Origin of the sequence: Lachnobacterium bovis DSM 14045, from assembly GCF_900107245.1 — a bacterium.
Taxonomy (GTDB): Bacteria; Bacillota; Clostridia; order Lachnospirales; family Lachnospiraceae; genus Roseburia; species Roseburia bovis.
On sequence record NZ_FNPG01000017.1, the window covers coordinates 1 to 57,671 of the forward strand.

A 57,671-nucleotide genomic window follows, 5' to 3' on the forward strand; every position below is an offset into this window, starting at 1 on the left:
ATCCAAGACATCCTGCTTCATATCCACAAACAAATGTAACTTCTCCATCATATCTGGAGCGAACCTGCTCCATGTATTTAAGAACAAGTTTATAATCTGATGGTATTGTCTGCTTATATTCAACCTTATCTGTTTCGTAACTGTAACAACAAAGTGTGTACTGTTCCTTATGGACATCCATCCCAACATAAACTATACTATTCATATGTGACCTCCTATTGTATGCGGTAATCCCTGTTACCTGATATTGTTTTTTTCAATTAATATCTTACAGGTAAATCCACGAATCTACAATTGTGAGGTCACTTCATATTGTCTCCATAAATTAGTGACGTGCACCACTGCACACTAAAAATGCTAAAATGAAATTTCTAACATTTTAGCATTCTTTATAAATTAAAACTAAATCCTTTTTAAAAATGTTCCTTCTTTTACATCATAACCGCGAAGGAATGATGCTGTATCCATTCTTTTTTTGCCTTGTAACTGAACTTCTTGTAAAGCTAATACTCCGTCTCCAGTTTGCACTTTAATGGTATCTTTTGTTACTTCTATAATACAACCTGGTTCATACTCATTGGCTGATTCTTCAACCTGAGCTTTCCAGATTTTAAATGTTTTCTGGTCTAAAAGAGTATACGCACTAGGCCATGGATTTAAACCTCTTATTAATCTTTCGATTTCAATCGCTGATTTATCCCAGTTGATATTTCCTAAATCTTTTTTAATCATTGAAGTATGTGTTGCAGCTTCATTATCCTGTGGTGTAAACACTGCTTTTCCATCTTCTATGATATCCATTGTTTCTATTAATAAATCTGCTCCGACATTTGCAAGCTTATCAAATAAACTTCCACCTGTCTCGTCTTCAGCTAATCTAATCTCTCTTTTAGTTATTATGTCACCTGTATCAAGTCCTTCACCCATTTTCATAATAGTAACGCCTGATACCTCATCTCCATTAATAACTGCCCATTGAATTGGAGCAGCTCCTCTATATTTAGGTAATAATGAAGCATGAACATTAATACAGCAGTATTTTGGCATATCTAATATACTTTTTGGTAAAATCTGACCAAATGCAGCAACTACGATAATGTCAGGGGAATATTTAGCTATATATTCAACACACTCTGTTTCTTTTACTCTACGTGGTTGAAAAACCTCAATATTGTGAGCAAGCGCACATTCTTTTACAGGTGGGTAGCATAAATTCTTACCCCTTCCCTTGGGTTTATCTGGTTGTGTGACAACTAAAGCAACTTCATGTCCTTTTTCTATTATTTTTTCTAAACATGGTACAGCAAAATCTGGTGTACCCATAAAAACTACTCTCATTAGAAATTAGTCCTCCAAATCTTCATATTCGCCATATTCAACACTCTTTAAACTTCCTTCTACTTTCTCTGTATAAAGGTGTCCATCTAAATGATCTAATTCATGGCAAATACATCTTGCTAATAATTCTGTTCCTTCGATTTCGCATAAATTCATTTCTTCATCATAGAATTGTGCTTTTACGTAGTTAGGTCTTGTAACACAGCCTGCTTTTCCTGGAACGCTAAGGCAACCCTCATCACCTGTTTGTGATCCACTTTGTTCTACGATTACTGGGTTAATCATTGCAAGAGCGCCACTATCTCCTGTATCAATAACTACGATTCTTTTTAAAATACCAACCTGTGGTGCCGCAAGTCCTACACCATTTGCTTCATACATTGTATCAAACATATCTGAAATCAATTCAGTAATTCTAGGTGTTATTTCTTTTACTTCTCTACATTTTTTGTTAAGGACTGGATCTCCTTCTGTTCTAATTGTTCTAAGTGCCATTACTTTTTCCTCCTTAAAATCCACTAACTGGGTTAAAATCAAATTGAATTATTGCTCGAGAAAACTCTTTGTTATCTCTTGCATATTTTTCTATATAATCTTTTAAAAAAATTAAATTATCATAATATTTTGCTCTTATATATATAACCTTCCTATATGTATCATTTATTTTTGAAATTGATGCATCAGTAGGTCCAATTATCTGAATATTCTCCATTCCAACTATTTTACCATGAAGAATATTTGAAATACTTTCAGAAACTTTTTCGGAAACTTTTTCGTTTTTTGAAGAGCACATTACAACTAACATGTTCCAAATAGGTGGATACCTCATTAAGTTCCTATATGAAATCTCCTTTTCATAGAATTCTTCGTAGTTTTGTTGACTCGCCAATTTAACTGCATAATGGTCAGGTTCATACGTTTGAATTATTACATTTCCAAGTTCTTCGCCTCGTCCTGCTCGTCCTGCTGCTTGTGTCAAAAGTTGAAATGTCTTCTCTGCACCACGAAAATCACTTGAGTTTAATGATAAATCAGCTGCTAAGACTCCAACTAACGTAACATTTGGAAAATCGTGCCCTTTTACAATCATTTGTGTTCCAATTAAAATATCAGCTTCTTGATTTGAAAATGCTGATAATATTTTTTCATAACTATCTTTTCTACGAGTTGTATCAAAATCCATTCTTAAAACTCGCGCCGATGGAAAACGTTTTTTTACCATCTCTTCAATTTTCTGCGTTCCAGCACGAAATCCTGCAATATATTTTGATGAGCAACTTGGACAAACTCTAGGCATCGGAATTGTGTATCCGCAATAGTGACACATGAGCTTTCCGTTGCCATGTTGACTAAGTGAAACATCACAATGTGGACATTTAATAACCTCTCCACAAGAACGACATGACACAAAACCTGCTAAACCTCGTCTGTTGATAAAAAGCATTATCTGTTGTTTTTTTCTTAAACGATCTTCTATCAAGTATTGTAATTTATAACTTAAAATTGAGCGGTTACCTACTTTTAATTCTTGCCTCAAATCGATAATTTCACATGTTGGCAAAGGTTTTTCAGCGACACGTTTATTTAATTCAACTAACTTAAATTCACCTTTTTGAGCTTTGTAATAACTCTCAATCGATGGTGTTGCAGAACCTAACACCACAACTGCATTATTCTTTTTGGCACGATAAATTGCCACTTCTCTAGTATGATATTTCGGAATAGTTTCATTTTTATATGAACTTTCGTGTTCCTCATCAATTATAATTATACCCAAATTATTGAACGGTGTAAAAAGCGCTGAACGTGGACCTATCATTATTGAAATGTCTCCGTTTTTAGCTCTTTCAAACTGATCATATCTCTCACCTGGTGAAAGCTTGGAATTCATAACAGAAACTTTATCGTTAAACCTGTTATAAAAACGCATAACCGTTTGGTAAGTAAGTGCTATCTCAGGAATCAAAACGATTGCCTGTTTGCCTTTTTTTATTATATGGTCAATAAGTTCCATATAAACTTCTGTCTTCCCGCTTCCAGTAACACCCTTCAATAAATATGTCTTATGAATGTCTTTAATAATACTTTGTTGAATTGTATCCACAACTTTTTGCTGATCCTCATTTAAAACAAGATTATAACCTTTTGCTTTAAGCTTGCTTACCGGATTACGATATGTTGTTAATTCATCAATTCTTATAAAACCATTTTCGACAAAACCTTTTATAACAGTTGTTGAAACATTTAATTTTCTTGTAACAATCGTCTGCTCTATCTGTTGATGCTCTATCAACTCTTTTAACAGACGCGCCTTTGCGGTATAATGCTTTTTTTCAAAAATTGATAACTGTTCAAGAGCATATTGTTTATCTATTGTAAGCACTAAAATCTTTTTAATTATATGATTCTGCTTTTGTTTGACTGGTATAACAGTCTTTAAAGCTTGATTAAATGTTCCACCGTAATTTCTTTTTATCCATGATGCAAGGGAAATCAATTGACTTTCTATTCCTATAGCATCTTGCACAACGCCTGCAATCGGTTTAAGTTTAGTAAAATCATATTCTGCCTCATCTGTAGTTTCTATGACATATCCCGTGATAAATCTAGGTCCAAATGGAATCTTAACCTGCATTCCTATTTCAATCGCATTCTCTAATTCCTTTGGAATAATATATTGAAATGTCTTATCTAATTTTTCATGGGAAATATCCACTATAACGTTAGCAAACTTAGACATGTACTCACCTTTAACCTTATTTTATATATACTTATTTACAGTACATGTTATTATATATCATAATTGGTTTTCATTCAAGCTGGCAAAATGACTCCATTTGTTTTTTTTAGTTTTTTATATATTATATACTGATTAATACACGGTATTTTTTCTATTCAAACATCAAAAATGCTGTACACCAATCTCCCTGATGTACAGCATACATTTTTTATAATTATTTTTCGACTAAACCTCTGTCTTCCATAAACCATGAAGGTTGCAATATTCATATATAGCTGTTACTTTTTCGCCATCAGCTATAATAAACTCTGCTTCTGGTTTATCCCCTGGATTTAGATTCTTTTTCTGGTAACCATTTGTTGTTTCTAGAATGATAAACTGGATATAATGCTCTGGCAACATTGGATGTTCAACATCCCCCACCTTTACAGTGATTTTATTTTCGTCAAAAATAGGCACTGGTAAATGTTTTTCTTTTGCAGCATCAACAGTATTTGCAACAATTTCTTTCATTTCTTCGCCACAACATACTGGCTTGCCAGCCACCTTATCTGTCAAGAATGTTATAAAATTTCCACATAAATTACATTTGTAAAAAATCATATCTTTCCTCCCTTTGTTAAAAAACTTGTTAATAATTCTCTTGGTGTACTTCAAAATATGCCTGAGGATGCTTACAAACCGGACAAACTTCCGGAGCCTCTGTTCCAATTACTACATGCCCACAATTTCGACACTCCCAGACTTTAACTTCACTCTTTTTAAATACTTCCTCCATTTCTACATTGTTCAACAATTTACGGTATCTTTCTTCATGCATTTTTTCAATTTTTGCAACACCTCTAAACTGTTCTGCAAGGTCATGAAATCCTTCTTCATCCGCTTCTTTAGCCATTCTGTCGTACATATCTGTCCATTCATAATTTTCGCCATTAGCAGCCTCTTCAAGATTTTCTTCTGTATCTCCTAATAAGCCTAGTGCTTTAAACCATAGTTTTGCATGCTCTTTTTCATTATCAGCAGTTTTTAAAAACAGTGCTGCAATTTGCTCATATCCTTGTTTTTTTGCAACTGAAGCAAAATAAGTATACTTATTTCTAGCCTGTGACTCTCCGGCAAAAGCCTCTAAAAGATTTTTTTCCGTTTTAGTTCCTGCATACTTGTTTTCCTTTACTAATTTAAATACATTTTTTTGTTTACACTTTGGACACTCTTCTGGTGGATTACTTCCTTCATGTACGTATCCACAAACCTCACAAACATATTTCATTTACTTACCTCCTTAATAATAAATTAATTCAAAACATATTCATTTCTTTAAATCTTCTTTGTCTATTTAATTCATTTGTTACTAAATAGCTTTCAATTTTACTTATTTCTTTTTCTGTAAAAAAATTCAACGCTGTTCTTTGTGTATTATATTCTATATAATATCTTTTTATTGGAATCAATCCTAAAAACATAAAAACTTTTTCCTTAAACTTAACTGTCGAATTAATAGGATAATTTTTTTCTTTTTTTCTACTTATTTTTAAACTGTCGTACTTTACTCTTATATAAATATTGTCAATTTCAATTTCTGTGTCTAAACGATGCATCAAAAAATACACAATTGGTAAAGCTATTAGAATATTAAGATAATAGCACAGCCACACCACTTGTTCGGAAATTTTTCCATACATTTTCACATATATTTCTTCAAGAAAAACATACTTTATTACCAAGACTAATAAAACTGTAAAAAATATAAAAAAAGCGCTTCGCCTTGCAAAATTTCCTCTAAATTTTTTGCATCTTGCCACTGGCATACCTCCTTATAGTGCTTACTCCTTTTCAATATTTTTATAACCATAACTGTTGTTTATATATATTTCATTCTATATCGGCTTTTTTTTATAAAAAATAACGTTTTTCAGGACATACTCCACCTAAAAAACGTTACATTTTATCATTTTAATATTTTTCAATTTCCAAAAAACACAATTTTCCACAATATTTGATAGTCTTCTTTAGAAATATTCTTTTTTCACTTCATCTAGCCAATCAATTGCAAGATATCCACGCGTCAGCAATTCTTCACAAATAAAATGCTGATCATGCTTATCATCATATGGCACTTCAAACAAAAATGGTGTATCTAAAGGATACAAACACACCTCATTATCTAAAAACTGAACATTCTTAATCATGAAAATCATTCCGCCAATTAATACTCTCATATTTTTCCCTCCATTACAGATAACGCTAATCTTATGTATTAGATATCGGCAACTGCTACGGAATATTGAATACTCTTACAATTCTTTTTCGTTAATATGCTCGATAACACTTCCAACCTGATCCATTGTCGGTTTGCGTTTTAGAATGAGTGTAGCTTCTAACAAATCCTCATAAACCATAACACGTCTTTGTGGATCTGGTACGCATTTATCAACTTGTCTTTTGATGCTGGCAAAGAACTCATTAACCTCTCCTAAAAATGAATCAACCACTTCAGTGTTTTGAAGTTTCATATACTTATCCACTACAGGGCATTTTCCACTACTTGAAAAAGCAGCAACTACATCTCTTTGTTTTATATACTCAGAGAATAAAAAAGTGCTCTCCTCTTTGTTATCTAAAACATTTACATGTATTCCAAGTTGTTTACATATTTCTGAAATCATTGTATTTTCTCCACTGTCCTCTGAAGCAGCCACTACAATAAATTGGCCTTCTACATCGGATTCCTGAAATTTTCTTTCAATACAAGTCACTCCAGAAACTTCTTTGATATCCTCTACAATTTTAGGTGCAATAACTGTAATCTGTGCGCCAAAATCAAAAAGAGCTGCAACTTTTTCAAACGCTCTTTGTCCTCCTCCGACAACTAAACATTTTTTCTTGCTAATTTCTACAAATAATGGAAAATATGCCATATAGCTACCTCCTACGCTTTGGATTTATATATTTCTCCTCACAATATTTACATCTATAAACTTCTTTTTCTGGATCTGATAATATAAAAATATGATCTAATTCCTGTTCTATAGAAGTAATACATCTTGGATTTTTACATTTTATTACATTTTTCACCTGTTTTGGCAAACGTAATTCCATCTTCTCAACTATTTTATCGAGCTTTATTACGTTAACCGTTATATTATGATCGATAAAACCTAAAATATCTAAATCTAATGCTTCAATCGGACACTCAACTTTAATAATATCCTTTTTACCCATCTTGTTACTTTTTGCATTTTTTATTATTGCAACTGTACAATCTAATTCATCTAATTTCAAATCATGATAAATTCTCATGCTCATTCCCGCCTGAATATGATCTAGTACAAAACCTTCATGAATACCACTAATATTTAACATACTATTTCCTTCCTTTGCTTTTATCGATTTTTAATACTCAAACTTTTTATCTAGTTCTAATAATGTCAAAATCAAAGCCATTCTTACATAAACTCCATACTGAGCCTGTTTAAAATAACATGCTCTTGGGTCATCATCTACTTCAACTGCTATCTCATTTACTCTTGGTAATGGATGTAAAATTAACATATCGTCTTTAGCTTCTGCTAATTTCTGCTTATTTAAAACATAGAAATCTTTCAAACGAATATAATCTTCTTCATTGAAAAATCTTTCTTTTTGAACTCTTGTCATGTAAAGTACATCAAGTTCAGACATAGCATCTTCTAATCTTTCAACTTCTTCAAATTCAATGTTATTTGCTTTTAATACATCTTCTCTGATATAATCTGGAACTTTTAATTCTTCTGGTGAAATTAAAACGAATTTAACATTATTGTAACGAATTAATGCATTAATTAAAGAATGAACTGTTCTTCCGAACTTAAGATCTCCACATAAACCAATTGTAAGATTACCTAAATGGCCTTTTAAAGAACGAATTGTTAATAAATCAGTTAAAGTCTGTGTCGGATGTTGATGACCACCATCACCGGCATTTATAACGGGTATTTTTGATTTCTCTGAAGCAACTAATGGTGCTCCCTCTTTTGGATGACGCATAGCACAAATATCTGCATAACACGAAATAATACGAATTGTATCTGAAACACTCTCACCTTTTGCAGCTGATGATGAATTAGCACTTGAAAACCCTAAAACAGAACCGCCAAGATTTAACATTGCAGCTTCAAAACTTAATCGTGTTCTTGTACTTGGCTCATAAAAACATGTTGCAAGTTTCTTTCCCTCACATGCATGAGCATATTTCTCTGGTTGCTTCTCAATATCGTTAGCTAAATCTAAAAGTCTATCAATCTCGCTAACTGAAAAATCTAAAGGACTCATTAAATGTCGCATTGTATGCCTCCTAAATATTAAATATAAACTCCAAGCAAAGCTTGCATTTCAATTTATATTATACTAACCCCTAGAAAAATTCAAGTATTATTTATAAAAAAAACTTGCTTTTTTTTATTTTTAACTTAAAATAATTATTAGATACTTATTAGATAATTCTAAATTTTTTCTAAAGAATGTATTTAAAATGACTCAAATGAAGGAGGTAAACCTATGGAAATCAAAAATTCATTCGCAGATTCAAGTTCAAATGAGGATACAATTATGTTCAAAGAACGTAAACGAATTCTTTTCTTCGGACTTCCTTGGACATTTACAAAATATACAATTACACCCTCTGTTTTAACAATTGACAAGGGTTTTCTTAATACTATTGAAGATGATTGTTATATGTACAAAATACAAGATGTTAAATTATCAACATCCTTACTAGAAAGACTTTGTGGTGTTGCAACAGTAATCTGTTATACTGGAGATGTTACTGATCCAATACTTAAAATATCTCACATCAGACATGCTAAAGATGTTAAAAATTACATTTTAAAAGCTTCTGAACAGGCTAGAAGCAGAAGACGCACACTTAATACAATTGATATTGGTACACATGATATATCTGATTCGGATTTTGATTAGACTATATAATTTACACATCATTCTAAAAAAGGAGTATAAAGTCCCTCCTTAATGAGTTTCTTTATACTCCTTTATAGCTGTAAAGATTCCTTCCGGAATATCTACTTCTCTTTCTAAGAACTGGTACTCTTTTTTACCATCTTCAGAAAGTGTACACGTAAAAAATCTATGATTTTGTTTTGCTTTATTTTCTTCACAATCGAGCAAAACTTTTATTCTTCTTTTTTTATTTAATTCCTTTTTGAATTTTTCTTCATCTTTAATTTCATCTAAAATAGCAAAAATATCTTCCTCTTCTCGATTAATTTCTAGAAGACCAATTGCCAAATACTCCCATCTTTGATTAATTAGCCTCTTCAAAAAATAAACTGTCCTCTCACTATCTACCATATCCCTGGCCCTTCCTTTCTACATTTTAATACTTAAAATTAACACTTAAAGTATATATCCTGTAAAAAATATTTCTCCTCTTCAGCGTAAAATGACACACCATCCTTACACTCATTCTATTAATCGGATTATATATAATAAATCTAAATAGAATATAATAAAAAAATAAAATTTTTATTCCTGCAAAAAACCTGTAAATAACACATTTTCTATGATTTCATTGTGCATAAAAATCGGAAGATTTTCATATATTCTGCTACATTCTTGTACCAAAGAATTAATAAAAATCTTACAGACACTTCCAAAATCTTCTTTATTTTTTGCATTTTCTCTATAACTAACTAATGGATTATATAATTTCTTTTTTATATCGCTTTCATAATCAATATAAGCGTCCATTATATAAATTAACTTACCTAGATAATACCCAAACGTTTTTAAATCTTCGTAGTATTTATCTTGTTGCCATGCAAAAATTTCTCCAACCATTTCGCCCACAGTTTGGGAAACTAATTCAATATTATCTACATTGTTTTTTTCATAAATCGATAACTGAAGTAGATTTTTCTCTATTGCTTTGATTTGCCTTGGATACTTTTCAATTATTTTTTTATATTCGTTTTTTAGGCAATCACAAAACACTTTCTTACATAGACACTTTTCATCTCTCCAATCGTCTAAATAATTATGATACGCCAAAACAATATTCATATCAGCCACATATTCTGTCGTTTTTCCACGAAAAATCAATCTATTTTTTTCTTTTTTACTTTGTAAGAAACCAACAGAACCAAATTTTTCTTTTTTTATTCTGGTATCATACATTCCTTCGAGCAAAACTATTAAAAATGTCATGTCAGAGCGAAAGACTAATTTATGTCTCAAGCCTAATTTATCATGTAATTCTTTAATAATTCCGTAATAATATGCTTCATATATATCTTTTTCTTTTTTTGATAAATTACAGGTATTTACGTTAATATATCCAAACATTTCTTTTCTCTTTCTGTAAAAAAAATCTTGTGCAAAGTTTAAGTCTCTACACAAGATTCATTTTATAATTCACAGCATACATCGTCAATACATATGAAGTTTTTTAATAAAAGTTTAATATTTGAACTGAATATTATTATTTATTGTAATTTTTCTGTTAATATTTGGTTAACTTTTCCAGGATTTGCTTTGCCTTGCATAGCCTTCATTGTCTGACCAACCAAGAAACCAATAGCCTTCTTTTTACCTGCTTTATAGTCTTCAACAGATTTTGGATTTGCAGAAATAACTTCTTCAATAACTTTCTCTAATTCACCATCATCATTTACAACCATTAAGTTGTTTTCTTTAATGTAAACCTCTGGATCTACGTTGTTTTCAAAAATTTCACCAAACACTTGTTTAGATACTGTACTATTTACAACTCCTGAATCCACTAACTCTATAAGTTTTGCAAAATTTTCTGGTGAAAAACTTATATCGCTATCATCCATTTCTTTTTCTTTTAATAAACGAAGTAACTCTCCTAAAATAAAGTTTACAACTCTCTTTGGTTTATTACAAATTGCTGTTGTTTCTTCAAACAAATCAGCTAAATGTTTTGATTCTGTTATTAAAGAGGCATCATATTCTGAAATATCATAATCTTTTTTATAACGCTCGAGTTTTTCTTCTCTAAGTTCTGGTTGATTATCCTTTACTTTTTGAATCCATTCATCTGGAATACAAATTGGTGGAAGATCTGGATCTGGGAAGTATCTATAATCTTTGGCATCTTCTTTTGATCTCATTGATTTAGAACTTTCTTTATTATCATCCCATCTTCTAGTTTCCTGAATAACTTCTCTATTCATTTCTAAAAGTTCAATCTGTCTTTCAGTTTCTCCTTCAATGGCATGTGAAATTGCCTTGAAAGAGTTTAAGTTTTTCATTTCTGTTCTTGTTCCAAATTCCTTTTGTCCTATTTTTCTAACAGAAATATTTACATCCGCTCTCATTGATCCTTCATTTAATTTACAATCTGATGCACCTAGATACTGAATTGTTTGACGAAGTTTTTCCAGATATGCAATTACTTCATCAGCACTTCTCATATCTGGTTCCGAAACAATTTCAATAAGTGGCACACCTGAACGGTTATAATCAACAATTGAAACGTCTTCCCACTCATCATGTACTAGCTTTCCAGCATCTTCTTCCATATGGATTTCATGAATTCCAATTTCTTTTTTTACACCGCCAACTTCAATTTCAACTTTACCATTACGACAAATTGGTAAATATAATTGTGAAATCTGATAGTTCTGAGGATTATCTGGATAAAAATAATTTTTTCTATCAAATTTTGAATATTTAGTTATCTCACAATTTGTTGCAATTCCGACTGCCATTGCATATTCTACTACTTTTTTATTTAAAATTGGGAGAGCTCCTGGCATACCTGTACAAATCGGACAAGTATGAGTATTTGGAGCACCACCAAAATCTGTTTTACATCCACAAAAGATTTTTGTTTTTGTAGCTAATTCCACATGGACCTCTAATCCAATCACTGTCTCATATTCTCTGCTCATCGGCTTCTTCCTTTCTAACTCCCTATACTAAAGAAAAATCTAGTACAAAATTCTCTGCAAGTTCTTTTTCTAATGTTTGTCCTGCTGCAATCATTTTATTTTCTTCAAAACAATTTGCAATAAACTGAACACCTATTGGCATTTTATTTTTATCTAATGCACATGGAAGTGAAATTGCAGGCAAACCAGCCAAATTTACTGAAATTGTATAAATATCACTTAAATACATCTTTAATGGATCTTTTAAACTTTCTCCAATTGTTGGAGCCGTTGTTGGAGCAACTGGTCCTAAGATTAAATCATATTTTTCAAATGCCTTATCATAAGCTTCTTTAATCAATCTTTTTACCTTTAAAGCTTTCAAATAATATGCGTCATAATATCCTGAACTTAAAACAAATGATCCTAACATGATTCTACGTTTTACTTCATCTCCAAAACCTTCTGAACGTGATTTTTTATACATTTCATGCAAACCTTCATACTCTTTTGAACGATATCCATATTTTACGCCATCGAATCTTGCCAAGTTTGAACTTGCTTCTGCACAAGCGATAATATAATATGCTGGAATTGCATAATCTACTAAATCAAGTGAAAATTCTTCTACTTTTGCACCTTTATCCTTCATTATCTGAGCAGCTTTTAAAACAGCTTCTTTTACTTCATCATCAATTCCTTTTTCAAGATACTCTTTAGGAATTCCAATTCTCATTCCTTTTACATCTTTATCTAAAGCAGATGTAAAATCGTATTTATCACGTTTCATTGATGTAGAATCAAATCTATCATATGATGAAATAGTTTCTAAAATTGTAGCACAATCTGCGACATTTCTTGCAACAGGTCCAATCTGATCTAAAGATGAACCGTATGCAATTAAGCCGTATCTTGATACAGTTCCATATGTAGGTTTAATTCCTGTAACGCCACAATACGAGCTTGGCTGTCTAATTGATCCACCTGTATCTGATCCTAAACCGCAGCTAACTTGTCCGCTTGCTACTACAGCACAAGTTCCACCTGATGAACCACCTGGAACTTTTGTTAAATCCCATGGATTTCTTGTTGTAGCAAATGCTGATGTTTCTGATGTTGATCCCATTGCGAACTCATCCATATTAGTTTTACCAACAATAATAGCTCCGGCTTCTTTTAAATTTTTTACAGCTGTTGCATCAAATGTTGGGACAAAATTATATAAAATCTTTGAAGCACATGTTGTTTTTATACCTTTTGTATCAATATTATCCTTAATAGCGATTGGAACACCAGCAAGTGGTCCAGTTAATTCACCTTTTTCGATTCCTTTTTGAATTATCTGAGCCTGTTTTCTTGCTTCATCTTCATCTACTGTAATAAATCCTTTAACTTTTTCATCTTTTTCTTTAATTTGTTGTATTGTTTGTTCTAAAACTTCAACAGCACTAATTTGTCTGTCTTTAATCATTTTAGAAATTTCGACTGCTGTTTTATTTTTTATACTCATATTTTCCTTCCTATCCTTCTAATTATCCTTCAATTGTTTTTGGAACTTTAAATCCATCATCTTTCTTTTCTGGTGCATTTAAAAGTGTTGCTTCTTTTCCGTCTGAATTAGTTACTTCATCTTCTCTAAATACATTCTCTATTGGAAAAATATGAGTCATTGGTTCAATATCTGAAGTATCTAATTCATTCAATTTATCAACATACTCAAGCATTTCTTCCATATCTTTTTTTGCTTTTTCTTTTTGTTCATCATTTAAATCAAGTTTCGCTAAAATTCCAACATATTCTATAACTTCATCTGTAATTTTATGTGCACTCATCTCTGCCTCCTAAAATTTTTATACCAACAATTAATCACACTTTTTATGCAAAATCGCTGATTTTATCGAATTATATTTATTTATTTCAAATTATGCTATGGTACTAATCTGCTCTGATCTCTTGGAAATAGTGTTGCTTGTCTAATATTTTCTAAACCTATAAGTTCCATTGTAAGTCTTTCTAGACCTATTCCAAGTCCGCCATGTGGTGGCATTCCGTATGCAAAAACAGATAAATAATCTTCCATTCCTTCTTCTTCCATGTTTCTTGTTTCCATTTTTTTAATTAATTCATCATATTTATGAATTCTTTGTCCACCAGTTGTGATTTCTAATCCTTTATACAAAAGATCAAAACTTAATGTATATGTTGGATCTGCTGGGTCATCCATAGCATAAAATGGTCTCTTCTTTGATGGATAGTGTGTTACAAAAACAAAGTCGCTTCCTGTTTCTTCTTTTATATATTTTCCAATCAATGCTTCTTCTTCCGGCTCTAAATCATATGGATTTTTTATTTTTCTGTCATATTTTTCCGATACTTTTCTTTTTATTTCATCAAATCTTACTCTAGGAATTTCTGTTATTTCTGGTAATTCAACAGCTAACATTTTTAATTCCTTTGCGTAATCTCTTTTTAAAAGTTCAAATGTATATTTTAAAAATCCCGTTTCAACATCCATGATATCATCCATACTATCGATATAGCCCATTTCTAAATCAAGGGATGTATATTCATTTAAATGTCTTTTGGTATTATGTTTTTCTGCTCTAAATACTGGTGCAGTTTCAAATACTCTATCAAAAACTCCAACCATCATCTGTTTATAAAACTGTGGTGACTGCTGCAAAATAGCTGGTCTGTGGAAATATTCTAGCTTAAATAAGTTTGCTCCACCTTCCGCACTTTTTGCTCCTAGCTTTGGTGTATGAATTTCTGTGAATCCTTCTTGATAAAGATAATCTCTGAAACCACGAGTAATTCCTTCTTGAATTTTAAAAACTGCTCTTTCTCTCACATTTCTAAGAGCAACTGCTCTATAATCTAATTTTGCTTCTAATGAAGTATTCAACTTCCATTTGGAAATTTGTAATGGCATAGATTTTGTAGGTGTTGAATATATTTCAACCTCTTCTACCAAGATTTCAAATCCATGTGGTGCTCTTTGTTCACTTCTTATTGTTCCTGTAATTTTAACTGTTTGGGCTTCCTTTAATTTTGCAAAATCAGTTACTTTTGATTTTTCATAAATACACTGGAATAAACCTTCTCTTCTTCTAAGAACAACAAATACAATATCACCCATGTCTCTAATTGTGTGAATTGCTCCTTTTAGACTTATTCTTTCATCTTCTCTAATTGTTCCCTGCATTAATTCTTCTAATAATGCATCTGTTGATTTTTTTTCCTCTCTTTTTGTAACAAACTCCATGTTGTACACTCTCCTTTTCTACTACTTGTGTAGTTGTAATCGGTGCGGGACGGAAACAAAAATCTCTGTATTTATAAAATAGTTTATTATATATGCCGAATATCAATATTATTTCTTCAAAAATATAACATTAGTATCATTTATTATCTTTTTATTGTATTTAAATATTATATTTTGTAATAAAAAAGCCCTCCTAGCATCAAAATGCTAGAAGGGCGAGAAATCACTGTTCCCGCGGTACCACCCGCTTTGAAAAATAAAAATTATCTTTCCACTCAAAGTATGTAACGTATACTAATCGTACAAGCCTACTTAATATAATCTAACTCATATATCCTTTTCAACTCATCAGCTCCGGTAGTGTTCCCACAAACTTCTCTTTCAAACAACGCTCTCAGTCGGTGACGTTGTATTCCTGTCGACGTCTAAAGTTTGGAGTCTCCTTCAACGCTTTTTTCACTCTTTATGTAATTTTATATCATACATTATTTTCTTTTGTCAATACTTTTCTTTAAAAAAAAATTATTTTTTTTATTAAGTTTTATTTTTTATGTCCGATATAATGTTTAGAAACAAGGTTGATAATGATTTTAAGTGTAACAGGATTGGTGATTTTAAAGCTAGTTTCTGTTGAGGATTTTGTGATAATCGTTATTCATACGTTTGTTTCATAAGATTGCTAATTTTCCTTATTTTGAAAGTTTTCCTTAATACCTTTCTCCTAAAACCCTTTCGAAAAAAGAGTCCTTTGACCCAGGACTCTTTTTTCATTCTTTTATTCATTAAGGTTGAGAACTGTCTGTCTTTTTATGACTTTTATAGGTAACTGTACATTGATATAATCATTTTTTTTGTTATATTCTCCGTTTATAATTTGCATTATATTTTCTACACTTTTTTTCCCTTTTTCAATTATGTCCTGACGAACAGTTGTAAGGCCTGGTCTTATTTTTCGACTTATAATTGAATCATCAAATCCAACAACCGAAATGTCCTCTGGCACTTTTATTCCATTGTCAAAGAAAACATTCATTGCCTCAACCGCAAGTAAATCTGAAGCAAAAAAAATAGCACTACAATTATTAAAACGATTATTCACAAGCTCAACCAACTGGTTTTCTCTTGTTTCAATATCCAAATCGAGTTTTAAAAATTTTGTACTACTGTCTTCTAATCCTTTATCTAGACCATTTTCTGATAAAGCTCTTTCATATCCACGTTTCCTTGCTTCATCAATATTTAGAATTCCATTTTCATCATCTTGTGGTTCTAATTCAGCAAACATAATATTTTTATGTCCATTCTCAATTAAATATTTTGTTATCTCATAACCACCCTTTTCATCTTCTAATCCTATGTTGATATAATTCCTATCTTGTTTTTTAAAGCACGTATCAATTGTAACGATTGGTATATCTAGTCTTGAATGCAATAAATAGTATAATTTTCTTTTTGCTCCTAGTAAAATTATTCCTTCAACGTTCCACGCTAAAGCCATATTTAAACATTTTTCAATATCACTACTTGCATACAGCATAACAAAATAATTATACTTTGTTATCTCTTTTTCAATTGCTCCAACTATAGCGCCACAAAACGGATCCATTTCCGAACTTTGGCAAACATTGCGAAATCTATCATACGCAACTATTATTGCTATAATTCTAGAGCCGGATTTATTTATTATCCTCCCTCCCATATTTGATACATAATTCATATCCTTTAGTATTTTATTTACCTTTTCATATGTATCTGCTGAAACGCGATTCTTCCTCCCATGTAAAACATTTGCTACTGTCGTTGAGCTAACACCGGCTATTTCTGCCACTTCCTTTAATGTAATCATACTGTCCTTCATCCTTCCTACCTTTTAGTCTGATGCGCCCTTATTAATTATTCCCCATGATTGCTAATACTTTTTTCATTTAATCATTTTAATTTAATGTTTTCCCAAAACTTTATTGCAGTATTTATAATGTTTTTTATTTTTTTATAAGTCTAATTAATTTAATTATTTTTATTTCGTAATAGATTATCTCTCCCACAATCAAAACTACGACCACGAAACTGTACCATTGACCAAGCGTATGTTCAAGCAAATCACACACCTCTGGTACAACTAAACTTGCGACAAATATCAATTTGGCATATCTAATCATTTTAATTGAATATCGTCTTATATTTCCTATACATATTTCCTGCGGAATTGCATTAACTTTCTCCGGATAACAAGATAACATGCTAAGTCCGATATAAACCAACACCACAATCAACACATTTATTATGAGGCTAAATATTGATAAACTATGAAGTACGCTATATATCACTTGCAGACTCACCGAAACCATTAGCAAAATTCCACAAACAATCTCAACAAAAATATCAAATTTAGTCATATCTCTTTTATTCATTGTTCTTCCTCATCCTTATATTGTTTTCTTAATCATATACTAATAATATCATAAATTTTTAAAAAAGTATGTATTTTTTATATTTTTAATTGCATTTTTATTCTTATATTTTTATAATAAAAACGTACGGATTTATCTTAAAGATTTATTCGCATGAAGGTTTATTAAATAATTTGCCGATATCAACAATAAACTTGAATAAATAGAAAAAGGAGCTACTATGAAAAATTTAATTTTACCAGAAGATTACAAATCAGAATTAGATTTGCACGATACTCAATTAGCAATTAAAACTGTAAAAGATTTCTTTCAAGGAATGCTTGCACAACGACTTAACCTAACTCGTGTTTCTGCACCTCTATTCGTAGACAAAGCTTCTGGATTAAATGATAACCTTAATGGTTATGAAAGACCAGTTGCGTTTGATATTAAAGCTGAAGGTGATCGCGAGATTGAAGTTGTTCATTCTCTTGCAAAATGGAAACGTTTTGCCCTTAAAAAATATGGCTTTTCTCATGGTGAAGGAATCTACACAGATATGAATGCTATTCGTCGCGACGAAGATCTTGATAACATTCACTCTGTTTTTGTTGACCAATGGGATTGGGAAAAAATCATTTCAAAGGAAGAACGTAACATTGACTTTTTAAAAGAAACTGTCAGAACTGTATATAAATGTCTTAGAAAAACAGAACAATTTATGGCAATTCAATATGATTATATTGATATGATTTTACCAAAAGATATTTATTTTATTACAACTTCTGAATTAGCAGAGTTATTCCCTGACAATACACCAAAAGAAAGAGAATACTATATTGCAAAAGCTAAAGGTGCTGTTTGTATTATGCAAATTGGCGACAAACTTGAAAATGGTGAACCACATGATGGAAGAGCACCTGACTATGATGATTGGTCTCTAAATGCAGATATCGTAGTTTACTACCCAGTTACAGATATTGCTCTTGAGCTTTCTTCAATGGGTATTCGTGTCGATAAAGATTCTCTTCTTTCACAGCTTGAAAAAGCAGATTGTATGGAAAGAGCTTCTTTACCATTCCACAAGGCTATTATCGATGGTGAACTACCTCTTACAATTGGTGGCGGTATTGGTCAATCTCGTATTTGTATGTTCTTCTTAAGAAAAGCACACATCGGCGAGGTTCAAAGTTCAATTTGGCCTGAAGAAATGCTAAAAGAATGTGAAAAAGCAGGAATTCAGATTTTATAATAACTGATTATAATATAGCTATTGATTACATTTATGGTTAATTATCAAATTAACATCATAATTTAAATCATACAGCAAAAAAGAGTTATGATTGTAAGATTTTTAAAAATCTTATTTCATAGCTCTTTTTATTAACATTAATTTCTTAGTGTTTACTCTATAAATTTTTATAATTATTTTTTAGTTCTTTATTAAAAGTATTTATTTTTGTTCGAACAACATATAATTGAATTAAATATTATTTGTATACTTCTTCAATTTCTTCAACTTCATCTAACCAAATTCTAGCGCATGCATCTGATGGCATTCTTAAATCTCCTCTTGGTGATACTGCTACAGTACCAACCTTTGGTCCATCTGGTAAACATGAACGTTTAAACTGTTGTGCAAAAAATCTTCTATAGAATGATTTTAACCATTTTAAAACTACAGCTCTATCATATTTGTCCGCAAATGCTTTAAGAGCAAGTCGATAAACTTTCTTTGGACTAAATCCAAATCTTAAAATATAATACATAAAGAAATCGTGTAATTCGTATGGTCCCACTAAATCTTCTGTTTTTTGAGATATTACACCATCTTCTGGTGGTAATAATTCTGGTGAAACTGGTGTGTCTAATACATCCAATAAAACTTCACTTAAAATCTCATCATTGCATGTGTCTGCATAATATTTTACCAAATATCTAACTAATGTCTTAGGAATAGAGACATTAACTGCATACATTGACATGTGATCACCATTATAAGTAGCCCATCCCAATGCTAACTCTGACAAATCTCCTGTACCGATAACAAGTCCAGCATATTTATTTGCCATATCCATAAGTATCTGTGTTCTTTCTCGTGCTTGAGAATTCTCGTAAGTTACGTCATGAATACTTGAATCATGCTCTATATCTCTAAAGTGAATATTTACAGCATCAACAATGCTTACTTCCTTAAATGTTGCCCCTATTTTATTAATTAGGTTAACAGCATTGTCATATGTTCTATCTGTTGTTCCAAATCCTGGCATTGTTACCGCAATTATATTTTCTCTTGGTAAACCAACTAAATCAAATGCTTTAGCCGCAACGATTAATGCCAAAGTTGAATCTAATCCACCAGATATTCCAATAACAACACTCTTACATGATGTATGCTCTAAACGTTTCTTTAAGCCCATCGCTTGAATATGTAAGATTTCTTCACATCTATTATCTCTATCTTCAATATTACTTGGTACAAATGGAGTCTGAGGAATGTATCGTGTTAATACAGTTCTTTCTCTTGTAACGTGAAATCTGACTACTTCATGTGTATTTTTCACTTCAAAAGTTGTCATTCTTCTACGTTCTTCTTCAATTTTTTCAAAATCAATTTCTGAGTAAATAGTCTCGTTCTCAAACCTTTTGGCTTCTTTTAAAACGCTACCATTTTCTGCAATGATATTATGTGCTGAATATACTACGTCACTAGTTGATTCTCCATCACCAGCTGAACAATATATATATCCACAAATCAATCTAGCTGATTGCCCTGCTACGAGTTGTTTTCTATAAATATTTTTTCCTGTAACTTCATCTGATGCAGATAGATTTACAATTAAAGTTGCCCCAGATAATGCATGTGAAATACTTGGAGGGTTTGGTGTCCATAAATCTTCACAAATTTCAGCTGCAATTTTAAGCTTAGGCATTTCTATACTCTGTAAAATTATATCTGTCGAAAAAGGAATCTCCTCGCCTGAAATTGAAATATATTTATCTTTTATTCCTTTTCCACTTGCAAAATATCTGCCTTCATAGAATTCATTATAAGTTGGCAAATATACTTTTGGAATTAATGCTAATATATCTCCTCTAGACACAGCCGCTGCAACATTATATAGTTTACCATTTAATTCTAAAGGTAAACCCACAAAAAATAGTGCATCTAATGTTTCACTTTCCATAGCAATTCTTCTTAACTCATCTTTGGCAGTTTCTAATAACTGTTCCTGCAAAAACAAATCTCCACATGTATAGCCTGTAATACATAATTCTGGAAAAACTACCACTTTTGCCCCATTTGAAACAGTTTCCTTCATTAAATCCCTTATTAATTGTCCATTATATTTTACGTCAGCGACTTTAACTTTAGGAGTTACCGCCGCTACCTTAACAAATCCATTTCTCACGATTTTCTAATCTCCTTTAAATCATCAATGCTAAATTTATATGCTGAGTTACAAAACTGACATTTAACTTCAATTTCTTCACCATCATTGATGATGCTATCTAAATCCTTTTTACTTAATGTTGAAATTGCTCTAGCAATTTTTTCTTTTGAACAGTCACACTTAAAGCCTGTCTCAATTGTATCTGTTATTTCTACTCCAAAATCACCTAAAATCTCTTCAAGGATTTCTTCTGGTGTCATTCCTTTTTCCATCATTTCTGTTACTGAGGCAATATTTTGGATTTTTTCTTCTAATTTATCAACTACTTCATCACTTGTAAATGGCATAAGCTGAATTATAAATCCACCTGCTTCTTTTACAGACTGATCTTTGTCAACTAAAACGCCTAAACCAACTGCTGAAGGCACTTGTTCTGATGTTGCAAAATAATATGTTAAGTCTTCTGCTATTTCACCTGTTTGTAATTGACATTGACCTACGTATGGTTCTTTTAATCCCATATCTTTTATAACACTTAAAACACCTAAATCAAGAGCACCACCTACATCTAGTTTTCCTAGTTTATTTGGTGGTAAATCTACATTTGGATTCATAACAAATCCTTTTACTTCACACTTTGAATTTGCAGTTACAGTTAAGCCCTTAATTGGTCCAGCACATTGAATCTGTAAAGTCAAAATATCTTTTTCGCCTTTTAACATACTACCCATCATAGCTCCACCAGTCAATAAACGGCCTAAAGCTGCTGTTGCTACAGGTGATGTTTTATGTGCAATTCTTGCATCTTCAACCATCTGTGTTGATTTAATCGCAAATGCTCGTATACTCGCATCTGCTGCTGTTGCTCTTACTATATAATCTTTCATTTATTCCTCCTAAAATGGCATTATCAAATTAATTAACACTTCTTTTGTGCAATAATAGTTACTATTTCACTGTCTTCTTTAGCTTTTTCGTCAGAATATTCGTCATTTATCTCTAAGACTGTAAATCCATTTGTTTCTAACATCTTCTGAATCAAAACTAATGAGTATGCCCTTTGATAATGCACTTCTTCATATTTTTTGTATATGTTATCATTTTGTTTAATAAACAATGCCAATTGATACTCATTAATATTATTTTCTGTATCAAAATAATTATCCCAAATAAAGCTTCCATCTTCTCTATTTTCAGCAAATGTATTATCTTGCAAGATTTCTCTATATTTGTATTCTGTATTTAAATCAAATATAAACAAACCACCATCTTCTAGCTTATCATAAACTCTCTGAAAAACATCATACAAATCCGTATCCTCTAGGACATAATTCAAGCAATTACAAGTACTGTACGCTGCTTTAAAATCACTATATAGATCCATCTCTACAATATCCTGATGAAGGTACATGATATCTGTATCATTTCGAAATGCTGCCACTTCAAGCATTTCTATAGAGCTATCCACTCCAACCATATCATAACCTTTTTTAGATAAAAAACTAGTAATTTTTCCTGTACCACAGCCTAAATCCAAAATTTTTCCATCTGTTATTCCATGTTTATGAAATTGCTTATAAATATATGTTGCCCAATCTTCATATGGAACATTATCCATAAACATATCGTATACCTGTGCAAAACTTGTATATGCTTCCATTGTTACCTCCTAGCACATAACCTTTTACTTTTTTACTACTTATGAATTAATATTCATTTTGCTAAATTTTTATAATGTTTTTCTAAATATGTTTTTCATTATAATTATAATGTTTTTTAATATATTTTATTGTATATTGAGTATCATTTTTACTAAAACTAGTAAAAAAGAAGTGGCTGTTATTGTATTTAACTGTCACTCCTTTGTATTTTAATATTACATATTGACCAAATATAATGCTGTAGCAGAAATCATAATCTGAATAATAGCCAATCTCATTACAACCTGAGTATTAGACCAACCCATTTTCTTTCTTGCATGATCATGAAGTGGTGTTGTAATATTTTTCATTATATTTATTTTAATTGTCCTGATTAATGTAACTTTTACTAAGCCTAATCCTCCATCTAAAATAAGCACAATAGCTAATAATAAATACATGAATGGACTCTGCGATTTAAGAATGGCAATAGCTATAAATACACCCATTGCTCTTGAGCCTGCATCACCCATTAAAAGCTTACTTGGTGTTGAATTAAACCATAAATATGCTAACAACGCAATTATAAATAGAACAATAACTACTTTAAAATCATCCGCTGTATCACGAATTTCATTTAAAACATAAATCGAACCTAGTGTAATAACAGTCAAAGTTGCTGAGAGTCCGTCAACTCCATCTGAACAATTAGTTACATTTATTGATGCCCAAACAAGAACTACTGTTAAAACAATAAATACGATAGGATTGAGCTTAACTGTATTATTGAATAATGCAAACGAAATTTCTGTTCCATTAAACCAAACATATACACCAGCTACTGTCAATGCAACAACCATATCAAGAACACCTTTTAATAATTCTCCCCATGGTTTCTCAGCTGCATCATCAAAATATCCTGTAAACATCTCCGCAACAATCAGCACTAGATATATCACTATCTCAACACTTAATCTTGTCACGAGTAATACTCCTATTACAAATGTAAAAACAAAGATGATACCTGCACCTCTAGGTTTACCCGCTGACTTTGCCCCATCTACTGCAAAAGCTCTACCCTGATCATGTGGTAAATAATCCATTAAAAACTTTAATGCAAAAAATGTTGCAACAAAAGTGAATATTATGCCAATCAAATTAACTAGTGATGCATTCACCAAACAATAATTTAACATAATTTCCTCCTTGTAATCTATTACATACGTTTTCCATTATATTATTATTAAAAAAAAATGTAAAGTGCTACATCAAGATATCTTCAATTTTTGTGAAATTCATCTCGTCTTCAATAATTTCTACATTTTCTTCTGAATGTTCAACTTCTTTTGAAAACATCTTAACTGTTTCAATTCTATCAACATTAGAGTAAATATCTCCATTACAATCAAAAACACACGCATCCATGTCTAAAATAATTCTTGGACAATAAATTGCCATTTTGACTTTTGATAAAATATTATTATCATATACACTATTCATAAAATATCTAAAAATAAAATATACAGATAATTTTTCAAAATCAAACTCATTATAACTGTCACTAGCCACAAATTTATCAATCATATTTTTATAAGCTTGTGCATCTGTGTATTTCTCTTTTAAAACTTTTTTAAACTCTATCCAATCTTTATTTATAGTTTCTAAACCATCAAATAGCGCATATCTATCATTAAATGCTTCAAATTCCTGTTCCGGCTTTATTATTATATCCTTTAATGAAGACACTTCTTTATCTTTTCCAAGAAATTCAATGAATTCTTCATCTTCTAACTCTATTACTCTAAAATCCTCAGCATTAAATCTTTCTTGAGTATACTTACCGTAACTTAATGCCTTAATGTTTCTTTCCACTAGGGTTAGACTATCATCTTCAAAGATTTCTATTAAATTATTTTGTAATTTTTCTAAAAATTTAATTCTATCCTTTTCAGACTCACTCTCTTCTACCTCTAAATCAACGTATTTATCTTCATAGTCAACTATACTTATTTTATCTTGTTTTGAAAACAAAATACGTCCTACTTCTTCACATGCAAGACTTAAACATTTTTGCAAAACATCACCATATTCTATTGCAAACCTAGGGTATTCTGTACAAATTTCACTTAATGATTCTTCTCCCATCTTTATACATATCTCGCATAAATTAGCAGAATTTAAAAATGGACATCTTCCTTTTTCATTTAATTTAAAAATAGGCGTACCATCTTCTGCTTCTCCTAAACAGGATTTTAATTTATCACCAAACGGACTATCCTCTACTGTCATATAATAATCCTTTGTTTCTTCATCTACATCAATTTCCCAACCTCTACAGCAACAATCTCTACAATTGCTTGCAATACAATGGAACTCATCATAATAATCTGGAACTCTTAAAATCATACTTTCACCTCAAAATGCAAATTCAAACATTCAAAATATCTAAAAAATTTAATTATATAATTTAAATTTTATATTTTAATATTTATTAATCATCATAACCACGACAATAATTATACAACATATACATAATTCCCCAAGCTGCTGAGCCTATTGGAATTGCCAATATGATTTTTAATAAATTAATTAAAATGATTAAAACATCCATGTGTCCTTTTTTTATAATTGATACCAACTCACAAACTGAACAATACATCAGCAAATATATTCCTATATAAACACCTACAATATAGGCTCCTATAAAGAATACGTATTTCAAAATAAATTTAATCTTTTTTTCTATTTTTTTAATTGAAGTATACATAATTCCTCCCACGTCATTTTTTACAAAAAAATAAATCTATAACACAGATACCTATATGTACCTGTGCAACAGATTCTAAAATGTATTACTCCATTGCAAGCACTACTTCGCCTCTATCTAACGTCTTTTTGATATCAATTATTCTTTGATTTCGTGAGCCTCTAAATTTAATAGTCAAATCCTTTTGTTCTTCTATAAATGGCCCGTCTACCAAAATATCAATCAACTTAATTAATTCATCAGTATCATCTGTATGCTTTTTCCCACCTATTTGTAAGTCATCATCAAAAACATAACCTGTATATGCCCAAACATCTTTATTAGGGTACAACTCCTTTACTTTTCTTAAAAACGGAAGAATTTCTTTTTGATTCTCTTCTTCAAAAGGATCTCCTCCTAAAAGAGTTAAACCCTTGATGTAATCTGGTTTCAATGAATCTAATAATTCTTCTTGCAAAGCATCATCGAAAGGCTTTCCATATGAAAAATCCCATGTTTCTGGTTGGAAACAACCTTTACAATGATTTCGGCAGCCGGAAACGAATAATACGCTCCGGCAGCCTAGACCATTTGCAATGTCGCAGTATTTTACTGCTGCATAATTCATATATTAGTCAACTTTCTGAACTTTAACAAGGTTAGTTGTTCCTGATACACCAAGTGGTACACCAGCTGTCATAACAACTGTATCATCTGTATTAAGCATTCCGAATGATTTTCCTTCATCAATTACGTGATTGAATAAGTTATCTAAATCTTCTTGTTCCTGAAGTAATACAGGCTGTACACCCCAGCAAAGATTTAACTGACGGTATACTCTCTTTGTAAGACATCCACCCATGATTGGTGCAAGTGGACGATATTTAGATACTTCGTATACTGTACGTCCTGATTTAGTTACTGTAAGGATAGCCTGAGCCTCTAAATCAGCTGCTAATGTACATGTAGCATGTGAAATAGCACCTGTGATATCATCTTTCTGAAGATCAGAATTTCTCTTCTTTAATCTTTCAACATAATTGATATCTTTTTCTGTACGCTCAGCAATTTTAGCCATTGTCTTAACAGCTTCTACTGGGTAATCACCGTTTGCTGTTTCACCTGAAAGCATAACAGCACCTGTTCCATCATAGATAGCGTTAGCAACGTCAGTAGCTTCTGCACGAGTTGGTCTTGGGTTTCTAATCATTGAATCAAGCATCTGTGTAGCTGTGATAACAATCTTACCTGCAGCAACAACTTTCTTAATGATCATCTTCTGGATTACTGGTACATCCTCAAGTGGAATTTCAACACCCATGTCACCACGAGCTACCATGATACCATCTGATACTTCGATGATTTCATCAATGTTTTTAACACCTTGCATATTTTCGATTTTAGAGATGATTTTAATATCTGTACCTTTTTTCTCTTCTAAGATTTTTCTGATATCTAAAACATCTTGAGCTGTACGAACGAATGAAGCTGCGATAAAGTCATATCCGTTTTCTACAGCAAATACGATATCATCATGATCTTTTGGGCTGATAAATTCCATAGATAAATCTACGTCTGGTACGTTAACACCTTTTTTATTACCAACTTTTCCACCGTTTTCTACGCGACAGTGAATTTCTTTACCATCAACGCTTTCAACTAACATATCAATTAAACCGTCATCGATTAAGATATGGTTACCAGCTTTAACGTCGCTTGGTAATTCTTTGTATGTAATTGAAACAATATCTTGTGTACCAACAACACTCTCATCTGTTGTAAGTGTGAATTTCTGTCCTTTTTCAAGAACGATTCCGCCGTTTTCGAATTCACCTAAACGAATTTCTGGTCCTTTAGTATCAAGTAAAGCTGCAACTGGTTTACCCATTTCTTCGCGAACTTTCTTTAATCTTTCTAAACGACTTTTCTGCTCATCATGTAAACCATGTGAGAAGTTAAAACGTGCTACGTTCATTCCAGCTTCGATAAGCTGACGTAATGTTTCTTCATCATTGGCTGCTGGGCCTAATGTACAAACGATTTTTGTTTTGCGATAATACATAAAATCCTCCTGAATATCTTGCCACTATTGTGGTTAATTTGTATCTATATAGACGTCACACAAATGTGTAACTCTAGCTACCATCTTTTATATCGGACTTAATTAGCCAAAGTATAACTATTCATTTACTTTTTTATTAACGTTCCCATACCACCTGTAATAGAACTTGATTCTTTATTTAGCTTAGTGATTAGAACTGATTTAATCGCTGATTCTCCGATAAAATCAACTGCTGCTTCAATCTTAGGCTTAATAGTTCCATTCTCAAACTCACCTTTTCCAAGCAACTCTCTTGCTTTTTCGACAGATAAAACATCTAGTTCTTCCTGATCTTCTTTACCATAATTGACACAAACCTTATCTACGCTTGTTAAAATAACAAGTCTATCTGCATCAAGCAGCTGCGCCAAACGACCTGCTGCTAAGTCTTTCTCAATAACAGCACTTGCGCCTTTTAATTTATGCCCCTGTGCCAGTACTGGTATTCCACCACCACCACAAGCAATAACAACCTGATCAGCATCTGACAATGCCTTGATTGCATCTATCTCAACAATATTTCCAGGTTTAGGTGCTGCCACAATTCTTCTGTAGCCACCCTCAACTTTAACAGTATGATTTCCTTTTTTTTCTTCTTCTTCAGCTTCTTGTTCATTCATTATTCTGCCAATTATCTTTGTTGGATGATAAAAAGCCTCATCATATGGATCAACTTCGACCTGCGTTAAGATTGTTGAAACTGTCTTGTAAATTCCTCTTCCAAGAAGTTCTGTACGAATTGCATTTTGTAAATCATATCCAATGTATCCCTGACTCATAGCTGAGCACACTGACATAGGTGTTTTAGTATATTCTGGATAAATTCTACAAAATTCATTCATTGCAGTATGAATCATACCAACTTGTGGACCATTACTATGCGTAATTACAACCTGATAATCATCTCTAATAAAATCTGCAACTGCCTTAGCAGTTTTTTTAATTGCCTGTTGTTGCTCTGGCAATGTTGTTCCTAACGCATCATGTCCAAGAGCAATTACTATCTTCTTTTTTTTCATATAACAAAGCCTCCTCAAACCAATAATAACTATGTTATTATTATGATTTAATTCTACTAGTTTGTCAATTAATTTACAATCGCTCCCGTACCATATAATACACTATTTTCAACAAAAAATCTATTTTTTTATCAATAATATATTATTATTTTTTTGTCATTTTTTCGTCAATATTAACTAAAAGAGATTTGTCAACCTTTATTATGTCTTTTTTTTAACAATTAAAAAGCAAAAAGTCAGACAAAAGATACCTTGTCCGCCAATTGCTTATCTATTAATCTCTGTATAGCTATTAATTTCAGTATAACCAATTTCTCTCATTGCTGAATTTATTACCTCTTTCTCTTTAGAAGAATCTAGAAAGAGTTTTCTAGAAAAGAAATTATAACCTGTAACGATTAGTGATGCATAAACTTTCGCATGTATATACGAAAATTCCAAAAATTCAACACCACCCCACATCAGTAGTAAGTTTAATCCCAAACCTACAACACTTAATGAAGAAAATATTATAATTTCTATTATCTTATGCATTTCTTCTTTCCCTTGAAATACAAATTGCATACTCAATATATAATTTATGACAACTGAAATCGTAAATGAAAATGCACAAGAGAATAAATATTCCATATTACAAAGTTCTGTAAAAACAATCATTAAAACATAATCAATTACAAAACACGATGTACCAACTGCACTGAATTTGCACATTTGTAATATTAAACCTTTTAATTGTTTCATTAGAATGCTTCTCCTTGTTGATATACTTACGTACCCTCAATTTAACAACGCTATGATTATATTCCTAATTTTTGGTTTTTTCAAGTAATTATGCTCGCTTTGGAAAAAAGATACAAAATAATGTTTTTTCCTCCACGAGCATTTATTTTATTTTATAAAAATTTTTATTGATTTTTTATTATTTTTATGCAAATATACTATTGATTTTTTGCACCTAATGTCACTTCAACTTCTGTCTCTTTGTATCCTGTTCCATCATCTCGTGCAATTTTAATCTTAACTTTATCGCCTACTTTACAATTAGATAGTTTTTGCTGTAGCTCTTGTATAGTAGATACACTAGAACCATTAACTCCAACTATAACGTCATCTTTTTGTATTCCAGCTGCTTCTGCTGCGCTTCCTGGCTGTACCTCTGTAACATAAACTCCCTTTGGAATATCCAACATAGCACTATAATCTTCTGTTACATTATTACCGTTAATTCCAAGATAACCTCTTTCAGATTCGTCTATCTTTTCTTTTGAAATAAGATCTTCAACTATTGGTTTTACATCTTCCATCGGAATAGCAAATCCTACTCCCTCAATGGCTTGACCTGCAGTTTTAGCAGAATTAATACCAATAACTTCACCTTTACTATTTAATAACGCTCCGCCACTGTTACCTGGATTAATTGCTGCATCTGTTTGAATTAAATTAGATGCTGATGCCTTATCTCCATCTTCAGATTTTCCTTGAACAGAACGACCTAAAGCTGAAACAACGCCTGTTGTAACTGACTGTCCATATCCTAGAGCATTACCTATTGCAATTGTTGGCTCACCTACACTTAATTTTTTGGAATCACCTAATTTTGCTAACTTAATCTTTTTATAGGTTGATTTTTTTATATCTGATATTTTTACTCTAACAACAGCAAGATCATTTGATTCATCCTGTCCTTGTATCTCCGCTTTAACTACAGCTTTGTCACAGAATTTAATCTTTAATGATTTTGAATCAGCAACTACATGATTATTAGTTACAATGTAAATATAAGTATCATTTTGTTTAATAATAATACCAGATCCTGCTGATGCCTGTTGTTTACTACCTCTTCTAGAATAGTACCCATAATAATCATCATCATCTTGAACTTCCTGCAAATTAGTGATTGCAACAATAGAAGGCATTACTTCATCTACAACATCTGAAACATCTTGTAAATTTTTTGCTTTACCCTTAGTGCTGGTAGTACTTAATTTAACACTATTATTTTGAGATGACGAATCAAATTTAAATCCAGTATAATCTAATCCAACAAGCACACCTGTAGTAATCAAACCAATTGTAATTGGAACGGCGATAATCGCTGCAATTTTTTTACCCTTTTTCTTTTTTGGTTTTTCACGTACTACCTGTGCCTGATTCAACTGTTGTTGCTGTGTTGGTTGTTCCTGCTTCATCTGCTGTTGATTCATTAACTGTTGCTGTGCTGGGTGTCCCTGCTTCATCTGCTGTTGCTGCATTGACTGTTGCTGTGTTGGGTGTCCTTGGTTCATCTGTTGTTGATTCATTGACTGTTGCTGTGTTGGATAACCTTGGTTCATCTGCTGTTGATTCATTGGCTGTTGCTGTGTTGGGTGTCCCTGCTTCATCTGCTGTTGCTGCATTGGCTGTTGCTGTGTTGGTTGTCCCTGCTTCATCTGCTGTTGCTGCATTGGCTGTTGCTGTGTTGGGTGTCCTTGGTTCATCTGCTGTTGATTCATTGGCTGTTGCTGCATTGGTTGACCTTGATTCATTCCACCGTTGTTTTGATACATATTTCTGTTGTTCAAATAGGGATTCACATTAGGATTTTGATTCATTCCATTTTCAAATGTATTATTAGAATTATTGTTGTTATTATCCATTGTTATGCTCCTTTCTCTTTTACACAATTTTTCTTGCTTGTATTTATATAAACCTTTTAAAATATAAAACTTTACTTTTCTCCTCTTTGATACAAAATAAGTGTATCTATCTCTTGTGTTTATTTTGTGATAAAAAATAAAAATAATAATGTTTCTTATACATTAAACACAATTGATAGACACACTATAATCATTTAGATGTTCACACCATTAATTTTCAATAATTCTCTTGCTGTATCAACTGAGTCGATACCTTTAGCATTTTTTACAGGAGCAAACTCTTTATTTCTTTCCACTTCAAAACCTAAACAATTATCCATCATATAAATCATATCAATTATTAACAATTCAAATTTATATGCATTTGGCTCCTCTGGTTTAACTAATTTTCCTTCTTCAGTCAAATATGGCACTTTTTTCTTCACAATATGTGGTAGTAAACTATTCTTTGAAATTTCTCTTAATTTTTCAACTTTAAACAAATAATTAAGCGTTACTCCAAAGCCATATAAAAGTGTTCCCTTTTCATTTCTAGCTTCTGCCATTTCAGGAGTTAATTCATAATATTCTACAATAGATGGTTTGCCATTTTCTAAACAAAGAGCCCCTACTTTTTCGTCTGGATTAGCTTTTCTAACTACTTTTGACGCACATTCACAGCCTGACTCTAATGTTGCACCAACAAAAACAGGATCTGCAATTCTCTGTAAAACGTTATCTACACCAAAAACGTTTAACCATTCGATTCCTTTAGCTTTAAGTTCTTCATCTAATCCCGCTTTAATAAGTGAATTAAACCAACCTCCATTACCGTTTGGTGACATTGCTAACGAATCTTCGCTCTCTAATAAAAGATTTCCTTCAAAATCTGTTGCTGGTGCCATATCTTGTACAAAGAATTTAACAAAGTTCTTATCATATCCAAAATAATTATGTTCTTCAAAAAACTCTCTTGTATCCTTATCATTTTTTTCACTAGTCATGATATATAATGGAATGAAACAACCTGCATCATTTGTAACATCCATCATATTATTAATCAACTGTTCAAAAATGTATAGTTCCTTTGTTTCTCCGATATTAAACATTCCTTTAGCTTTATCAAAGCCAAGTCTTGTTCCTTGTCCACCAGCCAATAAAATAGCAGCTACTTTACCTGCCTTAATTGCTTCTAAACCTTTTTCTTTAAGACTTGATTTATTAGCTTCAATTTCTGATAATTCCATAGCCTCAATAGGAGAAAATGTTCCTCTTGGCTTCACTTCCTGATTAATTAAATCAAGATATGTCCAATCCATATTTTCTAATTGAGACATCACCTTAACCGGGATATTCTCTAAATTCTTCTTTAAATATTTTTGGTTGGTCGATTTAACCTTATTAATCACTTCGTTGCTCATTGTGTTACTCTCTTTCTTTGGAACTTTTTTCATTTTTTTCAATAGTGCCAGTAGTACTATTATTACCTGCCGTGTTATTGTATTTATTTGTATCTACTATGTATTTGCTTCTTGATGTATAACCCGTTCTTGATTTAATTCTATTGCTTATAGATTCTACATTTTGAGATACTGCATATTCACCATCGTCATCTCCAAACATATACTGATGTAATTCAGCAACGTTATTCGCCAATTCAGCTGGCACAACAGTATCTTCACCATTTATATTTTGAGTACCAAGTTTAAATGGGAAACCCGTTGTCGACTCAATCTGATATTCTTTAACATGGCTAATCAAACTAATCATATCTTTTGTTGAAAGCGAAGTACTAATATCACCTTTTATGCTGTCAACCATTGTTCCCAACTTGGTAATACCTGCTGTTTTTGCTTTTTCAAGCATAGCCTGTAAAACAATCCTTTGTCTTGACGAACGCAAATAATCATCACCTTGTAATTTACGGATTCTAGCATACGATGTGGCTTGAGTACCATCTAAATGAACATTACCATAAGTGTTCAGTTTCGTAGTCTGTTTACCAGTCATCATAACAATTTCAACTGTATATTCATTTATTTTATTCATCTCTGCTCTACTAATTTCAATATCAATTCCACCTAAAGCATCGATTGCCTTAACCAAAGCACCCCAGTCAACCGTAACATAATTTTGAATATCTAAATCTAAATTAGCATTCAACATTCTGACAGCATTTTTAACACCACCAATTGCATATGCACTATTAGCCTTAGCTAATTTATTTTTTCCAACCAGCAAATATGTATCACGATATACAGAAATTAACTTAACCTTTTTGTTTTCATTGTTAATACTTGCAATCATAATTGTATCAGAATTACCGTTATCATACTGACCACTCCCACGGTTATCCAATCCAAACAAAGCTATATTTGTATATTGTCCTTTTTGGAAAAACGAATCATCTGCAACCTCTTTATTTATCGCAACATCACCTTTATCTAGTCCACCCTTTTGCACATGATTAAAGAAGTTGACGATATATAAAATTACAAGTAATATTGCCAAAGCAATGACTTCAATTGCAAAAATAACAATCTTTTTTCTTCTTTTTCTTTTTTTAACTATTTTTTTCGACATAAACCTAACCTCATCTGACAGATAACCACGGAAAAGTGGCCCGTTTTTTTATTTTGAATTACTGAAATAATTCATTAACTGCATTCTTTAATGACTCAAGTTTAGATTCTGCGTCTTCCATAGACTCTCCTTTGATACCAAAATAGAATTTAATCTTTGGCTCTGTACCTGATGGTCTTACGCAGCACCATGCATTATTTTCAAGTTCGTAATATAAAACATTAGATTTAGGTAATCCTGTGCTTCCAACTTTGCCTGTTTCCATATCTAATCTTGTGTCATCAGCATAGTCTCTGATTGCAAGCACTTTATAGTCACCAATCTGTTCAAATTTGCTTGAACGTGCTTTATCCATTAATTTTTTAAGCTCTGCAGCTCCATCAACACCCTTTAATGTAAGAGTTGAAAGACCTTCTTTATAGTAACCATATTTTTCATATAAATCAATCATAGCATCCCATAAAGTTTTACCTTCGTTTTTGCAATATGCAGCAACTTCGCATAACATTGTTACAGCTGCTGGAGCATCTTTATCTCTTGCATATGTTCCTGGTAAACAACCATAGCTTTCTTCAAGACCGAACACATAATTATTTGATCCTGTTTCTTCAAAGTTTTTAATCTGTTCACCGATATATTTAAATCCAGTTAAAACTTCAATTAATTTAACATCATATGCTTTTGCTATAGCTTTAGCCATATCTGTTGTTACAATTGATTCAATTAAAGCTGGATTTTCAGGCATAATACCTAATTTTGTTTTTTCTCTTAAAATGTACTCAGCAATTAACATTCCTGACATATTACCTGTAAAACTTACGTATTCACCAGTCTTAGTATCTTTACAATAAACCCCTAATCTGTCTGCGTCAGGATCTGTTGCTAAAACGATATCTGCATCTTTTTCTTTTGCTAATTTAAGAGCAAGTTCCCATGCCTTTGGATCTTCAGGGTTTGGATAATCAACAGTTGGAAAGTTTCCATCTGCCACAGCCTGTGTTGGTTCAATATAAACATTCTCAAAGCCTAAATCTTTTAATACTCTTTGTACTGATTCTAAACCTGTTCCGTGGAATGGTGTATATACAACTTTAATATCTTTTGCAACTTTTTTAATGATTTCTGGATGAATTGACTGTTTTCTAAGTTCAGCAAAATATGGCTCATCTATTTCATCTGAAACAGTAATATATAATCCAGCATCTTTAGCTGCCTGTAAATCCATTGTTTTTACCTGTGAAAAATCAGTTACTTTAGCAACTTCTGCCATGATATTAGTGTCATGTGGTGGTGTAATCTGTGCACCATCCTCCCAATATACTTTGTATCCATTATATTCTCTTGGGTTATGACTTGCTGTAACTACAATACCAGCTGTACATCCTAATTTACGAACTGCAAATGAAAGTTCTGGAGTTGGACGTAAGCTTGGGAATACATATGTTTTTATTCCGTTTGCTGCCAAACATAATGCTGCTTCCTGTGTAAATTCAGGCGACATAATTCTACAATCGTGTGCAATAACAACACCTTTATCCTGTGCATTCTGTGATAAAATATAATTTGCAAGACCCTGTGTAGCCTGTCTTACAGTATAAATGTTCATACGATTAGTGCCTGCCCCTATAACACCTCTCAAACCAGCTGTACCGAACTCAAGTGTACGATAAAATCTATCCTCAATCTCTGCTTTATCTCCCTCAATAGCTCTTAACTCTGCTTTAGTGTCTTCATCAAAATATGAATCTGTTAACCATCTCTGATACTCTTTAGAAAAATCCATGATGTCTGTCCTCCTATTTTCCCTATTATATTATTCATCATATAAGCCCGCGAGCATAACTCGACGTGTCTATTTTATCACAGTCAAGAGTATTTGAAAAGTTTTTACTTTTTAAAATAATAAATGTTATAATAAAAAAAACTTTTTTTAACGAAGGATGGATAAAATGACTAAAAAAAACAATAAAAACATCGATTTGTCAAAATATTATACTTCGGGACAATTTGCAAAAATGGCAAATGTTTCTACTAGGACTATAAGATATTATGATAATCAAAATATTCTTAAACCTTCCTATATTAATGAAAACACAATGGCACGATATTACACTGATGAAGATTTTGCCAAATTGCAACAAATTCTCCTATTTAAATATCTTGGATTTTCCTTGGATGAAATAAAAGAATTAACTATTAATGATTTAGATTATCATTTTTTACTGAATTCTTTAAAACTTCAATCGACTTTAATTCAAGATAAAATCGAGCAAATGCAATTAGTACAGAAAGCTATTTTAGATACAACTTCTGTCATTGAAAAGAATAAAAATATTGATTGGAGCCAAATGCTTAACTTAATTCATTTAACAGGAATGCAGACTAGTTTAAAAACACAATACCAAAATGCAAACAACATTTCTTCACGAATTAATTTGCACCAAAAGTATTCTACCAATCCAAAGGGCTGGTTCCCTTGGATTTTTGAGCAATGCGGTTTTAAATCTAACGAAAATATACTTGAAATCGGATGTGGCAACGGCTCACTTTGGGCGGAAAATGCTCAATTAATCCCTGATAATATCAATATAGTTTTATCCGATATTTCAAAAGGAATGTTGCGTGATGCTCGCAGATGTTTATCTTTTTTACCATCGACTATTAAAAAAAATATGCATTTTAAAGCTTTTGATTGCCAAAGCATTCCATTTGATAACAACACCTTTGATACCGTGATTGCCAACCATGTTTTATTTTATTGCAACAGTTTCGAACATGCACGTTCTGAAATATATCGTGTTTTAAAACCACATGGAAAACTGATTTGCAGCACATACAGTTCTAATCATATGAAAGAATTAAACGAACTAGTAAATGAATTTGATTCACGAATTATATTATCTGCCAACAATTTATATGAAACTTTTGGTTTGGAAAATGGCGAATCATTGCTCAAAAAATCTTTTTTCAAAATTGAAAAATATATTTATGCTGATGAACTAATAATTGATGCCTCTGAGCCAATTATAGAATACATTTTATCGTGCCACGGAAACCAAAACCAATATATTTTAGATAAATATAAGGATTTTAGAAATTTCGTAGATTCCAAGATTGCTCCAGATTTTAAAGTTACTAAAGAAGCAGGTATCTTTATTGCACATAAAGAGTAGATTCTTTACATGTACTTTTATGTATTTTTAACAAAAAATAATTTTTAATGCAAAACACTTGCACATTACGTAACGTAACCCTTTATAATACAAACATGGATTAAATTCCATTAAACATGAATTTAAAATATTTATAATAAACGTTAGGAGGCAAGACAATTGAAAGGAATTATTCTTGCAGGTGGATCTGGCACTCGCCTTTATCCATTAACAATGGTAACTTCAAAACAGTTACTACCAATTTATGACAAACCAATGATTTATTATCCATTATCTGTTCTTATGAATGCAGGTATTCGTGATATTTTAATCATTTCAACACCACAGGATACACCACGTTTTAAAGAATTATTAAAAGATGGTAGCCAATTTGGTGTAAATTTAAGTTATGCTGTACAGCCTAGCCCAGACGGATTAGCTCAAGCATTTATTATTGGTGAGGAATTTATCGGCAATGATAGTGTTGCTATGGTTCTTGGAGATAACATTTTCTCTGGACATGGTTTAAAACAAAGATTAAAAGCTGCTGTAGATAACGCTGAAAACGGTAAAGGTGCTACAGTATTTGGATATTACGTTGACGATCCTGAAAGATTTGGTATCGTTGAATTTAATGAGTCGGGTAAGGCTATTTCTATTGAAGAAAAACCTGAAAAGCCAAAAAGTAATTACTGTGTAACTGGTTTATACTTCTATGATAACAAGGTTATCGAGTACGCTAAAAGCCTTAAACCTTCTGCTCGTGGCGAGTTAGAAATCACTGACCTTAATAGAATTTATCTTGAAAACAATGAGTTAAACGTTGAATTACTTGGTCAAGGATTTACATGGCTTGATACAGGTACACATGAAAGTCTTGTAGACGCTACAAACTTCATTAAAACAATCGAAACACATCAGCATAGAAAAATTGCTTGTCTTGAAGAGATTGCATACTTAAATGGATGGATTACAAGAGAAGATGTTCTTAAAGTCTATGAAGTTTTAAAGAAAAACCAATATGGACGTTATTTAATGGATGTATTAAACGGAAAATTCATTGATACACTTCATTAATTTTTACAACTCATTAATTGAGATATTTTTATAGTTTAATTATTATTTTTTTTAATAAATTTTTTATCAGGAGGATTTTATAATGACTATTATTGTTACTGGTGGAGCTGGTTTTATCGGAAGTAACTTTGTTTTCCACATGTTAAACAAATATCCAGATTACAGAATTATCTGTTTAGACGCACTTACATATGCAGGTAACCTTTCTACATTAGAGCCTGTTATGGACAACCCAAACTTTAGATTTGTAAAAATTAGCATCACAGATCGTGAAGCAGTATATAAATTATTCGAAGAAGAACACCCAGACATGGTTGTAAACTTTGCAGCTGAAAGCCATGTTGACCGTTCTATCGAAAACCCACAGGTATTCCTTGACACTAATATCATTGGTACATCTGTACTTATGGATGCTTGTCGTAAATATGGCATCCAGAGATATCACCAGGTATCTACTGATGAAGTTTATGGTGATCTTCCACTTGATAGACCAGACTTATTCTTCACAGAGACAACACCTATTCATACATCAAGCCCATACTCTTCTTCAAAAGCTGCAGCTGATTTATTAGTTTTAGCTTACCACAGAACTTATGGACTTCCTGTATCAATCAGCCGTTGTTCAAACAACTACGGACCATACCACTTCCCAGAAAAATTAATTCCACTTATGGTAATTAATGCATTACACGACAAACAGCTTCCTGTTTATGGCGAAGGTTTAAATGTTCGTGATTGGTTATATGTTGAAGACCACTGCAAAGCTATCGATTTAATCATCCACAAAGGTAAAGTTGGTGAAGTATACAATGTTGGTGGACACAACGAAATGAAGAACATCGATATCGTTAAATTAATCTGCAAAGCTTTAGATAAACCTGAATCATTAATTACACACGTTTCAGATCGTAAAGGACATGATATGCGTTATGCTATCGATCCTACTAAGATTCACAACGAACTTGGTTGGTTACCTGAAACAAAATTCGAAGACGGTATCAAAAAGACAATTCAATGGTATTTAGATAATAAAGATTGGTGGGAACCAATTGTTTCTGGTGAATACCAAAACTACTACGAAAAAATGTATAAAAATCGCTAATATTTTTTAGCTTTTTACTTCCTCACCATATTTTTATGGTGGGGAAAAATTTTAATAATGCGTTATATTATTTTTTAAGATTATTTTTTAAGATTATTTTTAAAGGAGATTACAATGAAGATTCTTGTTACAGGTGTTTGTGGCCAATTAGGTCATGATGTTGTTAATGAATTATACAAACGTAATAAAGAAAATGGAACAGATTATGTTTGCATCGGTTCTGATATTGCTCCAGCTTATTGTGGAGTTGCTGATGGTTCTGCTGTGACAACAGCAAAATATGTTTCATTAGATATTACTGATGCTAAAGCAGTCGAAGAGACTCTTCTTAGAGAAGATGTCGATGCTGTCGTTCACTGTGCTGCATGGACAGCCGTTGATTTAGCTGAAGATGAAGATAAAAAAGACAAAGTTAAAATGGTTAACTCTATTGGAACTTTAAACCTTGTTAATGCTGTAAAAAAATTAGATAGTGCAAAAGAATCTGGTTGCAAATTTATGTATATCTCAACAGATTATGTATTTAATGGTCAGGGATTAACTCCTTGGACTCCAGATTGTAAAGAATATGCACCTCTTAACGTTTACGGACAAACAAAACTTGATGGTGAACTTGCTGTTTCTGAAAATCTTAGCAAATATTTCATCGTTCGTATTGCATGGGTATTTGGTAGAAACGGAAAGAACTTTATCAAAACAATGCTTAGAGTTGGAAAGAACCACGATAAATTAACTGTTGTTAGCGATCAGATTGGTACTCCAACTTACACTTATGATTTAGCTGTTTTATTATGTGACATGATTGCTACTGATAAATATGGCTACTATCATGCAACTAACTCAGAAGTTACTAAAGAAGGTAAACCTGCTACTTCTAAAGAAGCTGAATTATTAATCAATGATAATGATGCATTTACTAAAGAAGGATGCAAAGCTGGATACATCAGCTGGTTTGATTTTACAAAAGAAATCTTCCGTCAGGCTGTTGAATTAGGCCACTCAGAATATTCAACTGATAAAATTGAAGTAAAACCAGTTACTACTGAAGAATACGGTGTTTCTAAGGCAGCAAGACCTTTTAACAGCCGTCTTGATAAATCAAAACTTGTTGAAAACGGTTTCAATCCACTTCCAAGTTGGCAAGATGCTGTAAAACGTTATATAAGCGAATTAGATTTTGATAACTTAGACTAATTATTTTCATTTTTTATGATTTATATATAATATAGTTTATATATACTTTAATTAAGATTTATATAGAAAGAAGGATTATAAAATGGGACAGATTAAAGTTGAAAAAAATGTTGGTGGAATCGAAGGATTATGCGTAATTACTCCTGCTGTACACGGTGACGCTAGAGGATATTTCATGGAAACATATAACCAGAACGATATGCACGAAGCTGGTCTTGATATGGTTTTCGTTCAGGACAATCAGTCATCTTCTACAAAAGGTGTTTTACGTGGTTTACACTTCCAAAAACAATTTCCTCAAGGTAAATTAGTACGTGCTGTACGTGGTAATGTATTCGATGTTGCTGTTGATTTAAGAAGTGATTCTAAAACATATGGTAAATGGTATGGTGTAGAACTTTCTGAAGAAAACAAAAAACAATTCTATATTCCTGAAGGATTTGCTCACGGATTCTTAGTTTTATCTGATGTTGCTGAATTCTGCTATAAAGTAACTGACTTCTATCACCCAGGTGATGAAGGCGGAATGGCTTGGAATGATCCTGAAATCGGTATTGAATGGCCACAATTAAAGGGTGAATACAAAGGAACAGCTTCAGGTGAAGGATATACATTAGAAGATGGTACTCCACTTAACCTAAGCGAAAAAGATACAAAATGGTTAGGTTTAAAAGATACTTTTAAATTCAACTAATATTTCATATTATTTATTCAACGCATTAAATTTATAGAATTAAGTTTAAATAATTAAGTTTAAGCAATTAAGTTTAAACAATTAAATTTATAGAATTAAGTTTAAATAATAACATAAACCACCTTCATATGATGTTTTCTCAATCTACTTTAAGAGAAATATATATCGTTTGAGTTAGATTGATTAAGTCATCCTCTATGAAGGTGGTTTTTTATTTCTTATTTCTTATTTCTTTTTTCTTTTTTCTTTTTGATATTATATTTATTATTGTTGTTACTGTTATTATTTATGCTTTTTTTATTATAGTTATTATTCTTTATAGTTTTTTATGTTTTTTAGGTATCACTATTTCAAAAACTGTTTTCCATTCAACATTTTCTTCATCAACCAATTTTATTGTACCTTGATGTTGCTCAACTATTTTTTGAGCAATAGAAAGACCTAGTCCTGTTCCTTGTTTGCTATTTCTTGATTCATCGCCTACAACAAATGGATTAAAAATAGTATCTTTTAAATGTTCTGGAACTCCATTTCCATTATCTGCAAGAATTATTTTTATGTTTTCTCCCATCTCATATAGGCATACGTACAAACACGTTCCTTTTTTGTTATGTTTAATAGCATTTGTTATAATATTCTCAAAGACACGTTTTAAGCTTGTTGTATCAAATTCAGCCATTACTTCAATTTCTGGAATATCAATTTGAATATCTATTCCTAATATTTCAAATTCATTATATTTTGCAGCAATATATTCTCTTAAATATTCACAAATATCGTCTTCTGTCACAACTATATTGTAATCTGGATGTTCCAATTTTGAATATTCGTAGAAAGAATTAATCAATCCACTTAATAACTCTGCCTTATTATTTATCGCCTCAAGATATTTGTCCTGTTTATCTTTTGGCACCATTCCGTCCGCTAACGCCTTTGTATACCCTGCAATTACTGTGATTGGTGTCTTAAGATCATGCGATATATCTGCTAACATTTTTTGTTTTTGCTCTTCTATTCGTTTTCGCTCTTGTTCACTAGTTTTAAGCTTTTGTGCCATACTGTTAAAGGATTCGCACATATCCACAAATTCTTGAGCACCATAATATTCTACAGGATTATAACTTTCGCCTTTTTCAACCTTTCTCATAGCTTTACTTATCAAACTAATTGGTTTTTCTACATTTTTCCTCATTGAAAAACTAAACGACAATAATAAACCTATAAAAATAATTCCCATAATTGCAACTGTAACAATGTATACATAAAACATATTACGGGCTTTTACTCTATGTCCTCTGCTAATATGAACAATCATATATCTTGTATCACCATACTGATTAATAAACTTATATTTTTGTAAATAAGCGCCTTTGTCATATCCTGTACATAACAATTTATATTCACGTTCTGAAAGCTTGTTTTTTCCATTTTGATCACGGTTAGAAAAAACAACATTTCTTTTTTCATCGAGAACCATTATTATTTTTAGCTTATCGCCCTGATATTTACCATCATCCTTATATTCAGCCTCATACAAAGAAATAACTAATAACTTCTTGTTGTCTTTAACTGTATAGGCAAGCTGTACAAACGTATCAACCGAAATATCCGGTATATATTCTATTGAATCAAGCGTATAATTTTTTTGACGATCACCACTTGAGTATAAACACTTTCCTTTCTCATCGAGAATTTCAAAGTATCCATTTTTTCCGACTGCTCTGGATAAATTTATATCACGATATCTCCCACTTTTAAGCTTATTCTCTACCTTTTGGACACTGTATTCTACAATATTCTGATTTTCTATCTGTCCTTCAATGCTAGAAGAAACAAAATATGTTACACCTATCAAGCATGCTACCACTACGAAAAACAGGAAAAAGTTTTTCATAATCAAAAAATACAAACTATCACTTATTACTCTTTTTCGATCTAGGTACTCTATTTTTTTTATTTTTAATAATAATAATATTCTTTCCTTGACTTTTTTACTTAATATTTTCAATTTTATATCCTAACCCTCTTACTGTTTTTATATATTTTGGATTATGACTGTCTTCTTCTATTTTTTCACGAATTTTTGAAATATGGACCATTATAGTGTTATCATCCGCCTCAAAATATTCGCCCTTTACATTTTCATATATTTGAACTTTTGTAAATACTCGTCCAGGCTTTTTCATAAGTAACGATACTATTTTATATTCTGTTGGGGTTAGTTCTATCTCATTTTTATTTTTTTTCAAAATGAGATTATTAGTATCAAGTTCTAATTCTCCAACTTTCAAAATTTCTGATTCACGACCTTTATTATCATTAAAGTCGTAAAAACGACGTAAATTTGAATTAACCCGAGAAACCAATTCTAGCGTATTAAAAGGCTTAACGACATAATCATCTGCACCTAAGTCTAGCCCAAGTATCTTATCACTATCACTATTTTTTGCAGAAACGATGATTATTGGAATATTGCTTGTTTCACGAATTTTTTTAATTAACTCATAACCATTCATCTTTGGCATCATAATATCAACTATAGCTAAATCTACATTATTTGTTTTTAAAACTTCATATGCTTCAACTCCATCAGAAGCTTTCAACACATTATAATTAGAGTTTTCAAGATATAATACCATAAGTTCAACTATGTCGGCATCATCCTCTGCCACTAATATTTCATATTTTTTTTCACTCATTGTTTTACCTCTTTGTTATATCAAATAATATTTATTTTTATGCAAAAAAATTTGTTTCGCCTTTTCATTTTACAATATAACTCTATTATACGCTAGTTTTTTGCATATATTTTTGTTTTTATTATTTTTAATGATTATTGTTATGCGATATTTTGGTATTGACAAAAATTATAAAAAAATTGGATTAACTAGCAGTCTTCTATAAACTACTTCGTTAATCCAATTTATAAAATCAAGCGTATTTCGTATTTAAATATCTTAAATTGAATATTAGATTAATGTTTCAATTAAATCTACCATTTTTCCAACATATTTCTCACAAAGTTCATCTGTTTCAGCTTCAACCATTACACGAATAACTGGTTCTGTACCACTTTCACGAAGAAGAATTCTTCCTCTTTCTCCAAGTTCTTCAGCAATTTGTTTATCTAATGCTTTAACTTGTTCGTTCTCCATGATAACTTTCTTATCTGCTACGCGAACATTCTTTAATAATTGTGGATACATACGCATTCCTGATGCTAATTTACCAAGTGATTCTCTTGTTTCAAGAATAACTTCCATTAACATAAGTGCTGTTAATATACCATCACCTGTTGTAGCATGTTTACTGAAAATAACGTGTCCTGACTGCTCTCCACCTAGTACATATCCATTAGCTACCATAGCTTCATTAACGTATTTATCACCTACTGATGTTTTACAGTATTCAATACCTTCTGTATCTAATGCTTTGAATAATCCCATGTTAGACATAACTGTTGCAACTACAGTATTTCCCTGTAACTTGCCACATTGTTTAAGGTATTTTCCACAAACGTAAAGAATATAATCACCGTGAATCTCATTTCCATTTTCATCAACAGCAATACAACGATCTGCATCACCATCAAATGCAAAACCAACATCTAAGTTTTTCTCTTTTACAAGTTGTTGTAATGCTTCAATGTGTGTTGAACCACAGTTTTTATTTATATTAGTTCCATCTGGATCGCATCCAATTGCATATGTTTTAGCACCAAGTGCATCAAATACGTTTTTAGCAAGATTAAATGTACTACCGTTAGAACAATCTAATCCTACTTTCATTCCATCATATGAACGAGTTGCAAGTGAAATTAAATATCCAATATAACGATTTCTTCCAATTGCATAATCTTTAGCAACACCAATTTTATCCATTTTTGCATATGGAAGTTCATCGATTTCACCATCAATATATTTTTCCATAGCCAATTCAACTTCAGCCGAAATTTTATGTCCGTTTCCATCTAAAACCTTAATTCCGTTGTCAGAATATGGGTTGTGACTAGCTGATACCATAATACCACAATCAAAATTTTCTGTTCTAACAACGTAAGCAACACTTGGAGTTGTTGTTACATGTAATAAAAATGCATCTGAACCTGAAGCAGTAATACCTGCAACTAAAGCGTACTCATACATATAACTACTACGTCTAGTATCTTTACCAATAACAATTCTACCTTTGCTATTTTGATTGTAATACCAACCTAAATAACGACCGATTTTAAAAGCATGTTCTGCTGTTAATACTGTGTTAGCTTCGCCTCTAAAACCATCTGTTCCAAAATACTTACCCATGTTAATCTCCTTTTAAACTCTTACTAAAATATTATTGCTCTTTTAGTCATTTAATTTTAAGCACAACTTTTATTATAGCAAAGCTAACTTTTGTTTGCAATATACTCCTTTAACTTTTCACCAACCCAAACTTTACATTTGAAACAATTGTACAGAAACTCTTTGCTTTTTAGCAATATACCTAGTAAAACTATCTTATCCTGAATATTTTGAACCTCATCCATTTTTATATTTGAAAAAATAATGTCACTTTCAAATGGAATCTGCTCTAATTTTTTTGTCACTTCTTTCCTGCTTGCTTTATTTGATATTGTCATGTTTAAAAAGAATCTGATGCGTTCTAAATAAAGAATATCAACTTTATGCTGATATTTTTCATAACAGTTAGTACGTTTAAACAATCTGACTCTTTTATTATATAAAACTTCGCTCAAATGCCACATATTTTCAACATCATCCATTTTATATCTTTTTACTTTTTCTAATGTGTTTTTCTCATAATAATTATACATATATTTGTTGATTTGAACTATGCTTTGTGTGTATTCTAAGAACTTCAGATTAAAAAATGCATCTTCTCCAAAAGTTACATCTTCTTCAAAACGTATACCTTTTTCCTTTATTATGTTAAATTTATATAGCTTTGCGCACGCACTTTTGTATACTAATAACTGTTTGTCATTTAAAAGAACCTTTGGAATATCTACTGTTATCAATTTATGTTCTATCAAACACTTTTCTATTATTTTACCTGTTTTACCATCTCGTTTAACATATCCACCTACTATCAAATCAGGCAAAAAATCTATATCTTCAATTTCTTTTAACATATTTTCAATTGCATCTTTTCTTAAGGAATCATCTGCATCTAAAAAAGAAATATAATCTCCCGAAGCATGCTCAATTCCAAAGTTTCTAGCATCAGATACCCCACCATTTCCTTTTACATAATACTTCACACGAGGCTCTTTTCTTACTGCGTTTTCACATATTTTCCCTGTTTCATCAGTAGAACCATCATTAATTAATATAATTTCGATGTTTTTGTATGTCTGATTAATACAGCTTAAAATGGCTCTCTTTAATGTTTTTGCATGGTTATAAATTGGAATAACGATTGAAACTTTTATTTTCATAATATATCCTCCTAAAAGATAATGTTTCTACTTTTCTAATGCCACGTTGTAAATCTTTCTAATATCAATCTATATGGAAAAATTTCTGAATTTCTTGAATTATAGTACATACTATAAAAGAAAACAATTCCAAATAAAATATAAGCAATTGATAAAAACTTTCTATTACCTTCTGTGACTGATTTACAAAGCATTGAAATTAAAATAATTTGAGAGTTTTCAAAATACAAAAATAATCTATTTCCAATATTAACGGAACAACTCATTATCAAAAAAAATACCTGTGTCAAAAAACATACTACATAAAACCTTGAAAATTTTTCATTATTTTTTAAATTCTTTATATATACAATACACGGAATCGTCATTAAAATAATTAACATATAGGATATGCTCATTCTTGTACTTCCATTTGCCAGATATAATTTATATTTACTTAACCAGCTGAAGTTTTGTATTATCCACTGTAAAACCATCTTGCCCTGATAATACATAAAAATCAATGCGCCAGCTATTATAAACCAAAAAATTCCAGCATATTTTCTTATAAATCTAATTAATGACTCCATGCGACAAAATATTCCAACTATTAAAAAAACTATAGCTGAATTATGAAATCCCATTGCAATCAAAATCACTAAAACATATTTTACATATTCTTTTTTTTCAAAAAAAATCATTCCTAACCATGCTATCACCAATGCTAGAGCCTGTCTTTCCATGTTAAAAAAGGTTGGATATAACATGCTATAGAACAAAACATACGCTATTGGCATACTGATTTTTTCCTTATAATGATTAAAAATCACAAAAATCAGAACAGCTTCTATTAATGCATTTAAAAAGAAAAAACCCCAAACATCATTAAAAATCATTTTAACCAATCGAGATTCGTAAATATACAATGGTTCATTTACATATTGATTATATACAATTTTATTTTTTTCATTAGTTAAACTTTTATACAAAACTTCATATGCGTAATAATCAGTACCAACTCTATACCTTAACGTTTGCAATGCAACAACCGGTGCAATTATGAATATTGGCATACTAAAGCTTTTTCTTTTCATCCCTCTAGTAACATTTTCTCTAGTTGATTTTAACTGATATTTTTTTTGATAGATAAAACTCATAAAAACAGAGAATGAAAAGACTGCATAATATAAAAGCAACGAATCCTGTTCTGAAAACTCCATTCCCTTTCCCCCTCATAAACTATCCTGTTTTCTAGAATTGATATTTATCTAGTATATTTTTTTTTGTAAATTTCTTCTAATTGTTTGGTAATTCTTTCTATATTATATTTATATGCAACTTCTTTTAAAGTATTTGTATGATGCGGACATTTTTCGGCCGCTTTAAGCACTACATCCGCCCATTCTTTTGCGGAACTTTGTAATGAACAATACCAAATATTTTCGCTTATATCAGATTCTTTAGAAACCGAATCACTTGTAACACATGGTAACCCTTCGAATTGTGCTTCTACAAGAGAAATCGGCATTCCTTCATATTTAGATGGAAACAAAAAAACATCCATTGCCTGCTCTACGTAACCAACATCACTTCTATATCCTAAAAAAATAACATTATTTAACAGATTCTTTTCTCTTACTTTGTTTTTAATCTCATACTCGAGGTTACCACCTTCTCCAACCAATAACAAAACTGCTTTATCTTTTCTTTTTAACACTTCCGAAAAAATATCCAACATAAAAAAATGATTCTTTGCTGGCAAAAATTTTCCAACATTCCCTATTACTAGTTCTTCTTTGAAATTAAAATTTTTTCTGCTTTCTTTTCTCTTTTTTTCTGAATAAAGAAAATTTTCTTGCCTTATACCATTATTAATAACCTGAAATTTCTTTTTACCAAACATCCAACTTCCAGCCTCGTTTGAACACGCCAAAAAAACATTAGCATATCTTTTTAGCCGATGTCTATTTATCCAATGCACTATTGTATAGATTTTGCGCCTTGCTGATGTGTTGTGACTATGCATTATTCGTATTGGAACTTTATTTTTTTTTGCCTCAATTATTCCTCTCATATAAATCAAAGCATTGCCGTGCACATGTACAACATCATACTTGTTTTCTTTAAATATTTTTTTAGTTTCAAAGTAATTCTTAATAACGTGCCTAGGAAAACTCGATGTAAAATAAATTTTCCCTCCCATTTTTTCAATTTCTTCACCATAAATACATTCATTTGATCGTATTAAAAAATCAAACTGAACTTTGTCTTTATCTATATTTCTATACCAATCCATTATAATTTTTTCTGCGCCACCACTTCCGAGTCCATTTAACACATGCAAAACTCTCACCAATTATTCTCACCCTCTTTTATTTTGCAACATTATTTTTCATATACCAAAGCACTTCCTCTAACTTTATTTTATCGTAAACATTCGTTATATAATGATAATATTCTTTTATATTATCTAAATAGATACTACGTTTTTCTGTGGCTTTAACTTTTTTAAAATGATAAATATCGTCAATCGCAAGTCTATACACTTCTGCAACATATGAATCTTTTACAAAACCGCAAACCTTCCCACACTTATCATTTACAAATTTTGCCAACCCTCCAGTTCCACTACAAACTACAGGCACTCTAAGAATCATTGCTTCTGCTGCCGCTATTCCATATCCTTCTTCCCTCGAAGGGATTATAAATGATTTGGATTTTTTTATCAGTGGATACGGATTGTCTATGCTTCCAAAATATAGTACATTTTTTTCTAAAAAATAATCCTCTATTCTAGCAAATAACTTATCTCTTGCATCTCCATCTCCTACAACCGCAATCCTTATGTTTGGCATTTCTAAACATAATGAATTTATTATATCCGCAAGTAAAATCGGATTTTTTTCATCAGAAAGCCTTCCCACAAAAATTGTATCAAATATATATTTTTCATTTAAATCAGACATTCCTTCATAACTAAAACTCTCATTCGATAGCCTTCTAATTCTGCTAACATTTATCGGCTCTCCAATATTATAAATCTTGTCTTCTATAAATTTTGAAAAAATGAAATCTTCTTCAATTTCATCAGTAACTGTTAAAACTTTACAAGCTTTTCTGCATGCCAAAAATAAAGATATTGAACTGTGGCATAGTCTTTTCAAATAATTTGGATTTTGATGCATATGAATTATTAGCTTCGCATTGCACTTTATTTTGCTTGCCAAAACAGCTGATTTATAATCGTGGGTATGTATTATATCTGGTTTTAAAATATCAATTGCGGTCTTTAATGTATCTTTGCTCAAAACGTCTACTCCATAATAATCCACACCATATTTTTTTAGTTTTTCTTCTATATCTCCTCTTGGAGAAAGGTAAACTGATTCTGCAATATCGTGTCGGCAAAAATATGCAATTATTGTCACTATAACATTTTCCACCCCTGCAAATGTATTTGAATCAAGAATGTGCAAAATCTTCATAGCATCATCCCTCCCTATGCTTAACGTTTTTGACTTTTGTCAAAAGCCTGCCTACTATCCCAAACTATTCCTATACCCTTATGCTTAGAATAGCATCCATCGCATTTTTACTAAATATATTTTCTTTTAAGTTATTATAATGAAGACATCTCATTCCAAGTCTTTGAGGTGTTTCAAAATCTTTTTGAATATTTGCTCCAACAAAAATCATACAATGATATGGAACTTCAAAACGTAATTTTAAAATTTCAAAAGCCAACGGATTTGGTTTTCTAAAGATAGCCGGATTACCATTTTTACCAGCTAACTCATCCGTCATAACTATTTCAGAGATTCTGCTATCATCCATTAATCCAAGCTTTACTAATTTTTTTCTTTGAACCTCACTTCTGCCATCAGTTACAATTCCAATTGAAATTCCACGTTTTTTTAGTGCATCTAATACATCTTTAGTATCTTGAGTCATTCCAATTTTAGGATCATGGTTCCTATATGTATTTAAAAACAATTGCGTCAAATCGAACTGTCGTTTCTGTGGTAGTCCAGCTGCAAAGTGCTTTACTAGATTCATTATTGCAGGTTTCTTTTCTAATGTATCATATACCAAATCCTCATAAACCTGCGTATAAACTGCTTCCTTAAAAATCATAGTAGCCTGTTGGGCAACTGCTGCACACCCACTTTTTATGAAATCTCTTTCTCTATATAAAGTATTATCTAAATCAAAAATAACAACTTTAATTCCATTAGCATGTTCAAATATCATATCTAGTTTATCTATATGATAAATTCCGTTTCCATATGTACAAACGCTATCTTCATACCTGCTATAACCGATTTTGTCTCTTGCAGCCATTTCCTTGTATCCCATCTTCTTTCCTAGAAGCATCATTATTGCTGCTGTTGAAGAATCTGCTCCAGCTCTAATCGAATGAGGAACACCACTGCTATAACCAGGAATTATTTTGATAAAATAATCTTCTTTCGTTCCTTCTTTTCTAATAAGATGAATTGAAATCGGGCCAACTGGCTTAAATCTATTAATTATAATTTTACTTTCTGTTATTATTTTTTCATCTTGAACTATTCTACTTTTTACAACTTCTTTTTCTCTAACACTTATTCTTTCCCTCGGTGTTATATATATTGGATTTCCTTCAAAATCACAAAAAACGTCAACTGAATATTCTATTCCTTCAATAAAAGGTCTAATAATATAGTCTTCCATTTCATCTGCAAAAGCAAGTAATTCAGCCTTTGTTTCCACTTTATAACCTATATTATCGTTATCTCTATTTCTCTTTTTTATGAAACATGGAAATGGACCTTTATAGCGTTCAGCATTTTCCGTAACCGTCGGATATCTTAACTTACATGTTGCAAAAAACATAGCTGTTTTTGATTTATCTTTACATATTTCTATCATTTCTTTACTAGATATAAATAGTTTTACTCCGATATCGGAAAACAAATCTCTATTTTCACTAAAGATATATATCCCATCTTCTCTTAGTGGAATCACTAATTTCACACTATTATTTTTACATATTTCAATTATTTCATCAATATAACCTTCATCTTCAACTTTCGAAGTCAAAAATGATCTATCACAAAAAGACAGCGCTGGTGCTGAATTGGTAATATCCGTACCTATTATGGTCACAGGAACCCCTATATTTCTCGCTGCCTCTTTATATGATCTTATTAATTCGACTCTTCTGCCGACACTTGTAAATAAAATGTTCATCTAAACACCCTCCTTGGCATTTACTAGAACTTTATAGTTTGTTTAACAAACATCCTACGAATGATATCTATTATTTCATTTTGTTTCTCTTCCTTTAGTTCAACATCACTTGGTAGACTTAGGCAACATGTATAAGCATCCGTGCTAACAGACCTATCTACTTCGTAGAAATGTTCGGCAAATTTGAATAGTGCAACAAACTCACAGTCCCTATATTTTTCAGTCAAATGAAGTGGCACAATAATTGGTTTAGCAATAAAGTTGTTTTTTTCAAGTTCCTTTCTTATCATCTCAGGTGTAACCTGCTTGAAATCTTGACTCAAACCATAGACCGTTTCTGAATCTATTCTTATAAAGCTATTCCAAAATCTTGCTTTCATTTCTTCTGAATGAGGATTAACTTCTAATGGTAACTCTTTAAACGCATCTTTATACCTGTTATAGATTTTTTCTTTTTTTTGCATATAATCCTCTATATTATTAAATTTACTCTTCGAATCGCTCGAGTTTTCTATGTCTTCTTTCGCTATTTCAACTAAAACAGCTTTATTATCGTTACAAATCTTTTTTAACCTCTTGATATATCCTTGAGTTCCATAAAGATTGGCCACTATTACAGTTTTCGCTGTTTCATACTTTTTAAAAGCATATTCAAGCGAAATAGGATCCATATTTAGAGTTTCCCGTTCAGAATCAATCAAAACAGGAATCGCACCTTTTTCAACGTACCTATCAATAATGGATTTGTGCAATAAATCCTGGAAAAAAATAATATCTTTTGTCGTAATATTTGTTTTTTTCATCTAGGCCACCCCTTTATAGAACACTCGTAGTATCTTCTACAATTTCTATCGGCTTAAAATCACTACTCGTTTATTGATTCTCCGACTCTATTATAAATCTCTTCCATTTTCTTATTTATTTCATTGATATCACAGTTTTTAACAGTCTCATAATTTTTCTTTAAATACATTCTATACTCTTCCTTCGATAAATCTACCGCTGTTAATATTGCTTTTTTTATATCAAGATATGATAAAGGGTTAAAATAAAACCGAGAATCTTTAATCAAATCAACATTTCCTCTGACATTGCTACAAATTATTGGCACATCACATGCCATTGCTTCCATAAGTGAAACAGGCAAGCCTTCTCTTAATGAAGGGAAAATAAATAAATCACATGTTTTACACAATTCTATAATATCGGTTCTATAACCTAGCAGGATGACTTTTCCATCTAACTCCTGTTGCTTAATATAATCTTTTAATACTTCTTCCTGATCTCCTATTCCACAAATAAAATATTTAAATTTTAACTCATATTTCAATGAGCCCAATGCCTCTATTACCCTTATATGATTTTTACTACTTCTTAACTCTCCAACAGACAAAAAAATTAGCTCATCCTCATGTACGCCCAAGCTTGATCTTTTTTTATTTAAATCTACTTTAATCTTATCAATTCCTTTAACATCTACTCCTACACCATGAATATACTCTATATGTTGTGGTTTAAATTTATCTTTTGAAAGCTTATAATCTTCTTCATTAATATTTATAATCGTATCTGTATATTTGCTTAAATATTTTTCAATTTTAAAAAACATCCAACTTCCCGAAATTTTCTCTTGATGCACCTCATCGCCATATTCGAAACTATAACCATGCGCTGTATAGATTACTTTTATATTTCTTTTTTTTGCTTCTAATCTTACGAGGGCACTTGCTACAGGTGTGTGCGTATGAATAAAACAATATTTATTATTATCTAACAATTCTGCAAGTTGCTTACGTGCTATCTTATGTTGTTTAAAATTTTTTGATTTTCTTGAAAAATCTATTTGAAAATATCTAACCCCTAATTCTTCAAGTTTTGTTTTTAAATCATTTATAATATCAGATGTACAAGTATTTCCCTCTTCAAAATTACATGCTACATCAACTTCATATCCTATTTTTTTTAATAATTTAATGTTTGGCAAATTAAACTGCTCTATCATCGATGCTGCTGTTGACACCATTAGTACTCGTTTCATTTATAGACCTCCGTTTAACGTTATTTTTACTTGGTTCTACCTTCACGCTCTCCGCGCCTTCAACATATCCATCCCTCATAATTACTGTATAAAACGTCTTAAAAAAACACTTCAAATCTATAATAACTCCATATTTCAAATAATATTCACCATCTAATTTTGCCTTTTCTTTTGTTGACAATCTATCTCTTCCATTAACCTGTGCCCATCCTGTCAGCCCCGGTTTAATCTCATTTACATGATATTTGTCTCTTTCATTTATAAGATCATATTGATTATATAGCGCTGGTCTTGGTCCAATCAGCGTCATATCTCCTTTTAAAATATTTACAAACTGTGGCAGCTCGTCTAAACTGCTCCCCCTTAAAAAATGACCAACTCTTGTAATATAATTATTAGATGTATTTAATTTATCTGTTGGTATATATTGCGGTGTTTCAATTCTCATAGTTCTAAATTTTAAAATGTAAAATTCTTTTTTGTTTTTTCCTATCCTCTTTTGTTTAAAAAAAGCTGGTCCTTTCGAATCTATTTTTATGCAACAAATAATTATTAAAAAAATTGGACATAATAAAACAAGTGCCAAAAGTGAGAAAATAATATCTAAAATTCTTTTCATAATCAAATATGTCGTTTTTATATGTTTATCTAAATGATTTTCTAAATGTTCCTCTACATTCTCATCAATTCTTGGACTTACACTACTTCTTGTAATCACTTGTTTTACCATATCATCACACCTCGCCTATGCCAAAAACTACTCTCCTTCTGCACCGTAATAATTGCCATAATACTTTCCATAGTATTTTCCATAATATTTATTACCTTCGAAAGTTACTTTATTTAGTACTACACCCAAAATATTACATCCTGTTTTTTCAATTTGATTTTTTGCCTGTAAAATAAATTTATGACTAACTTTCCCCTGTTGTACAACAATTACTGCTGCATCACATTTTTTTGCAATAACTGCTGCATCGATCACACTGCCGATAGGAGGAGCATCAACAATTACATAATCATAATGCTCTCTTAAAAATGCAACCAACTGTTCAAATCTTTTGCCACTCAATAATTCTGATGGATTAGGTGGCACTAATCCCGAAAAAATAACGTGCAAGCCACCAATATTCGTTCTGAATAAAACTTCAGTAATTGACGCGCGTCCTGCAAGCAAATGTGTTAATCCCTTTACGTTGCCTTTTACATTATAACGTCCTGCTATAACTGATTTTCTAAGATCTGCATCTATAAAAGCAACATTTTTGCCTGCTTCTGTCAAAGTCACTGCAAGCCCCATAGCGACACTACTTTTTCCTTCGCCTGGTGTACAACTTGTAATTACAATTGTTTTATTTATATCACCAGCAAATTCTATATTAGTCCTTAATGTCTTATATGCTTCATTTGTTCTAAAATCTTTTTCATCCTTAACATATTCAATAGTTATCTCTCTCATGCTAAGCTCCCCTTTGTACCAAATTCATCATTTTTATTTCCCTTTTTCTTTTTATTTTTTTTCTTTTTTCTTTTTGATTCCTTTTCAATTTCCGCAAGCGGAATAGACGCAAGCACTGTTACGCCAATTAGGTTTTCTACATCCTCTGGTGTTTTTACTGTATCATCTAATTTATTAACGATTACTATTATTATTGATATAACAAAAAATCCAACAACTCCACCTAAAATTGAGTTTTTTACAATATTAGGCGAAGAAGGTTTAGTTGGCAAACTTGCTTTTTCAACCGTATTTACAGCATCAATATTCATAACATCTACAATTTGATTTGATACTTCTTTTCTTAGAGTATTAGCTAAATCTCTCGCTATTTGTGGATTATTATATGTTACTCTTATTTTCAAAATACGAGTATTATCCGGTGTGTAAACCGATATTCTTTTCTTTAATTCGTCTGTTGTCATATTTGTAAGTCCAACATTTTCTATCGTTTTTTCGAGAACCGGACGTGATGTCACAAGCTCTGCATAATCACTTGTCAATTGGTTACCAGCTGTTAAATCTGAAGTTGTAACTGTATGTTGATCCTGTTTCGTCAAAACATACACACCTGTTTCAGATGTATACTGTGGCTCTACAAAAAACTGTGTTGCAAAAAAAGCCGCAGTTGCAAAAATTATAACCATTGTAAGTACTAACAAAAAATGCGACCATAAAATATAAAATATTTCCGCTATATCAATTGCATCTTCAACCTGATCATTTTGTATATTTGTATCATTACGACCACTCACGCTATCTCCTCCTCAGCAAACAAACATAATCTTTTTCACTATCTCTTTTCTAGTAGAATATTCTTTTTTCTATATTATTCTTTTTCCCTTCAATATCTTCAACTGATTTTCTACAAAAATGGCATTTGCATACTCATCACTTGTTTTTTTTGTCACATAAGATGCTGCTTTACTTAAACATGGTTTTCTTGTGTCTAAATCATGTGCATCTGTTGCTACTAAATCGACTAGCTCATCTTTTATTATTCTTTTCATAAACTTTTTATGTTCTCTATCGAACGGTGTAACTATCGTGTTAGCATTCATCTGTAAGACAATTCCCATATCTTTTATATGTTCAACATTATCGATATTTTTGCGCAATACTTCGTAACGCTCTAGATGTGCCAAAATCACTTCATATCCATTTGCTTTAAGCTTTTGAAAAGCTCGCAACATGTCATCATAAGCAATCACAGGCGAAAATTCTACTAGAACATAATCCGTTTCATTTATTGTTCTTATCATCTGTGGTGAATCTTCTAGAATAGATGAATAATAATAGAACTCTCCTCCTAGATAAAGATGAATTTGTGGATATTTTTTTCTTATATCTTCTCTTAATTCATCAAATTTTTCCCATACTATTTCATTTGCCAACATAAAACGTGGTGCCCTTATATGTGGTGTTAAAACTAAACCAATTATCCCATCGTCTAATGCAATTTGGATCATTTTTTCAGACATTTCCAAATTTTTAGAGCCATCATCTACCCCATGTAAAATATGACAATGAATATCAATAAATCCTTCTAGCATAACCTCTCTCCTTTATATATCCTATAAAATTTATCGGAGATTTATACTATTTAATTAATTTTTTACTTTTTACAATTTAGATAAATTCTGGCTCTAAATTTTTAATTGTTTTTTATTATTTTTTTAATTGTTTTTTATTTCTAAATTCTTTTCTTATTATTTTAGTCATTCTTTAGATATAATTTTCATCATTTACTTAATTCTGCTCTTTGCTCCTTCTTTATCCACTTTTTCAAATGGAACAAATAAATATATCTGATTAGAGTTGTGTTCTAAATCCTTTATACTTTTTCCATTGCCTATAATTACAGCTGCTTGTATTACATCTTTTGCAATATTCTCAGCCGACTGTAAAACTGTAAATTGCATCTTTCCATCAACAATTGATTGACATGCTTCTACTGTTGCATCAACTCCAGTAACAGGAGTTTTCGAAAGATCATATCCATTTTTTTCTAAAGCTTCAACTGCGCCAAGCGCCATAAGATCATTATTTGCAAAAACACAATCTATCTTTTGCTTTGTATTTATCGCAATCTGAACATAATTTGAGGCTATATCCGTTTTCCAGTTAGCTGAATCCTCAAAAATGTAGTTTACTTTTACGTTCTTCTCTTGGAAATACTGCTTTATACCTAAAGTTCTATACTCTGTTACAATTCCGCTACTTCCTTTAAGAATAACAGCATTAATCTCACTTGGTTTCCCCAATTTCTCATAAACATATTCTGCCTGCATTTTTCCTGCCTCTGAATCTCTTGAACCAACATAAATATATTTATCTTCTTTTAAAAATTTTTCATCTATCCTTTTATTAATAAAAACAATAGGTACATCACCGGCAGCTATTTCAAGTTGACGTGCTGTATCAGCATCATATGCTTGACAAATAATAGCTTTATAGTTTTCATCTTTTGCTTTTTTGCAAGCTCTAACCTGATCAATTACCTGCTCACCTGTATCAACAAAATCTAAAGTAATTCCTTTA

54 protein-coding genes and 1 pseudogene (1 of these 55 running past the window's edge) are annotated in these 57,671 nt (G+C 31.3%); 7 read left to right on the forward strand and 48 right to left on the reverse strand.

The annotated features are described in order from the left end of the window. From BLV79_RS07335 to pyrB, 11 genes and pseudogenes are all read right to left on the reverse strand, one after another. Positions 1-205: pseudogene (locus BLV79_RS07335) on the reverse strand (IS110 family transposase); the annotation flags it as partial. A gap of 197 nt (positions 206-402) precedes the next feature. Beyond that, positions 403-1,338 carry a methionyl-tRNA formyltransferase gene (gene fmt, locus BLV79_RS07340; RefSeq protein WP_074717609.1) on the reverse strand — a complete coding sequence of 312 codons (936 nt, stop codon included), beginning with the start codon at positions 1,336-1,338 and terminating at the stop codon, positions 403-405. A gap of 6 nt (positions 1,339-1,344) precedes the next feature. Next, positions 1,345-1,833 (reverse strand): peptide deformylase, encoded by a 489-nt coding sequence (gene def / locus BLV79_RS07345; RefSeq protein WP_074717611.1) that lies wholly within the window; start codon positions 1,831-1,833, stop codon positions 1,345-1,347. A gap of 13 nt (positions 1,834-1,846) precedes the next feature. Further along, positions 1,847-4,078, reverse strand: coding sequence for a replication restart helicase PriA (gene priA / locus BLV79_RS07350; RefSeq protein WP_074717613.1), 2,232 nt, complete (start codon positions 4,076-4,078; stop codon positions 1,847-1,849). A gap of 225 nt (positions 4,079-4,303) precedes the next feature. After that, on the reverse strand, positions 4,304-4,681 hold the full coding sequence (locus BLV79_RS07355; RefSeq protein WP_074717615.1) for a desulfoferrodoxin family protein: 378 nt from the start codon (positions 4,679-4,681) through the stop codon (positions 4,304-4,306). 28 nt (positions 4,682-4,709) lie between these two features. After that, complete coding sequence (gene rbr / locus BLV79_RS07360) at positions 4,710-5,348, reverse strand: rubrerythrin (RefSeq protein WP_074717617.1); 639 nt, start codon at positions 5,346-5,348, stop codon at positions 4,710-4,712. A 28-nt stretch (positions 5,349-5,376) separates the two neighbouring features. Continuing rightward, a complete protein-coding gene (locus BLV79_RS07365) occupies positions 5,377-5,880 on the reverse strand; it encodes a hypothetical protein (protein WP_074717619.1) in 504 nt (167 codons plus the stop codon). A gap of 207 nt (positions 5,881-6,087) precedes the next feature. Continuing rightward, the gene (locus BLV79_RS07370) at positions 6,088-6,297 is read right to left on the reverse strand and encodes a hypothetical protein (RefSeq protein ID WP_074717621.1); all 210 of its coding nucleotides are present in this window, start codon (positions 6,295-6,297) and stop codon (positions 6,088-6,090) included. A 75-nt stretch (positions 6,298-6,372) separates the two neighbouring features. Continuing rightward, complete coding sequence (locus BLV79_RS07375) at positions 6,373-6,996, reverse strand: precorrin-2 dehydrogenase/sirohydrochlorin ferrochelatase family protein (RefSeq protein ID WP_074717623.1); 624 nt, start codon at positions 6,994-6,996, stop codon at positions 6,373-6,375. A 4-nt stretch (positions 6,997-7,000) separates the two neighbouring features. Continuing rightward, positions 7,001-7,441 carry an aspartate carbamoyltransferase regulatory subunit gene (locus BLV79_RS07380; protein ID WP_074717625.1) on the reverse strand — a complete coding sequence of 147 codons (441 nt, stop codon included), beginning with the start codon at positions 7,439-7,441 and terminating at the stop codon, positions 7,001-7,003. A gap of 30 nt (positions 7,442-7,471) precedes the next feature. Further along, positions 7,472-8,401: an aspartate carbamoyltransferase gene (gene pyrB, locus BLV79_RS07385; protein WP_074717626.1), complete on the reverse strand. Its 930-nt coding sequence runs from the start codon at positions 8,399-8,401 to the stop codon at positions 7,472-7,474. A 213-nt stretch (positions 8,402-8,614) separates the two neighbouring features. Here pyrB and BLV79_RS07390 point away from each other — a divergent pair, with 213 nt between their 5' ends. Further along, positions 8,615-9,034 (forward strand): PH domain-containing protein, encoded by a 420-nt coding sequence (locus BLV79_RS07390; protein ID WP_074717628.1) that lies wholly within the window; start codon positions 8,615-8,617, stop codon positions 9,032-9,034. 48 nt (positions 9,035-9,082) lie between these two features. Here the strand turns inward: BLV79_RS07390 and BLV79_RS07395 are convergent, their stop codons facing one another. From BLV79_RS07395 to BLV79_RS07430, 8 genes are all read right to left on the reverse strand, one after another. Further along, positions 9,083-9,424 (reverse strand): hypothetical protein, encoded by a 342-nt coding sequence (locus tag BLV79_RS07395; protein WP_074717630.1) that lies wholly within the window; start codon positions 9,422-9,424, stop codon positions 9,083-9,085. A 174-nt stretch (positions 9,425-9,598) separates the two neighbouring features. Next, on the reverse strand, positions 9,599-10,417 hold the full coding sequence (locus BLV79_RS07400) for a DUF5685 family protein (protein ID WP_074717632.1): 819 nt from the start codon (positions 10,415-10,417) through the stop codon (positions 9,599-9,601). A gap of 140 nt (positions 10,418-10,557) precedes the next feature. Next, on the reverse strand, positions 10,558-11,991 hold the full coding sequence (gene gatB / locus BLV79_RS07405) for an Asp-tRNA(Asn)/Glu-tRNA(Gln) amidotransferase subunit GatB (RefSeq protein ID WP_074717633.1): 1,434 nt from the start codon (positions 11,989-11,991) through the stop codon (positions 10,558-10,560). Between the two features lie 22 nt (positions 11,992-12,013). Then, on the reverse strand, positions 12,014-13,480 hold the full coding sequence (gene gatA / locus BLV79_RS07410; protein WP_074717634.1) for an Asp-tRNA(Asn)/Glu-tRNA(Gln) amidotransferase subunit GatA: 1,467 nt from the start codon (positions 13,478-13,480) through the stop codon (positions 12,014-12,016). A gap of 22 nt (positions 13,481-13,502) precedes the next feature. Further along, positions 13,503-13,802 (reverse strand): Asp-tRNA(Asn)/Glu-tRNA(Gln) amidotransferase subunit GatC, encoded by a 300-nt coding sequence (gene gatC / locus BLV79_RS07415; RefSeq protein WP_074717636.1) that lies wholly within the window; start codon positions 13,800-13,802, stop codon positions 13,503-13,505. 95 nt (positions 13,803-13,897) lie between these two features. Beyond that, positions 13,898-15,235: an aspartate--tRNA(Asn) ligase gene (aspS, locus tag BLV79_RS07420; RefSeq protein WP_074717638.1), complete on the reverse strand. Its 1,338-nt coding sequence runs from the start codon at positions 15,233-15,235 to the stop codon at positions 13,898-13,900. Positions 15,236-16,010: 775 nt separating this feature from the next. Continuing rightward, on the reverse strand, positions 16,011-17,081 hold the full coding sequence (locus BLV79_RS07425) for a LacI family DNA-binding transcriptional regulator (RefSeq protein ID WP_074717639.1): 1,071 nt from the start codon (positions 17,079-17,081) through the stop codon (positions 16,011-16,013). 136 nt (positions 17,082-17,217) lie between these two features. Continuing rightward, positions 17,218-17,646, reverse strand: a complete 429-nt coding sequence (locus tag BLV79_RS07430) for a hypothetical protein (RefSeq protein ID WP_083354501.1) — start codon at positions 17,644-17,646, stop codon at positions 17,218-17,220. A 220-nt stretch (positions 17,647-17,866) separates the two neighbouring features. Here BLV79_RS07430 and asnA point away from each other — a divergent pair, with 220 nt between their 5' ends. Continuing rightward, on the forward strand, positions 17,867-18,877 hold the full coding sequence (gene asnA / locus BLV79_RS07435; RefSeq protein ID WP_074717640.1) for an aspartate--ammonia ligase: 1,011 nt from the start codon (positions 17,867-17,869) through the stop codon (positions 18,875-18,877). Between the two features lie 238 nt (positions 18,878-19,115). Here the strand turns inward: asnA and BLV79_RS07440 are convergent, their stop codons facing one another. The 14 genes from BLV79_RS07440 to BLV79_RS07505 all read right to left on the reverse strand — a co-directional run bounded on the left by BLV79_RS07440 (position 19,116) and on the right by BLV79_RS07505 (position 35,507). Continuing rightward, positions 19,116-21,038, reverse strand: coding sequence for an NAD(+) synthase (locus tag BLV79_RS07440; protein WP_074717644.1), 1,923 nt, complete (start codon positions 21,036-21,038; stop codon positions 19,116-19,118). Further along, positions 21,035-21,907 carry an Hsp33 family molecular chaperone HslO gene (gene hslO, locus BLV79_RS07445; protein WP_074717646.1) on the reverse strand — a complete coding sequence of 291 codons (873 nt, stop codon included), beginning with the start codon at positions 21,905-21,907 and terminating at the stop codon, positions 21,035-21,037. Before hslO ends, BLV79_RS07440 begins: the two co-directional genes overlap by 4 nt. A gap of 32 nt (positions 21,908-21,939) precedes the next feature. After that, entirely contained in the window at positions 21,940-22,680 is a 741-nt protein-coding gene (locus BLV79_RS07450) for a class I SAM-dependent DNA methyltransferase (protein ID WP_074717649.1), read from the reverse strand. A 216-nt stretch (positions 22,681-22,896) separates the two neighbouring features. Beyond that, positions 22,897-23,856, reverse strand: coding sequence for an MraY family glycosyltransferase (locus BLV79_RS07455; protein ID WP_074717652.1), 960 nt, complete (start codon positions 23,854-23,856; stop codon positions 22,897-22,899). 67 nt (positions 23,857-23,923) lie between these two features. After that, positions 23,924-25,066: a flagellin lysine-N-methylase gene (gene fliB, locus BLV79_RS07460; protein WP_074717655.1), complete on the reverse strand. Its 1,143-nt coding sequence runs from the start codon at positions 25,064-25,066 to the stop codon at positions 23,924-23,926. A gap of 85 nt (positions 25,067-25,151) precedes the next feature. Continuing rightward, the gene (locus BLV79_RS07465; RefSeq protein ID WP_074717658.1) at positions 25,152-25,427 is read right to left on the reverse strand and encodes a hypothetical protein; all 276 of its coding nucleotides are present in this window, start codon (positions 25,425-25,427) and stop codon (positions 25,152-25,154) included. An 85-nt stretch (positions 25,428-25,512) separates the two neighbouring features. Further along, on the reverse strand, positions 25,513-26,034 hold the full coding sequence (nrdG, locus tag BLV79_RS07470; RefSeq protein ID WP_074717662.1) for an anaerobic ribonucleoside-triphosphate reductase activating protein: 522 nt from the start codon (positions 26,032-26,034) through the stop codon (positions 25,513-25,515). A gap of 3 nt (positions 26,035-26,037) precedes the next feature. After that, on the reverse strand, positions 26,038-27,468 hold the full coding sequence (gene pyk / locus BLV79_RS07475; protein WP_074717665.1) for a pyruvate kinase: 1,431 nt from the start codon (positions 27,466-27,468) through the stop codon (positions 26,038-26,040). Between the two features lie 125 nt (positions 27,469-27,593). After that, a complete protein-coding gene (gene arcC / locus BLV79_RS07480; protein ID WP_074717668.1) occupies positions 27,594-28,526 on the reverse strand; it encodes a carbamate kinase in 933 nt (310 codons plus the stop codon). Positions 28,527-28,793: 267 nt separating this feature from the next. Next, positions 28,794-29,267: a GtrA family protein gene (locus tag BLV79_RS07485; protein WP_074717671.1), complete on the reverse strand. Its 474-nt coding sequence runs from the start codon at positions 29,265-29,267 to the stop codon at positions 28,794-28,796. Positions 29,268-29,464: 197 nt separating this feature from the next. Beyond that, positions 29,465-31,162, reverse strand: coding sequence for a S1C family serine protease (locus BLV79_RS12760; RefSeq protein WP_074717674.1), 1,698 nt, complete (start codon positions 31,160-31,162; stop codon positions 29,465-29,467). 194 nt (positions 31,163-31,356) lie between these two features. Next, a complete protein-coding gene (locus BLV79_RS07495) occupies positions 31,357-32,562 on the reverse strand; it encodes a UTP--glucose-1-phosphate uridylyltransferase (protein WP_074717757.1) in 1,206 nt (401 codons plus the stop codon). A gap of 4 nt (positions 32,563-32,566) precedes the next feature. After that, entirely contained in the window at positions 32,567-33,724 is a 1,158-nt protein-coding gene (locus BLV79_RS07500) for an LCP family protein (protein ID WP_074717677.1), read from the reverse strand. Between the two features lie 58 nt (positions 33,725-33,782). Beyond that, positions 33,783-35,507: a phospho-sugar mutase gene (locus BLV79_RS07505; protein WP_074717680.1), complete on the reverse strand. Its 1,725-nt coding sequence runs from the start codon at positions 35,505-35,507 to the stop codon at positions 33,783-33,785. A gap of 166 nt (positions 35,508-35,673) precedes the next feature. Here BLV79_RS07505 and BLV79_RS07510 point away from each other — a divergent pair, with 166 nt between their 5' ends. From BLV79_RS07510 to rfbC, 5 genes are all read left to right on the forward strand, one after another. Next, on the forward strand, positions 35,674-36,897 hold the full coding sequence (locus BLV79_RS07510) for a MerR family transcriptional regulator (RefSeq protein ID WP_074717683.1): 1,224 nt from the start codon (positions 35,674-35,676) through the stop codon (positions 36,895-36,897). 159 nt (positions 36,898-37,056) lie between these two features. Further along, complete coding sequence (gene rfbA / locus BLV79_RS07515; protein ID WP_074717686.1) at positions 37,057-37,953, forward strand: glucose-1-phosphate thymidylyltransferase RfbA; 897 nt, start codon at positions 37,057-37,059, stop codon at positions 37,951-37,953. 82 nt (positions 37,954-38,035) lie between these two features. Next, the gene (gene rfbB / locus BLV79_RS07520) at positions 38,036-39,055 is read left to right on the forward strand and encodes a dTDP-glucose 4,6-dehydratase (RefSeq protein ID WP_074717689.1); all 1,020 of its coding nucleotides are present in this window, start codon (positions 38,036-38,038) and stop codon (positions 39,053-39,055) included. Between the two features lie 114 nt (positions 39,056-39,169). Then, the gene (locus tag BLV79_RS07525) at positions 39,170-40,249 is read left to right on the forward strand and encodes an SDR family oxidoreductase (protein WP_074717691.1); all 1,080 of its coding nucleotides are present in this window, start codon (positions 39,170-39,172) and stop codon (positions 40,247-40,249) included. An 82-nt stretch (positions 40,250-40,331) separates the two neighbouring features. Further along, on the forward strand, positions 40,332-40,943 hold the full coding sequence (gene rfbC / locus BLV79_RS07530; RefSeq protein ID WP_074717694.1) for a dTDP-4-dehydrorhamnose 3,5-epimerase: 612 nt from the start codon (positions 40,332-40,334) through the stop codon (positions 40,941-40,943). 316 nt (positions 40,944-41,259) lie between these two features. Here rfbC and BLV79_RS07535 read toward each other — a convergent pair whose 3' ends face one another. The 15 genes from BLV79_RS07535 to BLV79_RS07605 form a co-directional block, all read right to left on the reverse strand. Continuing rightward, complete coding sequence (locus BLV79_RS07535) at positions 41,260-42,837, reverse strand: HAMP domain-containing sensor histidine kinase (RefSeq protein ID WP_143470231.1); 1,578 nt, start codon at positions 42,835-42,837, stop codon at positions 41,260-41,262. 97 nt (positions 42,838-42,934) lie between these two features. Continuing rightward, positions 42,935-43,642, reverse strand: coding sequence for a response regulator transcription factor (locus BLV79_RS07540; protein WP_074717698.1), 708 nt, complete (start codon positions 43,640-43,642; stop codon positions 42,935-42,937). Between the two features lie 270 nt (positions 43,643-43,912). After that, the gene (gene glmM, locus BLV79_RS07545) at positions 43,913-45,247 is read right to left on the reverse strand and encodes a phosphoglucosamine mutase (protein WP_074717701.1); all 1,335 of its coding nucleotides are present in this window, start codon (positions 45,245-45,247) and stop codon (positions 43,913-43,915) included. A gap of 83 nt (positions 45,248-45,330) precedes the next feature. Then, positions 45,331-46,383: a glycosyltransferase gene (locus BLV79_RS07550; RefSeq protein WP_074717704.1), complete on the reverse strand. Its 1,053-nt coding sequence runs from the start codon at positions 46,381-46,383 to the stop codon at positions 45,331-45,333. 35 nt (positions 46,384-46,418) lie between these two features. Next, positions 46,419-47,582 (reverse strand): EpsG family protein, encoded by a 1,164-nt coding sequence (locus BLV79_RS07555; RefSeq protein ID WP_074717706.1) that lies wholly within the window; start codon positions 47,580-47,582, stop codon positions 46,419-46,421. 44 nt (positions 47,583-47,626) lie between these two features. Then, positions 47,627-48,715: a glycosyltransferase family 1 protein gene (locus BLV79_RS07560; protein ID WP_074717761.1), complete on the reverse strand. Its 1,089-nt coding sequence runs from the start codon at positions 48,713-48,715 to the stop codon at positions 47,627-47,629. Between the two features lie 19 nt (positions 48,716-48,734). Beyond that, a complete protein-coding gene (locus BLV79_RS07565) occupies positions 48,735-49,847 on the reverse strand; it encodes a glycosyltransferase (protein WP_074717709.1) in 1,113 nt (370 codons plus the stop codon). Positions 49,848-49,917: 70 nt separating this feature from the next. Continuing rightward, a complete protein-coding gene (locus tag BLV79_RS07570; protein ID WP_074717712.1) occupies positions 49,918-51,594 on the reverse strand; it encodes an HAD family hydrolase in 1,677 nt (558 codons plus the stop codon). Between the two features lie 23 nt (positions 51,595-51,617). Continuing rightward, complete coding sequence (locus BLV79_RS07575) at positions 51,618-52,397, reverse strand: DegT/DnrJ/EryC1/StrS family aminotransferase (protein WP_074717714.1); 780 nt, start codon at positions 52,395-52,397, stop codon at positions 51,618-51,620. 62 nt (positions 52,398-52,459) lie between these two features. After that, positions 52,460-53,632, reverse strand: coding sequence for a glycosyltransferase (locus BLV79_RS07580; protein ID WP_074717717.1), 1,173 nt, complete (start codon positions 53,630-53,632; stop codon positions 52,460-52,462). After that, positions 53,580-54,362, reverse strand: coding sequence for a sugar transferase (locus tag BLV79_RS07585; protein ID WP_200795889.1), 783 nt, complete (start codon positions 54,360-54,362; stop codon positions 53,580-53,582). Before BLV79_RS07585 ends, BLV79_RS07580 begins: the two co-directional genes overlap by 53 nt. Positions 54,363-54,389: 27 nt before the next feature. Continuing rightward, a complete protein-coding gene (locus BLV79_RS07590) occupies positions 54,390-55,091 on the reverse strand; it encodes a CpsD/CapB family tyrosine-protein kinase (protein ID WP_074717719.1) in 702 nt (233 codons plus the stop codon). Further along, positions 55,088-55,885, reverse strand: a complete 798-nt coding sequence (locus tag BLV79_RS07595; protein WP_074717722.1) for a YveK family protein — start codon at positions 55,883-55,885, stop codon at positions 55,088-55,090. The genes BLV79_RS07590 and BLV79_RS07595 overlap by 4 nt, the downstream gene beginning before the upstream one ends. Positions 55,886-55,954: 69 nt before the next feature. After that, complete coding sequence (locus BLV79_RS07600; RefSeq protein WP_074717725.1) at positions 55,955-56,683, reverse strand: CpsB/CapC family capsule biosynthesis tyrosine phosphatase; 729 nt, start codon at positions 56,681-56,683, stop codon at positions 55,955-55,957. Positions 56,684-56,875: 192 nt separating this feature from the next. Then, positions 56,876-57,671, reverse strand: the 3' portion of a protein-coding gene (locus tag BLV79_RS07605; RefSeq protein WP_074717729.1) for a substrate-binding domain-containing protein. The gene runs 188 nt beyond the window's last position; 796 of the gene's 984 nt are visible here — the last part of the coding sequence; its start codon lies off the right edge, out of view; it ends in the stop codon at positions 56,876-56,878.

Bases quoted from the DNA above. Each gene is read 5' to 3' on its own strand.
- nrdG (WP_074717662.1), bottom strand. From the start codon at position 26,034: ATGAATTATGCAGCAGTAAAATACTGCGACATTGCAAATGGTCTAGGC.
- BLV79_RS07375 (WP_074717623.1), bottom strand. From the start codon at position 6,996: ATGGCATATTTTCCATTATTTGTAGAAATTAGCAAGAAAAAATGTTTA.
- BLV79_RS07550 (WP_074717704.1), bottom strand. From the start codon at position 46,383: ATGAAAATAAAAGTTTCAATCGTTATTCCAATTTATAACCATGCAAAA.
- BLV79_RS07555 (WP_074717706.1), bottom strand. From the start codon at position 47,582: ATGGAGTTTTCAGAACAGGATTCGTTGCTTTTATATTATGCAGTCTTT.
- BLV79_RS07570 (WP_074717712.1), bottom strand. From the start codon at position 51,594: ATGAACATTTTATTTACAAGTGTCGGCAGAAGAGTCGAATTAATAAGA.
- arcC (WP_074717668.1), bottom strand. From the start codon at position 28,526: ATGAAAAAAAAGAAGATAGTAATTGCTCTTGGACATGATGCGTTAGGA.
- rfbC (WP_074717694.1), top strand. From the start codon at position 40,332: ATGGGACAGATTAAAGTTGAAAAAAATGTTGGTGGAATCGAAGGATTA.
- BLV79_RS12760 (WP_074717674.1), bottom strand. From the start codon at position 31,162: ATGGATAATAACAACAATAATTCTAATAATACATTTGAAAATGGAATG.
- priA (WP_074717613.1), bottom strand. From the start codon at position 4,078: ATGTCTAAGTTTGCTAACGTTATAGTGGATATTTCCCATGAAAAATTA.
- pyrB (WP_074717626.1), bottom strand. From the start codon at position 8,401: ATGCGACATTTAATGAGTCCTTTAGATTTTTCAGTTAGCGAGATTGAT.
- BLV79_RS07575 (WP_074717714.1), bottom strand. From the start codon at position 52,397: ATGAAAAAAACAAATATTACGACAAAAGATATTATTTTTTTCCAGGAT.
- BLV79_RS07510 (WP_074717683.1), top strand. From the start codon at position 35,674: ATGACTAAAAAAAACAATAAAAACATCGATTTGTCAAAATATTATACT.
- aspS (WP_074717638.1), bottom strand. From the start codon at position 15,235: ATGGAGTTTGTTACAAAAAGAGAGGAAAAAAAATCAACAGATGCATTA.
- fmt (WP_074717609.1), bottom strand. From the start codon at position 1,338: ATGAGAGTAGTTTTTATGGGTACACCAGATTTTGCTGTACCATGTTTA.
- BLV79_RS07540 (WP_074717698.1), bottom strand. From the start codon at position 43,642: ATGAGTGAAAAAAAATATGAAATATTAGTGGCAGAGGATGATGCCGAC.
- BLV79_RS07525 (WP_074717691.1), top strand. From the start codon at position 39,170: ATGAAGATTCTTGTTACAGGTGTTTGTGGCCAATTAGGTCATGATGTT.
- hslO (WP_074717646.1), bottom strand. From the start codon at position 21,907: ATGAAAGATTATATAGTAAGAGCAACAGCAGCAGATGCGAGTATACGA.
- asnA (WP_074717640.1), top strand. From the start codon at position 17,867: ATGAAAAATTTAATTTTACCAGAAGATTACAAATCAGAATTAGATTTG.
- BLV79_RS07585 (WP_200795889.1), bottom strand. From the start codon at position 54,362: ATGGTAAAACAAGTGATTACAAGAAGTAGTGTAAGTCCAAGAATTGAT.
- BLV79_RS07450 (WP_074717649.1), bottom strand. From the start codon at position 22,680: ATGGAAGCATATACAAGTTTTGCACAGGTATACGATATGTTTATGGAT.
- BLV79_RS07430 (WP_083354501.1), bottom strand. From the start codon at position 17,646: ATGAATAAAAGAGATATGACTAAATTTGATATTTTTGTTGAGATTGTT.
- BLV79_RS07395 (WP_074717630.1), bottom strand. From the start codon at position 9,424: ATGGTAGATAGTGAGAGGACAGTTTATTTTTTGAAGAGGCTAATTAAT.
- rfbB (WP_074717689.1), top strand. From the start codon at position 38,036: ATGACTATTATTGTTACTGGTGGAGCTGGTTTTATCGGAAGTAACTTT.
- BLV79_RS07485 (WP_074717671.1), bottom strand. From the start codon at position 29,267: ATGAAACAATTAAAAGGTTTAATATTACAAATGTGCAAATTCAGTGCA.
- BLV79_RS07565 (WP_074717709.1), bottom strand. From the start codon at position 49,847: ATGAAGATTTTGCACATTCTTGATTCAAATACATTTGCAGGGGTGGAA.
- fliB (WP_074717655.1), bottom strand. From the start codon at position 25,066: ATGATTTTAAGAGTTCCAGATTATTATGATGAGTTCCATTGTATTGCA.
- BLV79_RS07580 (WP_074717717.1), bottom strand. From the start codon at position 53,632: ATGAAACGAGTACTAATGGTGTCAACAGCAGCATCGATGATAGAGCAG.
- gatB (WP_074717633.1), bottom strand. From the start codon at position 11,991: ATGAGCAGAGAATATGAGACAGTGATTGGATTAGAGGTCCATGTGGAA.
- BLV79_RS07465 (WP_074717658.1), bottom strand. From the start codon at position 25,427: ATGTATACTTCAATTAAAAAAATAGAAAAAAAGATTAAATTTATTTTG.
- BLV79_RS07600 (WP_074717725.1), bottom strand. From the start codon at position 56,683: ATGCTAGAAGGATTTATTGATATTCATTGTCATATTTTACATGGGGTA.
- BLV79_RS07590 (WP_074717719.1), bottom strand. From the start codon at position 55,091: ATGAGAGAGATAACTATTGAATATGTTAAGGATGAAAAAGATTTTAGA.
- BLV79_RS07505 (WP_074717680.1), bottom strand. From the start codon at position 35,507: ATGGATTTTTCTAAAGAGTATCAGAGATGGTTAACAGATTCATATTTT.
- glmM (WP_074717701.1), bottom strand. From the start codon at position 45,247: ATGGGTAAGTATTTTGGAACAGATGGTTTTAGAGGCGAAGCTAACACA.
- BLV79_RS07390 (WP_074717628.1), top strand. From the start codon at position 8,615: ATGGAAATCAAAAATTCATTCGCAGATTCAAGTTCAAATGAGGATACA.
- def (WP_074717611.1), bottom strand. From the start codon at position 1,833: ATGGCACTTAGAACAATTAGAACAGAAGGAGATCCAGTCCTTAACAAA.
- pyk (WP_074717665.1), bottom strand. From the start codon at position 27,468: ATGTATTATCGCAAAACAAAAATCGTTTGTACATTAGGCCCAGCAGCC.
- gatA (WP_074717634.1), bottom strand. From the start codon at position 13,480: ATGAGTATAAAAAATAAAACAGCAGTCGAAATTTCTAAAATGATTAAA.
- BLV79_RS07455 (WP_074717652.1), bottom strand. From the start codon at position 23,856: ATGTTAAATTATTGTTTGGTGAATGCATCACTAGTTAATTTGATTGGC.
- BLV79_RS07380 (WP_074717625.1), bottom strand. From the start codon at position 7,441: ATGTTAAATATTAGTGGTATTCATGAAGGTTTTGTACTAGATCATATT.
- rbr (WP_074717617.1), bottom strand. From the start codon at position 5,348: ATGAAATATGTTTGTGAGGTTTGTGGATACGTACATGAAGGAAGTAAT.
- BLV79_RS07355 (WP_074717615.1), bottom strand. From the start codon at position 4,681: ATGATTTTTTACAAATGTAATTTATGTGGAAATTTTATAACATTCTTG.
- gatC (WP_074717636.1), bottom strand. From the start codon at position 13,802: ATGAGTGCACATAAAATTACAGATGAAGTTATAGAATATGTTGGAATT.
- BLV79_RS07400 (WP_074717632.1), bottom strand. From the start codon at position 10,417: ATGTTTGGATATATTAACGTAAATACCTGTAATTTATCAAAAAAAGAA.
- BLV79_RS07370 (WP_074717621.1), bottom strand. From the start codon at position 6,297: ATGAGAGTATTAATTGGCGGAATGATTTTCATGATTAAGAATGTTCAG.
- BLV79_RS07500 (WP_074717677.1), bottom strand. From the start codon at position 33,724: ATGTCGAAAAAAATAGTTAAAAAAAGAAAAAGAAGAAAAAAGATTGTT.
- BLV79_RS07495 (WP_074717757.1), bottom strand. From the start codon at position 32,562: ATGAGCAACGAAGTGATTAATAAGGTTAAATCGACCAACCAAAAATAT.
- BLV79_RS07535 (WP_143470231.1), bottom strand. From the start codon at position 42,837: ATGAAAAACTTTTTCCTGTTTTTCGTAGTGGTAGCATGCTTGATAGGT.
- BLV79_RS07425 (WP_074717639.1), bottom strand. From the start codon at position 17,081: ATGATTACATTAAAGGAAGTGGCAGAAATAGCCGGTGTTAGCTCAACG.